Raw genomic sequence first — 56201 nt, forward strand, 5'->3', positions numbered from 1 at the left:
CTGGAGGACTTCCGCTGGGAGCTGCTGCCTCTCCTGCTGGCCCTTTCGCTGGCGAACTATCTCATCCGGTTTGTGAAGTGGCACTTTTACCTCGGTCAGATCGGGTTGAAGGACGTGCCGAAGTGGGACAGCTTCCTGGCCTTCTTCTCCGGCCTGGCGATGGTGATCACGCCCGGCAAGCTGGGCGAATGGCTGAAGAGCTATCTGTTGCAGGAGATGAACGGCCCGCCCTTCGTGCGGACGGCGCCCGTGCTTTTGGCGGAGCGCTTCACCGATGCGGTGGCGCTGCTGCTGCTGGCGGCTGCAGGGCTGATCATCTTCGGGGAGGCGTGGCAGGTATTCGTCATCGTTGCCGTGGCGTCGGTGGTGGCGATCATCGTAACACGCCACCGCCCGACGATGCGGGTCCTGTTGCGGTGGGCGGAAAGGGTTCCGTTTCTCCGCCGATTCGCGGTCCATTTCGAGACCTTCTACGAGAGCACGTACACGCTGTTCAACCCCTGGAGCCTCATATTCACCACCGTGCTCAGCTTTGTCTCGTGGGCGGGGGAAGTAGTGGCGTTCTACTTCGTGCTGGTTGGGCTGGGGGTTGAGCCGAGCTGGATGCTGATGGTGCAGGCATCCTTCATCCTGCCGATCTCCACGCTTGCGGGGGCCGTGGTGCTCATTGCTCCCGGCGGACTGGGCGTCGCCGAGGGCGGGATCACGGGTCTCCTTCAGGTGATCGTCGAAGATATGAGCAAGAGCGTGGCCGCGCTCGCCACGCTGATAATCCGGTTCTCCACCCTGTGGTTCGGGGTGATAGTGGGACTCGTAGCGCTGGCGATTACGAGCCGCCGGCTGGCGATGGCGCCGCCATCACGGGAGCCGCGGGCGGCCGTGGGAGGCGCTCCGGGGCAGGCGTCCGCGAGTCCCTTGAGCGCGGCCGAATCGCCGGGGGCTAATACCGACGGGAGACGGATCTCCCCTTAAGAGATGCTCGCTTCACGCGGCCGTCAGGCGTTCTTCGCCGACCTCGCCTCGCGCGCGGCCCTCCTCTCCCTGCTGTCCAACGCCGGCCTTATGGTGCTCAAGCTGGTGGTCGCCGTCATTACGGGGAGCGTTGCCGTGCTCTCGGACGGGATCGACAGCGCGGAGGACATGGTAGCATCCGCCTTTGTGCTGTGGAGCGTGCGCCTTTCGGCGAGGCCGGCCGACGAGGAGCACCCGTACGGTCATGGGGGGGCGGAGAGCATCGCGGCATCGGCTCAAGCGGTGTTGATCACGGCGGGCGCCGCGTTCATCGCCTATCAAGCGATACGGCGGCTGATCGTGGGCGAGGTGGAGATAGGAATCGGGCTGGGGCTTGCGGCGATGCTGGTGACCGGAGTGGTCAATTTGGGTGTCGTCTTATACGTGTCTCAAGCGGCGCGGCGTACGGGCTCGCTCGCCCTCCGCTCCGACGCCCGCCATCTGCTGGCGAACATCGCTCAGGCGCTGGCGGTCGTCCTTGCGCTCGTTCTCGTCGGGCTGACGGGCAGGAACGAGTTCGACGCGGCGGTGGCGCTGTTGCTGGCGGCGTACCTGCTGTGGACGGCGTGGGGCATATTCGCCGGCGCGTCGCAGCAGATTATGGACGTGCGTCTCCCGGAAGAAGAGGAGCGGGTTGTGCAGGAGACGCTGGCGCGACACCCGGGCCAGGTGTTCGGCTATCACAAGCTGCGTAGCCGCCGGCTGGGACGCCACCGCTACGTGGAGCTGCACGTGGTCGTAGACCCGAAGCGAACGCTGGAAGAGGTGCACGCGCTGCTGGACAGCATCGAGGGGGAGATAAAGTCGGCGCTTGCGGACGCGGAGGTGACTATCCACGCGGAGCCGGACGACGGGCGTCCGCGCCGCCCGCGGTCGGCTGGGCGGTGAGACTTTCCTGTTGACGGATAGAAACGGGTAGGCGGATTGCGCCCGACGCGCGCTCTTCAAGGGAAAACGAGCGTCTGGCTTGTGCGACGTGGGCGCGGTGGGGGCGACGCGAGCGCCGGAGGCGCTCAGGGCTGTCGCCACAGGCGACAGCCCGCCCGCTTCGCGGGCGCGTCGCCCCGGCATGCTGCCGGGCCCGGTGAGGCCGCGTACGGGGTTTGTGGTGGCGAAGGAGCGGTGAAAGGCGGGTAAGATGCCCGCCCTACTGTATCCGTTGGCCGCCGAGCCTCAGAGGCTGGGCTGTGGCAGAGGCGCGTCGATGGCGGGCAGGATGCCCGCCCTATTGTCGGGGCCCGTGGGGCTGGCGCCGGCTAGTCGCGGTAGCCGTTGCCGCCCGATTCCTCCTCTTCTTCCTCCTCTTCCTCCTCCTCGAACGGCTCCTCCTCCGAGTACACGCCCGTCTCGTGCCCTGCCCACACCGTCACCACGAAGTCCTCACGATAAGGGTCGTTGCTCATGACCAGCCGCTCGTCGATCTCGGTGATCAGCGCCTGCACGTCGTCTTCGGACAGCGTGTCGGGGACGCATAGCGTGGCATAGGCGGCGGTCGGCGTGTAGTGGATATCGACGCGTCCGATCTCGTCGTCGTCCGCTTCGATGACATAGCACTCGGAGTGCGGGGTCCGGCACTCGCGCTCGAAGTTGTAGTCCGGCATGTCGTCCTCCTTGCGTCCTACAGGGGGCGTGTCTGCCCGTTGCCCAGGATAATCCACTTGTAAGTGGTGAGCTCTTTGAGCGCCATGGGGCCGCGGGCGTGCATCTTCTGCGTCGAAATCCCTATCTCCGCGCCGAGCCCGAACTGCGCGCCGTCGGTGAACTGCGTGCTCACGTTGTGGTAGACGGCCGCGGCGTCGACCTCCGACAGGAAGCGGCTCGCCGTCGGCCAGTCCTCGGTGATGATCGCTTCCGAGTGCCCGGAGCCGTACTTCGCGATGTGCTCCATCGCCTCGTCGACATCGCCGACGACGCGCACGGCGGCGATGAACGTGAGGAACTCCTTGCCGAAGTCCTCGGGCGACGCGGGGACGATCTTCCAGCCGCGGGCGCCGTTCGCTTTCTGGAGGATGCTGAGCGCCGTCGGGTCGCAGCGCATCTCGACGCCCTTCTCCGACCACTTCTCGGCGATGCGGGGGAGGAAGGTTTCGGCGACGTCGCGGTGGACGAGCAGCGTTTCGAGGGCGTTGCAGATTGTCGGGCGGCGCGTCTTGGCGTTGTGGACGACGTTCACCGCCATATCGAGGTCGGCCGCCTTGTCGACGTAGGTGTGGCAGACGCCGGCGGCGGCTGAGACGACGGGCATCGTGGCGTTCTCGCGCACCATGTTCACGAGGCCGGGCCCGCCGCGGGGGATGAGCAGGTCGATGACGTCGTTCATTTTCAGCATCTCGCGCACCAGCGCGCGGTCAAGCGATTCGACGAGCTGCATGGCGCCTTCGGGCACGCCCGCCTTCGTCGCCGCCTCCGACGCAATGCGGCCGAGCAGCGCGTTTGAGCGCGCGCACTCCTCGCCGCCGCGCAGCAGCACCGCGTTGCCCGACTTGAGGCAGAGCGATGCGATATCGATGACGACGTTGGGCCGGCTTTCGAAGATGGCGCCGACGACGCCTATGGGGACGCGCACCTTGCCGATGACGAGCCCGTTGGGGCGTATAGTAAGGTCGAACTTCTCGCCCACGGGGTCGGGGAGTTTAGCCACGTTGCGGGTATCGTCGGCGATGCCGGCGACGCGCGCGGGGTTGAGGGTCATGCGCTCGAGCATCTCGTCAGAGAGACCGTTGCGCTTGCCCTCGTCGTAGTCGGCCTGGTTAGCGGCGAGGATCTCCTTCTCGTTGGCGATGAGCGCGTCGGCGATAGCGTGGAGCGCCTGGTTCTTGACGTCGGTTGGGAGGGCGGCCATGCGGCGCGCGGTGGCTTTCGCGGCCTCGCCCTTAGTCCTGACCTCAGATGCGGTGACGGTCATCGTGGTGACTCCTCATTGGGATGATGCCCCCCAAGCATACACCAACCGGCCGACCCTCTTCCACACTCTGAGACGTGGATCACGGATCAGCGTCGCCGCGCCGAGGCAAGGCTGCGCGGGCAGGGACCCGCCGGCGAGCAGACGGGTGGCCCTGCCGTGCAGCACGTGACCGAGCGGTACCCGTTTATCCGTTCCTCCCATCCATTGACGGGAAGCAGGCCTTGTGGGGTAGAGACGCCCGACCCTGCCGGGAGAAAGCGCGCCGAGCGCCATCCGCTTATCAACTTCCTAATCCGTTGACAGGTAGCCGGGCTGGCAAGGCAGCGTCTAGTTCTCCTTCTCCAGCACAACGGAGGTTTCGATTTGGCGGGGCGGGATGGACCAGTAGCGACGCAGCAACTCCCGCCCCTCCTCCTCCCCCAGCAGGCGGAAGCCGTGACGCTCGTAGAAGCGGATCGCCCCCTTGTTCGCCGCCCACGTGCCCACGAGCAGCGTCCCCGCCTGTCCGGCAGGCAGGCCCGTCGTCGCCATCGACATCAGGTGGCGCAGCAGCCGCCCGCCGATGCCTTCGCGCTGTCGCCGCGGCAGCGTGTAGGCGTGCCGGATGAGGGTGACCGGCGCGGGCGCGGCGTCGGGCAGCGGCTGGTAGCCCATCACCGCGACCAGGCCGTCGGCGTCATCCCAGCCGAAGAACGTCATCGACGCCATCTCGCGCCGCAGCTCGTCGAGGGGCATGTAGGGCTCGTGCCAGCAGTCGTCAGGGATCACGCGTCTGTACGACTGCGCGGCCTCGTTGATGACGAGGAAGATGCGGTCGGTGTCCGCCGCGGTGCATTCACGGATCATGGGCTTGTTCGCCTGAGGCGGGCAAGATGCCCGCCCTATGAGTTGCTGTCCCCGCGCACGGGGGAGTTCAGACCTGTCCGCCTGTGGCGGAGGGGTTCTCCCCTCTGCCGGGGGTTTCAGGGCCCGCCTGCCGACAGGCAGGGTGTCCCCCTGAAAATCGCTTCTTATATAACGCCTGTGGGCGGGTGGGTGGGAAGCGCGCGCGGCCGCTTGCGACGGGCGACGCCGCGAGAGGCGCCATGCGGCGCTAGAGCAAGACCAGGTTGCTCCGGTGCACCACCTCCGACCCGTAATCGTGGCCCAGCGTCTCCGCTATCCGGTCCGACCGCAGCCCGCGTATCGCCTCCACTTCATCGCGCGAATAGTTGACGATGCCGCAGGCGATCCGCTTGCCTTCGACGGTGCAGATATCGACCGCTTCCCCGCGCTCGAACGCGCCGTCGACTGCCTTCACGCCGGCGGGCAGCAGGCTCTTGTTCTGCTGCTGGAGCGCCCTCGCCGCCCCCGCGTCGACGGTTATGCGGCCGCGCACCGCCAGCCGCGACAGCATCCAGCGCTTGCGGCTCTCCATGCGGTCGACCTGCGACGGGAACAGCGTCCCCAGTTCCTCGCCGCGCGCCAGCCGGGGGAGAACGTCGCGCTCGCCGCCGCCGACGATGACGACGGTGGCGCCGCCGGCGACCGCGAGCTTCGCCGCCTCGATCTTCGTCGCCATGCCGCCCGTGCCGCGCGAGTCGGGCGAGGCGCCCCCCGCCAGCCGCTCGATCTCCTCGTCGATACGGTCGACGCGGGCAATGAGCCGCGCCTGGCGGTCGAGACGGGGGTCAGCCGTGTACAGGCCGCCGGTGTCGGTGAGCATGACGAGCAAATCGGCGTCGACGAGGTTGGCGACCAGCGCCGAAAGGTTGTCGTTGTCGCCGATGCGCGCCCCCTCGATCTCTTCCACCGCGACCACGTCGTTCTCGTTCACGATGGGCACTGCGCGGAGCTCGAGGAGCGCGAGCAGCGTGTTGCGGGCGTTGAGGTAGCCGACCCTGTCCGAGAGGTCGCGGCGGCTCAGAAGCGCTTGGGCGATGGTAATGCCGTGCCACGAGAAGAGCTCGTCGTAGCACTGCATGAGGTGGCTCTGGCCGACGGCGGCGAGCACCTGTCGCGAGAGACCGTCACGCCGGTCGGGCGGGCAGTCGATCTGGTGGCGGCCGGCGGCAATCGCGCCCGACGTGACGAGGATGACCTCGGCGCCGGCCTGGTGCAGGCGCGCCACCTGCCCGACGAGCGCCGACATCACCTCAAGGTCAAGGCGGTCGGTACCGGCGGTAAGCAGGTTCGTCCCGAACTTGGCGACGATGCGCCGGTAGCGAAGGCTGTCCGCGTCGCTCTTGCGCTTTGTCACGTCCATTCCCCGATCACTTAAGCATGCGACAGAATTATAGCTTCTTGAGATACGCTCTCACAAGGAAAGCGGTGAGGGGCCCCTCCACTACGGGACGGAACAGCTCTTGTAGGAGTTAACTTTTTTCAGGAGAAGGCGTTATAAGAAATGAGACTGCACGGCCGAGACCACACCGGGGAGGTTGAAACCCAGTCGAAAGGAGGAGCGGCGCCGTCTCTGTGAAATCGTGACTGCCCGACGGAACAAAGATAGCAGAGGAAAGACCAGTTCCAAGCGCCGGAAAGGAGGCACACATGAGGAAGCTATTCGTCGGACTGCTGGCCATAGTGGGGTTGCTCGCGGCGGGCTGCATCATCCAATTCGCCACCCTCTACAAAGATGACGCCGGCAGGACCCACTTCGTCGGCCTCGCCAGCAACCTGACCAACGCCGACGTGGTCGACGCCGTGGTCGAAGTCAGGTTCTACGACAGCTCGAATAACCTGCTCGACACCAGGTTCGTCAACCCCTGCACGCGAACGCTGCAGGACCACCAGTCGTCGCCCGTGGAGTCGATTCTCCCTCCGGGCGTGACGGCCAGCCGCACGGAGAACATCGTCCATCCCCTTACCTTCGGCACGAAGCTGGCGCCGGACATGGACGTATCGGATGTGAAGCTGCAAGTTGACGGCGACACCACCCACCTTACGGGTAAGGTCGAGAACGACGACAGCAAGACGTTCTACGCCGTGCAGGTGTGCGCTGCCTTCTACGACGACGACGGGGATGTGGTGCGGGTCGGGCGCGTCTTCCTCGACCCGGCGAAGCTCTCGCGCGGCGCCACTGGCACGTTCGACATCGCTATTGAGGACATGCCGAGCGACGTGGAAGAGTACCAGCTCTGGGTGGATGCGACGGTGCGCAACCCGACGGACGTGACCGCTCCCGTTGTGGTAGGCCCCAAGAACCTACCGGGAGCGGAGGCCACGGCAACGCCTACCGCCACGCCCGAACCGACGGCGACGCCCGGGTAGAGAACGACCAGGACAGCCGAGACTCGGAGGGGCAGGCTAGATACTGCCCCTCTCCTCTTCTTCGATCACGCTTTCCTGACCGCCAGGCGCATTCGATGGCCGTCTACCGTGTGTTCCTCGCGATGGGCGTCCGGCGGCGCCTCCCCCTCGACCAGCTCGAGCGACAGCGTCTCCTGACGCACGTACTCGCCGAAGGCCGTCATCACCCGCCGCAGGTCGTCGCCATCGCGGTAGTAGGTGACGATGCGGTCGGCAATGTCGAAGGCGGCATTGCGACGCATCGTCTGGAGGCGGTGCACGATCTCGCGCGCCAGCCCCTCGTCGGCAAGCTCGGGCGTGATCTCGGTGGGGATCGCCACCAGGTAGCCGTACTCGGCGGCGGTCGCGAAGCCCTCGCGGTCGTGGGCCGCCACGTCGATCTCGCCCGGCTCCAGCGTCCACCTGCCGGCAACGACGGGCTCGCGGCGGGACAGCGCATCCGCAACGGCGCGTGAGTCGAGGCTTCGCAGCGCTTCACATATTTCGCCCAGCTCGCGCCCGTACTTTGGCCCGAGCGCTGCGCGATTGGACCGCACCTCGTACGATACGAATTCGCTGTCGTCGTCGATCAGCGTCAGCTCTTTGACGTTCAGCTCTTCCTTGACCTGCCCGGCGAGACTCTGCACCGCTGCCTGTTCTGAGCGGGCGCGCACTTTCACGAAGGCGCGGGCCAGCGGCTGCCTCACCTTGATGCCGGCCTTGCTTCGCGCCGACCGTCCCAGCCCCACCAGCCGCATGACGAGGCGGACTTCGCCGTCCAGCCGCTCGTCCACCAGCGACATGTCGGCGACGGGCCAATCGCAGAGGTGGACGCTTTCGGGCGCCGTTGCGTCGTGGGAGCGCACGAGGTTCTGGTACATCGCCTCAGCGAGGAAGGGCACGAACGGCGCGAGGAGCTTGGAGAGCGTCACCAGGCAGGTGTGCAACGTCTCGTAAGCCGTGCGCTTGTCGGCGTCGTCCTCGCTCTTCCAGAAGCGGCGGCGGCTGCGGCGCACGTACCAGTTCGAGAGATCCTCCACGAACGCCTCGATGTGCCGGGTTGCGGTCATCGAATCGAACTCTTCCAGCGCTACGGTGACGCGGTCGATGAGCTGGTTCAGGCCGGACAGTATCCAGCGATCGAGGTCGGCGGAGGCACGCGCGCCCGGGGCCGCGCCGGGCACGAAGCGGTCGATGTTGGCGTAGGTGACGAAGAAAGAGTAAGTGTTCCAGAGCGTGAGCACAAAGCCGCGACGGATCTCGTCGCCGCTGTGCCAGCCGAAGTTCAGGTTGGCCGTCGGGTTATGGCGCGCGAAGAGCCACCGCATGACGTCGACGCCCATGCGTTCGGCGGCGTCGTCGAACCAGATGGCGTTGCCCTTGCTCTTGTGCATCTCTTCGCCCTTTTCGTCGCGAAGGAGGGCGTAGCCGAAGCAGGCGCGGAAAGGCTCGCGGTCCTCGAGCACAGTGCTCATGGCGAGCAGCGAATAGAACCAGTTGCGGAACTGGCCGGGAAAGCTCTCCGATATCCAGTCGGCGGGGAACCACTCCTCCCAGTAGGCGCGGTTGTGCCGGTAGTGGAGCGTGGAATAGGGCACGATGCCGGCGTCGAGCCAGGGGTTGCCCACGTCAGGGATGCGGCCGACGAGGGCGCCGCACTTCGAGCAGCGGATCTTCACGGCGTCGATCCACGGCCGGTGGGGCGAGTGCCCCTCGAACTCCTCCCAGCCCTCGACGGCGCGCTCGCGCAGTTCCTCGTCGCCGCCCATGACCTCGACGTTGCCGCACTCGCGGCACTCGTAGATGGGCAGCGCGAGGCCGTAGTAGCGCTTTTTCGAGATCATCCAGTCTTCCATGTTCTGGAGCCAGTCGAGCTCGCGCGCCAGGCCAAACTCGGGGATCCAGCGGATCCTCTTGGTGACGGCGGCGATACGGTGGCGCAGCTCGTCCATGGAGATGAACCACTCATCCACCAGGCGGAAGACAAGCTCGCTCTCGCAGCGCCAGCAAACGGGGTAGCGGTGGGTGTAGTCTTCGACACGATAGAGGATGCCCTTGCGGGCGAGGTCGTCGAAGACAGGCTGCGTAACGTCGGCGACGTTGCGGCCGCTGAGCCAGCCGAACCCGGGGAGGAAGTTGCCGGCTTCGTCGAGGGGTGCGATGACGGCCAGCCCGAAGTCCTTGCTCAGCAGGAAGTCCTCTTTGCCGGCGCCAGGCGCGATGTGGACGATTCCCGTTCCTTCCGTCTCGCTGACCTCCTCCCAGGGGACGACCCGGTGCTCGACGCCATGCTGCGGCGGGAGCTCGTCGAAGGGGCCGCGATACTTCCAGCCGGCCATCTCCGCGCCCTTGAGCTCGCCCAGCACCTCGTAGCCGCCTTGCAGCACTCCGAGCGCCGCCTTCGCCAGATAGTACGTCTCGTCGCCCTGGCGCACGCGGACGTAGTCGAGATCGGGATGGACGGCGGCCGCGGTGTTGGAGGAGAGCGTCCAGGGCGTCGTCGTCCAGACTAGAAGGCTCTCCCTGTCGCGTCCTTCCAGAGGGAACTTGAGGTAGACGCTGGGGTGCGTCAGCTCGCGGTAGCCTTCGGTGACGATCTCGTGTTGCGAGAGGCCAGTGGCGCAGCGAGGGCACCAGGGCATCACGTCGTGGCCCTTGTAGAGCCAGCCTTCCTCGTGGCAACGCTTGAGGAAGTGCCAGATGGTGTAATTGTTCTCGTCGGAGAACGTGTAGTAAGAGTTGTCCCAGTCCATCCAGTAGCCGAGGCGGATCGACTGTTCGGTCTGGATGGCGGAGAAGCGGCGGACGCGGTCCTTGCACGCCTCTACAAACCGGTCGATGCCGAAGGCCTCGATGTCGCGCTTGGACTTGAACCCCATCTCCCGCTCGACCTCGACCTCGATCCACAGCCCCTGGCAGTCGAAGCCGTTCTGGTAGCGCTGGCGGAAGCCCTGCATCGTCTTCAGGCGCTGGTAGATGTCCTTGTAGGTGCGCCCCCAGGCGTGGTGGACGCCCATCGGGTTGTTGGCGGTGATGGGGCCATCGATGAACGACCACTTCTGAGGGGACGCCTGGTTGCGGCGCAAGTACTTCTCGATCATTCCCTCCTCGCGCCACCAGCGCAGGATGTCGCGTTCGAGGGCCGGGAAGTCGACCTTTGCCGGGACCGGTCTAAACATGACTTCTCTCCAATAAGAAACCCGTCCCAGCCAGGGACGGGCGATCATTACCCGCGGTACCACCCCGATTCTCGCCTCAGGCGAGCGCTTTCCGGGGCACGCGTTCATGCCCCCGTCCCTCTAACGTGGGACGAACCCGTCCGAGCCTACTTGTCCCTCGGCGGAAGGATGTTCGGTCGGCGGCTCAGGAGTGATTTTCGGCCGGCGCCGCCGCGTCTCCCGGCGCTGCCGGGACCCCTCCCGGGGCGCTCACACCATACCGGACTCGCTGTCCGGCTCCACCGGCTTACTCGTCTCCGTCACAGCCTTTCCACACAAGTATATTGTCGACGAAGTGGGCGGTCAATCGGAGATGGTCACGGCGGCGCAACGCGGCGATATCGCGTAGGGTCGGGGTCCAATTTGGGCGGGCTCCGGCGGGGAAAAAGGGGTAAGGCGTCAGGAAGAAGAGGCCTGTTCGCGGGCGCGGATCTTGGTGTAGCAGGCGCTGCAGTAGACGGGCCGGTCGCCGCGGGGCACGAAGGGCACTTCCGTCATCATGCCGCACTCGGCGCATGTCGCGGGGTGCATCTGACGGGGCGTGCGCCCGCCGAAGCTGGCGAAGGCGCCATAGCGGACGTACCCGTCCTCCACCTCGTTCGTGCGGGCGGTCTTGCGGGCAGCGCGGCAGGAAGGGCAGCGAACGGGCTCGTTCTGCAGCCCCTTGCTGGCGTAAAATTCCTGCTCACCGGCGGTGAACACAAAACTGCCGCCACAATCGCGGCATATCAGCGCTTTGTCAGCGAAACTCAAATCTTATCTCCGTTTGGTCTGGGGGACCGTTTATATTATACCGCATTTCAGGGCGTTCGCAAGGTACGCAACTTCCGAGCGGGTACTGCTGAATCGACACTCCCCGGTTCGAGGGGGGCCGGCGCTCGCCACTCCCGCGCCCCGGAGGCGCTTTTTCGACGGCGCTTTCGGCTTCGCTACAGACAATTGAGCGCGTCTACGCCTATACTGCGATTGCGTTTCGCCGGCATTTGGCGGCGCCGGCGGCGCCTGGCAGGAGGCAAGCCCGATGACGGAGAACTCGTTGCGGCGGCTCTGGAAGGAAGACAAGGCGGCCCTAGGAGCGTGGCTATCGATACCGGACTCGTTCAGCGCGGAGGTGATGGCGCGGGCAGGCTACGACTGGCTGTGCATCGACATGCAACACGGGCTGGTCGATTATCAGCGGGCGGTGCCGATGCTGCAGGCGATCTCCACCACGCGCACGGCGCCGGTGGTGCGCGTCCCCTGGAACGACCCGGCGATCATAATGAAGGTTCTCGACGCGGGAGCGCAGGCGGTCATCGTGCCGCTCATCAACACCCGCGCCGACACGGAGCTGGCGGTTAGCGCCTGTCGCTACCCTCCCCGCGGCATCCGCAGCTACGGCCCGACGCGCGCCGGGCTGGGCGGCGGCTATTTTGAGCGAGCGGAGGAAAGCGTCTGCTGCATCCCCATGATTGAGACGGCTTCCGCGCTGGAGAACCTCGACGACATCCTCTCCGTGCCGGGAGTCGACGCCATCTACGTCGGGCCGATGGACCTCAGCCTCTCGCTGGGGCTTGAGCCGAAGCCGGACCGCGAGGGTGACGCCGTGTACTCCGAGGCGCTGGGCCATATCCTGGAGGCGTGCCGCCGGCATGGGGTGGCGGCGGGGATACACGCCGGCAGCCGGATGGCGGCGAAACGAGTAGCCGATGGCTTTCGGTTCGTGTTGGTGAGCTCGGACGTCGACCTGCTGGCGCGAAACGCGGCGCAGGAGTTGCGCGCGGCGAGAGAAGCGGCGAGCTCTCCCGTCCGCGACTGAGAAGCCCATATCGCGGCTTTGCCGTCGACCTGCCCCGCCTTACGTTAGCTGGAGCGCTATCACGTTCGCTGAGTGCGGCTCGAGTTCGATCACGCCGTCCGCCCCGATCTTCCGGCTCTCTGTCCGCACCGCGACGTCTCGCAGCCCCAACCTCCTATCGCAATCACCAGCGAGGCCCGACAACGCCTCGGGTTATCCTTGTCCGGTCGACTCGGGCATGCCTGCCAGGCGCTCGAGCACGAGGACAAGGGCGCTGTTGTCGTCGTCGCCGTGGCCGGAAGCCAGGAGCGACTTGTACAGCTCCAGCGCCTGCGCCGTCCCGGGCAGAGGGGCATTGTACTCGCGGCCGGTGGCGAGGGCGATGTTCAGGTCTTTTGCGTGCAGGCGCGAGCGGAAGCCGGGGCGGAACTCGCGGTCGAGCATGCGCTGGCCGTGCACTTCAAGTACGCGGCTGGCGGCGAACCCGCCCAGCAGGGCCTGCCGCACCTTCGCCGGGTCGACGCCGGCCTTGCGCGCCAGCACGAGCGCCTCCGAGACCGCCTGAAGCGTCATCGCCGCGACGATCTGGTTGCAGGCCTTGCAGATCTGGCCCGCGCCGGCGCCGCCCACGTGGACGATGTTCTTTCCCAGCGTCAGGAACAGGGGCAGCGCGCGCTGGAAGGCCTCCTCCGGCCCGCCCACCATGATCGAGAGGGTGGCGTTGATGGCGCCCACGTCGCCGCCGGAGACGGGGGCATCGAGCATCTGCGCGCCCCGCGCTTCCGCTTCGGCGGCGAGGCGCCGGGCGGCGACGGGCGAGATGGTGCTCATGTCGATCACCAGGCAGCCGGGGCGCATTCCCGCGAAGACGCCGTTCTCCGCCATCAGCACCGTCTCGACGTCCGGCGTGTCGGGCAGCATGGTGATGACGACATCGGCGTGGGAGGCCAGCTCGCGGGGAGTGGCGGCACGCTCGGCTCCCTCCTTCACCACTTCCGCTACCGGCCCCGGGCTGCGGCTGTGCGCGACGAGCGGGTAGCCGGCGCGCAGCAGATTGAGGCTCATGGGCTTCCCCATGAGGCCGAGACCGATGAAGCCTACAGTTTCCTTCATCTCCGTGCTCCCTTACAAAGTGGGGGCGTCCTGCGGGTGACGAGAGGCGAGCCGTGTCGTCGAGTCAGCGGTCGGGACGGACGGCGCGCGCCACCGCCTTCACCGCATCAGCCGCGCCTTCGAGGAAAAGTACGCTCGCCGCCAGCAGGGCGCCCCGCGCATTGGGACCCGCTCTCATCGCCGCCTGCGTCTCCTCGACGCACTGACCCGCGTCGGTCACGTCCGCTCCCGTCGAGACGAAAAGCGGGAGCGTCGTGGCAGCGGCGACGGCGGCGAAGCCTTCGCAGTAGGGAAGGGCGAGCCATAATCCGAGGCTGGAGTCGCCGAGAGCGGAGGCGAGGCCGGCCAGCTTGACGAGATCAGCCGGCTCCCTGAGAGTGCGCCAGCGGCCGTCGGCCTTCTGCACGGGGGCGGCGTCGAGGAAGACGGTCAGCCCGAGGGCGTTCAGCTCGGTTATGGCGGCGGCGCAGGCGGCGACGGCGTCGGCGGAGCGGGTCTCCGAGGCGGTGAGGCGTAGCGTGAGGCGGGCGCCGTCGAGGCGCAAAACAGCGACCGTCTGGGGAACGAAGCTGGTGAAACGGCTGTCAATTTCCCACACGCTGCCGGCCGCGCCGCCCGGGTTCATGCTGGCGATGAGCAGCTTGCCGTCGAGAATGCGGGGGTGCCCGCGCTCTTCGAGCAGGTGGCAGACAATGAGCAGCTCGTCGATGACGTCCGTCGTCGCGGCCACGCCGTCGAGGCCGCCGGCGGTGAGGGCGAAAACGATGCGCGAGAGGAACGAGTAGCGGTCGCTGAGGGCGAGCGGGTCGCCGCCGCTCGCGAGGGCCTGGCGCGCGGGCTGGTCGGCGACGAGGAGGGCGAGGCGACCGTCCTTCGTCAGCGGTTCGGGGCGGAGCCGCCGCCCCGCCTGTTCGGAGACGGTTTGAGGGCGTCGCAGGCGTACCCCGGTTATCTCCTCGAAAAGGTCCCGGGGCAGCCGTTCCATTTCCGGCCTGCTTCCCTGGCGCCGGCGCTCCGCCACGTTGGTCCTCTACTGCACCCAGTAACTTATGCCCAGCCAGCCTATGAGGCCGGTGCCTTCCTGCAGGCCCCGCATCCTTGCCGAGTATCCGACGTGGCCTTCCGGGGAGCACAGCGGGTACATGGGCCCGTGCTTCCTCAGTAGTACGCGCTGGACGTCGCGGTAGTACTCTTGTCTCTCGTCGATGTCGAATATCTCCCAGCCGCCCTCGATCAAGGCGTCCACTTCCGAATCGCTGCTGCGACCGGGGTTTCTGTCGGCGTTCTGGCCCTTGCTGTAGTAGGACCGGAGCGGCATGTCCGGCTCCATGTAGGGAAGGTTGAGGAAGAAGGTGATGTCGAACTCGCCGGGGTACTGGTACTGGGACAGATAGACGCCCAGCTCCTTGAGCGCGATGTTCATCCTGACGCCGATGCGCCGGTAGTGGTCGGCGACGATCTCCGCTGCTTTAGGGGGGTCGCCGAAGTTCACGCAGGGGGCGTTGAGTTCAAGGCCGTCGCCGTAGCCGGCGGCGCTGAGAAGCTGGGTGGCCTTTTCGGCGTCGTACTTTAGGACCGTCCGGATCTCGTCCTGCGGCAAGGCCCAGTATTCCAGCGGCCAGGGGACAGGGCCGTTGTACTTTCCCTCTCCGAAGTACAGTTTGTCAATCAGGTCGTCGCGGTCGATGGCGATGTCAAGCGCCTCCCGCACGCGGTCATCGCTGAAGGGCGGCCTGTCAACCCTGATGTAGCAATTAGTCGTAAAGAGCGAAGGCGAGGTCTCGACCTGGTAGGATGGGTTCCCCTCCACCTCGGCCCGCTTGAACTTGTCCAGGTTGACGGCAACGTAGTCCAGCTTGCCCGTCTTGAAGGTCTGCCAGAGAGTGCCGGTGTCCGGGATGACCAGCCATTCTTCCTCGTCGGGGAACGGCCGGCCCGCCAGGTAGTAGTCGAGGTTTTTTCGCAGGCGGACTCGCTCGCCGCGGGTAAACCCGTCCAGTATCCATGCGCCGCAGCCGGAGGCGTGCGAGGACAGGTCTTCCCACTTTTCGACGGCCTCGCGGGGCACGATGCAGTAAGGGTAATTCCCGTGGTGGTAGATTGCCGGAGAGAACAGCCTGTTTGTCGCGTGCTTGAATGTGTAGGTGTCGACTGCCTCGTAAGTCTCAGTGTACAGCGTGAGGAGTTTTCTATCGTTGAGCGTCGGTCCGGCCTTAAGGCGGTCGAAGCTGTACTTCACGTCCTCCGCGGTCACCTCGCGTCCAAAGGTGGGGTCGACGTCGTGAAACTTCACGCCCTTGCGGAGCGTCCAGATGTATGTCGTGTTGTCCGGCTGTTCGAGCTTCTCTGCGATGAGCGGCGTGAATTCCTGGGTGGACATGTTGATGGCGTGCAAGGGGTTATGGATGCGGGCGGAAAGGTAGCCTGCGGTTATGCTTTGCTGGGGGTCGAGGTTGCCGGGGTCGGTGGGTATGCCGAACGTGGCCTTTCCACCGGGGACGGGCGTCTCGCCGGCGGCGGGTGTCTCGCCCCCTGCCGGCGTCCCTTCTTCGCCGTCTCCCTCGCAAGCTGCCGCGCCGAGGGCGGCGGCTCCTAAACCAGCGGCTGCGCCCGCTTTGAGGACGCTCCTCCTCGAAACACGTCTCCGGGCGAACTTGCTCCAGTACTCGCTGGCCATGCTGGCGACCTCCTTGGTTTGTTCCGTGCCGGCTCTATAATACCTTTCTGACGCTTAGAGGTAACCGGCGCCGCCGCCGGACTTATGCGCTAGCTTCGTACTGTTCGCCCCCGATCTCGTAGCGCTGAAGCTTCTCCTCGTCGATCTCGATGCCGAGCCCGGGCCTATCGGGCAGCGAGAGGTAGCCGTCGCCGTCGATCCGCACCGGCTCCGTCAGCGGGAAATCGCGTACTTCCAGCGTCCAGGAGGGCGGGTCGTACGGGAACTCGATGAACGAGCAGTTGGGGACAGCCGCCGCGAGGTGGAGGTTGGCCACGAGACCGATGCCGTTCGACCAGGTGTGAGGCGCGAAGGTGAGCCCCGCGGCTTCCGCCATACCGGCGACTTTGCGGGCGCCGCTGATGCCGCCGGCGAACGTGGCGTCCGGCTGATAGACGTCGTAGCAGCCCTTTTCCAGGTAGGTGCGGAACTCGTGCAAAGCGGGGTTGAGCTCGCCGCCGGCGAGGCGCAGGTTCACCGTCCGGCGCAGGGCGGCGAGACCGTCGTAGTCGTACGCCCAGAGCGGCTCCTCCAGCCAGTACACGCCGTAGTTCTCCATCTCGCGCGCCATCATCACTGCCGTCTGGAGGTCCCAGCGGTGCGCGACAGGATCGCCGGGGAGGTTCCACGCCTGATTGGCGTCGACCATTATCTCCATCGAGTCGCCGACCGCTTTGCGCACGGCTTCGAGGACGGGCAGGTCGTCGCGGGCGTTCGGGCTGTGGAACCGCAGCTTGACGGCAGTGAACCCTTCCTCGCGGAGGCGGAGCACGTCGTCGACGCGCCGTTCCGCCGGCCTGAGCTCGCCGGTGCTGGCGTAGGCGCGGACGCGGCTCTTGTGTCCGCCGAGTAGACGGTAGAGGGGCAGGCCCGCCGCCTTGCCGGCGATGTCCCAGAGGGCGACCTCGACGGCCCAGGGGCGCCCCATGAAGTAGGTGATGGTGCGCAGGAGGTGGGCATGCCGCTCGATATCGAGAGGGTCCTGGCCGACGAAGAGGGGGCCGGCGGTGTTCATGCGCGTGGCGACGCCGCCGGAACCGATGCCCGTAATTCCGGCGTCGGTGGCCACTTCCACGAGGGTGAGGCGATGAGTGCTGCTGGGAAACGGCTGCCAGGTGGCGGCGAACGGGTGCTCGTGATGGGGGAACTCGAAGACGCGTGTCCTTACCTCGGTGATCTTCATGTCAGCCTCCTTGCCGCGCCGTGATCGCGGCCGCGTTCGTCAGGTCAGGGCGTCGATTTCGGCCATCTCCTCGTCGCTGAGCCGCCAAGAGACGGCGTTCACGTTCTGTTCCACCTGCTCCGGCCGGGTGGCGCCGGCGATGACGGAAGAGATGTAGGGATGTGACGCCAGCCAGCCGAGAGCGAGGTCGACCAACGGCCGGCCCCTGGCCTGGGCGAAAGCCTCCAGCTTTTCCAGCATGTCGAAGTTTTGCTCGGTGAGGACGTCGCCGGCTATCGGCGCGACCGCGGCCAGGCGCGTCCCTTCCGGCAGGGGCTCGCCGCGACGGTACTTGCCGGTGAGAAAGCCGCTGGCGAGGGGGAAGTAGGGGAGAATGCCGAGCCCGTACTTGTCGCAAACGGGGACGAGGTCCTTTTCGATGCGGCGCTCCATCAGGTTATAGCGGTTCTGCGCGGAGACGAAGGGGGTAAGCCCGTGGGCCTTCGCGATCAGCTGCGACTCCACGACCTGCCACGCCGCGTAGTTAGAGCAGCCGACGTAACGCACCTTCCCCTGACGCACAAGGTCGTCGAGGGCGCGCATCGTCTCCTCGGCGGGCGTGGACTCATCGGGGAAGTGGATCTGGTAGAGGTCGACGTGGTCGGTGGCGAGACGGCGCAGGCTGCCTTCTACCTGCTGCATTATGTGGCGTCGCGAGGCGCCCGATTGGAGAGGCTCCTCGCCCACGCGGCTGCCGACCTTGGTGGCGATGATCACTTCGCTGCGGTGCCCCGCCAGCGCCCTTCCCAGGTATTCCTCGGAGAGGCCGCGGCCGTAGCTGTTCGAGGTGTCGAAGAAGTTGACGCCCAGGTCCAGCGCCTTGTGCACGACGAGGGCGCTCTGCTGCTCGTCGCAGCGCCAGCCGAAGTTGTTGCAGCCGAGGCCCGCTAGCGAGATTTTGAGGCCTGAGTTGCCCAAGCGTCTGTACTCCATTTCCGACTCCTCCGATACTGCGCGAACGGTGACTAGCCTGTCGCAAGCCGGACGAGCAACTCGCCGGCCGGGATGCTGCGCGGCTCCAGAGTGAAGCGGCGCACGAGGGCGTCGGTGACCGCGTCCGCGGCCTCGTCGAAACCGACCGGGCGGCCAAGGATGCGGCTTACGGAAGTAGCGCCGGCATCGGCGAGGCCGCAGGAGACGATGTGTTCGAAATACGAAAGGTCGGGGTCGACGTTGAGCGCGAAACCGTGGGTCGTGACGCCTTTCGAGATGTGCAGTCCGATGGCGGCCAGCTTTTCGTTGCCCGCCCAGACGCCGGGCCGTCCTTCCGAACGCTCGGACTTCACGCCGAGCGCGGCGAGGGCGTCGATAAGCGCCGCTTCCAGGGTGTAGACGAACCAGCGCGGCCCTTCATCCCAGCGGCGGAGGTCGACGATGGGGTAGCCGACGAGCTGGCCGGGGCCGTGATAGGTGACGTCGCCGCCGCGGTCGACCCAGTAGACGCGGGCGCCGATCTGGTCAAGCTGCTCTTCGTCGAGGCGCAGGTTGTTGGGGTCGCCGGCGCGCCCGAAGGTGTAGGTGTGCGGGTGCTCGAGCAGGAGAAGCCAGCCCTCCGATTGTCCTTGCTTCACCTCTTCGGCGAGCCGCTTTTGCAGCTCCCAGGCTTCCATGTAGTCGACGAGGCCGAGGCGCACGATCGTACAGGGTACGTGCATTTAGTCTCCTTCCAATTCCAGCAATGAGGGACACCTTTGATGATAGGGCATCGAACGGCGGTTTGGCTAGCGGTGAAGCGCAGAACCGAAGGGGGCGCGTCGTTGTTGGGGGAAGCGTGAGGTGGCGCGCCCTCCGGCTTTGCGTCATCACCGAGCGGTCTTCGGCTGTGACGGCGACATGTCGTTGAGCAAGGCAGTCATCTGTGCGACGCTTTCGCGGTATCGCGCGACCTGGCGGCGGCGCTCGCGCCATCCCCACCCGAGGACGCTTCCCATAAGCCGGGCGGCCTCGGGGGCGGCGTCGAGGCCGTGCGTGGGGTGGAACAGCATCAGGTCGGTGCGCCGGGCCATGAAGTCTTCGAGCGTGAGCGCCATCTCTTCTTCCGCCGCGTAGAGGGCTTCCGCGCGCAGGACGGGGCAAGAAGGGGATAGCGGGCGCAGGAGAGCGGGGTCGCGCAGGGCGTACGCCAGTACGCGGACGTACTCTGTGCCGTATGAGCGCAGGAGCCTGTATGCGGTGCGCGGCTGGAGACCCCAGCTTTCTTCCAGCGCGGGCATGAGGCCACGCCGGTAGCGTTCAAAGCTATCGATGTTGCCGCCGACCAGCGGCACGACGGAGGTGCGCGGGGGCTTCGTCTGCCAGCCAAAACGACGTCCCTCCTCTTCGATCACGCGGTCAACGAGCCCCTGGGCCATGGAGCGGCAGGTGGTGAGCTTGCCGCCTGCTATCGAGTAGAACCCTGGTGGTCCGATGTCGATATCGTAGTCGCGGGAGACGTCGGAGGGCGTGGGGGCGCCCTCTTCCGCTACCAGCGGGCGGACTCCTGCCCAGGTGGCGACGATGTCCTCGGGGGAGAGGCGCGTCTCGGGGAACAGCGCGTTGACTGCACGAAGCAGGTAGCCGGCATCTTCGCTGTCGGTGCGGGCCAGTGCGGGGTCGATGCGGTAGTCGGTATCGGTGGTGCCGACGTAGGTGCATTCACCCGCAGGGACGACGAAGAGCATGCGCCGGTCGTCGCTGGGGATGACGACGGTGCCCGAAACGGGCAGCCGGGCGCGGGGAACGACGATGTGGACTCCCTTCGTCGGGCGGAGCATAGGCGGTTCGCCGGCCAGAGCACGGAGGCCGTCCACCCAGGGGCCGGCGGCGTTGACGACGACGCGCGCGCGCACCAGGTGTTCTTTGCCGCTTATCGCATCGCGGAATGAGGCGCCGGACACGCGCTCGCTGTCGCGCTCGAGGGCGATCACGGGGGCGTAATTGACCGTGACGGCGCCGCTCCTGACCGCCGATCTGGCGGTGGCGAGGGTGAGGCGGGCATCATTGACCAGGCAGTCGGTGAAGCGGAAGGCGCCCTGGAGGCCGTCGAAGCGGAGGAGGGGCTCTACTTCTGCGGCCTTCTCGCGCGAGAGCGACGTGTGTCGCGTGAGCCGCTCCGAGCCGGCAAGCATGTCGTAGGCGGTCAGGCCGAGGCGCAGCTTGAGGCGGCTATCGTCGCCGGTCTCGTAGACGGGGAAGAGGAAGGAGACGGGCTGCACGAGGTGGGGCGCCAGCCTGAGGAGGACGCCGCGCTCGTGGAGGGCCTCGCGCACCAGGCGCACGTGCCCGCCCTTCAGGTAGCGGAGGCCGCCGTGCACCATCTTCGACGAGCGGCTGCTCGTGCCCGCCGCGAAGTCGCCCTTCTCCAGAAGCGCGACGGATAGCCCACGCATGGCCGCGTCGCGGGCGATTGCGGTGCCGGTGATGCCGCCGCCGATGACGAGCAGATCGAAGACTTCGCGTCGCATCCGTTCGATAGCGGCGGCGCGCGTGTGTATGGAGAAGCTGCCTTCCGCTTTCTTACGGCCCACTCCGAACATTCGCCCGCTCCTTGCTCTCGGGCAGCAGTTTGCCCGGGTTCATTATTCCCTTCGAGTCGAAGGCGTTCTTGAGGGCGTCCAGCGCGCGCACGCCCTCGCCCAGATACGCCGGCACCCAGGGCCGGTGCTCGGTGCCGACTCCGTGGTGATGACTGAGAGCGCCGCCGTTGTCGACGATTGCCTGCGTGGCCGCGCGCTTCAGGCGCCGCCACTGCTCGATTTCGTTGCCTTCCTCCTGCGCGGCGAGGAAAGTGTAATAGATCGAGGCGCCGTTGGTGTAGGCGTGGGAGAGGTGGGCCATGACGATGCCGCGGCCGCCCAGCGCCTGTTCCATAGCGGTGCGCACGGCCTGATACAGAGGCAGATAGCGGTCCCAGGTGGTCGCGGTTTCGAGGGTATCGACCATGATGCCGTGATCGAGGAGGAGGTCGCGCAGGTAGGGCAGCTCGAAGCGGGAGCGCTCCCATGCCTCGCCGAGCCCGGGCCCCAGGGAGCGAGCGCCGTGCTTTTCGAGGATGCGTTCGGCGCTCTGGCGCCAGGCGCGTATGTCGTCCTCCTCGCCGTCGAAGCCCATGATGAGGATGGACGCTGCAATGCCTTCGGCGCCTGCCCGCATGACGGCCGTTGCCTCCGTTTCCGCCTCGTCGGAGAGGCGCATGACGGCGGGCTTGAGCCCCGCCTGCATGACGCGCCGCGCCGCTTCGACTCCCTCGGCGAACGAAGGCAGGAGGTAGCCGTGGTACTCGGAGCGCGGCGGCGCGGGGGCAAGACGCATGGTAGCGCGGGTGATGACGCCGAGGACGCCCTCGGAGCCGGTGATGACCTGCGCGAAGTCGGGGCCAGCGGCAGCGGCGGGGACATCGGCGGTCGTGAAAGCTCCGCCGGGGAAGAGCATTCGCAACGACTGGACCCGCTCCTCGATTTTGCCGTACAGGGTCGATTTCTGTCCGGCGGAGCGGGTGGCGATCCAGCCGCCGAGCGAGGAGTACTCGAAGGATTGCGGGAAGTGGCCGAGTGTGAAGCCGGCCTTGCCCAGCTCGGCCTCGAGGGCGGGCCCCAGGATCCCGGCTTCCACGGTCGCTGTCGCCGATACGGGGTCGATGGCGAGTACGCGGTCCAGGCGGTAGAGGGCGAGGGTGACGACGGGACGCTCGCCTACGGGGTCGAGGCCGCCGACGACGGTCGTGCCGCCGCCGAAGGGGACGACGCTTATGCTTCGTTCTGCTGCGGTCTCCAGGATACGCGCTACCGCGTCCTCGCTTTCGGGGTAGATGACGGCGTCAGTGGCGGGGTCGACGGTGCCGCTGCGGATTCGGACGAGATCGCAGTAGCCTTTGCCGACGCTGTGAACGGCGCGTGCGGGAACGTCGACCCTGAGAGGCGCGTCTCCGGCGGCCTTCTGGAGGGCGCTGAGGCTGGACGGGTCGAGGCGCGACGGCGGCAGGGTGGCGTCGTCAAGGGAGCGGAGGCGCGGGCGCGGGTTGCTCTTGCCGAGACGTTGTTCGGCGAAGGCCCAGAACTTGTCGGCGTCGGCGAGGGGGAAGGACTTTTCTTCGTCGCCCCAGCCCCACCATTTCATGACCATGCGCTGCCCCCTTCTGACTTCAAGACCCGAAAGGATTCTACACCGTCGAGGCGGTTCGGACGATCTGCATTGTCAGTGCAGCGTTGACGGGCGGGAAGCGGTCGACCGAGGGCGAAGGGTGCGAGCGTTCTTGGAAGCGAGGCGTGTGTTTGCGGGCGACGCGCCCGCGGAGCGGGCGGGCTGTCGCGTCAGGCGACAGCCCTGAGCGCCTTCGGCGCTCGCGTCGCCCGCGCACCGCGCGCCCCGCAGCAATGGCGCGAACGCCGCCGTCCAAACGCAGGGCCGGAAGGGCACCCGCCTACCCGTTTCCCATGCATCGACGCGAATACGTCAGCGGAGATACGTGAAGCCCATCGCCTCGCGGGCTAGACGCAACGTCTCCTGCGCCTCACGACGCGCGCGCTCGCTCCCCTCTCGCACGATCTCTTCCGCCAGGCCGGGCTGCTGCTCGTAGCGGGCGCGGCGCTCGCGGATCGGATCGAGGAACTCGTTGAGCGCGCGAATGAGCCGCTGCTTCACCTCCACATCGCCCACGCGGCCGCGACGATAGCGTCGCTTGAGGTCGTCGACCTCTTCCCTGTCGCGGTTGAACGCGTCGTGGTAAGTGAACACGGGGTTGCCCCGCACGTGACCGGGGTCGGTGGCGTGAATACGCGTGGGGTCGGTGTACATGCTCATCACCTTGCGACGCACCGTCTCCGCGTCGTCGGAAAGGAAGATGGCGTTGCCCAGCGACTTGCTCATCTTCGCCTTGCCGTCGGTACCGGGCAGGGTCGGCACCTCGCCGATGAGCGCCTCCGGCAGCGGGAAGACGCGGCCGTACAGGTCGTTGAAGCGGCGCGCTATCTCGCGCGTCAGCTCCACGTGCGACGCCTGGTCCTTGCCCACGGGGACGACGTCGCCGCGCACGCAAAGGATGTCCGCCGCCTGGAGGACGGGGTACTCGAGCAGGCCGAGGGTCGCCGTCTCGAGGCTGAGGTCACGCATGATCTGCTTGAGCGTCGGCACGCGCTGGAGGCGGGGAACCGTCACCAGCATGGAGAAGAACATGTACAGTTCGGGGATCTCGGGGACGAGCGATTGGAGAAAGATCGTGCTTCGTTCGGGGTCGATCCCCACGCTCAGGTAATCGAGCACGAGGCCGCGGATATTCTCCTGCACCTCCGACGCGCGGTCATAGGACGTCGTGAGCGCGTGATAGTCGGCGATTATGAAGAAGCACTCGAACTCGTCCTGCAGGCGGATGCGGTTATCGAGCGAGCCGACGTAGTGGCCCAGATGGAGGTCGCCTGTGGGCCTGTCTCCGGTCAATATGCGTTTTCTTGCCATAGTCTTCCAGCGCTCTGTATCTGAGTTTCAACGAGACCCGTGATACTGCATTCTAACTCGCCTGCCCCATGCCGGCGATTCTTGATGCGGGGACGGTCGACGGCGCAGCGTCGGGCCGCCTGCGCTGAGGGCGCTGCGGCATGGAGCGCGGTGGCACGCCGCGATCTGGCTCGTGCGATCGCTTTTCGGCCAGATGTCGCCGCCCGCTGTCCTCACACCTTCGGCAGGTGCTCCAGCGCCTCCCGTACCTTGTCCTCCGAGTAGGAGTAGTCCTCCAGCTCTCCCGCGAAGTACCGGTCGTAGGCGCCCATGTCGAAGTGGCCGTGGCCGCTGAACGCAATAAGGATCACCTTCGACTCGCCGGACTCTTTGCACGCCAGGGCCTCGTCGATGGCGGCGCGGATGGCGTGCGCCGTCTCAGGTGCGGGGACAAACCCCTCGCTGCGCGCGAACTGAACGGCGGCCTGGAAGACGGGGTTCTGGTGGTAGGCCTTTGCTTCCAGAATGCCCAGACGCTGGAGCTCACAGATGATGGGCGCCATGCCGTGGTAACGCAGTCCGCCGGCGTGGATCGCGGGCGGGACGAACGTGTGCCCGAGCGTGAACATCTTGACAAGCGGCGTCATACCGGCGGTGTCGCCGAAGTCGTAGGCGTCGGGGCCGCGGGTGAGAGTGGGGCATGCCTCCGGCTCGACGGCGATGAAACGCGTTTTCTTTCCGTTCACCAGCCGCTCACGCACGAAGGGCAAACAGGCGCCTGCGAAGTTGGAGCCGCCGCCCACGCAGCCTATGACCATGTCCGGGTAGTCGCCTGCCATCTCCATCTGCTTCATGCACTCCTCGCCGACAATCGTCTGATGAAGCAGCACGTGGTTGAGAACGCTGCCCAGCGAGTACTTGGTGTCCTCGCGCTGCACGCAGTCCTCGACCGCCTCGCTTATGGCGATCCCGAGGCTTCCCGGGGAATCGGGGTCTTCGGCTAGGATGCGTCGTCCCGCGTTGGTGTCGGGGCTGGGGCTGGGCACGACTTTGGCGCCCCACGTCTCGATGAGGGAGCGGCGGTAGGGCTTCTGGAAGTAGCTTACCTTCACCATGTAGACCTTGAGTTCGAGCCCGAAGAAGTTGCAGCCCATGGCGAGGGCGCTGCCCCATTGTCCGGCCCCCGTCTCGGTGGTGAGACGTTTCACCCCCTCCTTCATGTTGTAGTAGGCCTGGGCGACGGCGGTGTTCGGCTTGTGCGAGCCCGCCGGGCTTACGCCTTCGTACTTGTAGTAGATCTTCGCGGGCGTATCGAGCGTCTTTTCCAGGCGGTGCGCGCGGTAGAGTGGCGTCGGCCGCCAGAGCCGGTAGACCTCCTGCACCTCTTCCGGGATGTCGATGTAGCGCTCCGTGCTCACCTCCTGCATGATGAGCGCCATCGGGAAGAGGGGCGCCAGGTCCTGCGGGCCGACAGGCTGCTTGGTGGCGGGGTGCAGGACTGGCGGCAGCGGCGAGGGCAGATCGGCCTGGACGTTGTACCAGCGCGTCGGCATCTCTTTTTCGGGCAGATTGAACTTGGTATCCATGCTTGCTCCTTTCCGCTTTTCTTTCGCGTTTGCGTGGCGGGTCGGTTTCGGGCCAACGAAAAACCCCTGCCCGTAAGGGCGAGGGGTCGTCTCGCGGTACCACCTTACTTGTCCCGAGCGCGAACACGCGGGACATCTCTTCCGGGTGCGTCCCTTGGCGGGAGATACCCTGGGCTGTGGTAACGGCGCCCTTCCGGCAGGGCCTACTTTCTGCGTGGAGTTTGGCCTGCGGCTCCCAGGTCCATTCAGTCTGCTGCGCCGGCGCCGGCTTTCACCTGTTCCGGCTCTCTGCTCCGCTGGGGCGGGAAGCCTCGCTTTGCGGCTTACTAGTCCTGTTCGCAGCCTTTGTCCGTATTCGGTTGGGCGCCAATATAGCCTGCCCGCCGGAATATGTCAACCCCTGAGCAGAGGCGGCGCTTCGGGGGTTGACGGTTAATGGGAAAGAAAAGCCGGGGACGCGCCCCGGCTCCGAGCTTTCGCTGCGCCGCTAGCTCTGCGGCTTGCGCTTCTCGAAGTCGTCCAGGTCTAGCTGCTCGATGAAGTCGCGGAAGGCGGACATCTTCTCCAGCTCCTCCGGGTCCACCGTCGCGCCGTCCGCCCTCTTCTCATCGTCTTTGTCGAGGACGACGCCCGCCCGGTCGAGGACGGCCTCTTCGGCGAAGATGGGCACGTTCGCGCGCACCGCCAGGGCGATCGCGTCGCTCGGACGTGAGTCGATCTCTACCGCCTTGCCGTCGACATCGAGGTAGAGGCGGGCGTAGAAGGTATCGTTAGCGAGGTCGTTGACCAGGATGTAGCTGATCTGTGCGCCGAGGGCATCGATTACGGAACGCAGCAGGTCGTGGGTGAGGGGGCGGGCGACAGACACCTCTTGCAGCCGCACGGCGATGGCTTCCGCCTCCGCCGGCCCGATCCAGATAGGAAGGTAGCGCTCGGCGCCCTTCTCCTTGAGGATGACCACCCGCTGGTAGTTCACCAGGCTGACACGGATGCTCTCGATGCTCATCTCAATCATACCACCACCTCCGACCGCGGATGGCCTTCGATTACAAGTCTAGCCTACGCCCCTATCGGTGTCAATCGAAGAGGCGGCTTCCGCCTCGGGTATGCGCTTTGCGTTGAGGCGTCTCCATAAGGCGGCGGGAAGCCCCCTTCCCTGCTTCAGGACGCCCGCCCTTCTCCTGGGAAGCAGGATGCTCAGGGCGGCGACCGTGGCCGCCACGACGGCGATCGCCAGGAGCACGGCGCTCACACCGTAAAGATCGCCAACGGCGCCCACCAGCAAGAGGGGGATGATGGCGGTCATGCTGGCGAGGGCGAGTTGCGCCCCGAAGACCCTCCCTCGCATCTCCGGCGGCGCCCTTTCGTGGAGCACGGTCTGCGCGGGCGCGTTCACCATCGCGTAGAAGAAGCCGAGGGGGCCGGCGAAGAGCATGGCCAGCGCTACGAGAAGGGAAAGGCCTCCCAGGCGCTCCTGTCCGAACGGGTTCAGCGACTCCGTGCGCTCGAGGAGGTCGGCGATGCTTGCGAGCATGCCCAGGCCAACCAGGGAAACAGCGAGCCCGACAAGGCTGAACGCGACTATCCGGTTCTTGCCGATACGGCCGGCCAGCCAGGGGAGAAGTCGCAGCCCGAGGACAGCGCCGATGCCGGTGGGGGCGAAGACGTATACGGCGTCGTCGGCGCGGATGCGAAGCACCTCCTGCATGAAGCGTGGCACGAGGACGGCGAAGAGGAGGACGAGCGAACTGCTGAGGGTAAGCTGGCCCATCGCCAGGAGCGACGCCCGGTCGGAGCGGAGGAGACGCAGCGCCCTTATCATCTCCGACGGCGCCGTCTTCAGGAAGGCCTCCTGTTCAGGGACCCCCTCCTCTCGCTCACGCTCGATCTGCGGCAGCGAGCGGGCGAGGCCACCGGCGATGAGAAAGAGGGCCGCGGTGAAGATGAACAGGGCATCGGAGCCGAACGCCTTGAGGAAGATGGGGGCGAGGAAGACCATCCCTCCGAACTGGCTGGCGGTCCAGGCGAGGCTCACGAGGCTGTTGGCGGCGATAAGCCGCTGCCGCGACACGAGGAACGGCACCGTTGATATCTCCGCCGTACTGAAGAGCTGACTGACGGAGGCGAAGCCCAGGTTGATCACGTAGAGAAGCCAGACATGGTCGGTGCTGAATAGGAATGCGACGGCGGCGCCACAGCGGGCGACGTTCGAGGCGATCAGGATGTCGCGCTTTCGCCAGCGGTCGACCAGCAGGCCGCCGATCATCCCGAAGATGACGGAAGGGATGACGTAGGAAAGGACGAGGACGCTGCTGGATGTCGTTGAGCCGGTCTTGCTGATGACGATGACGAGCAGTGTGAAGAGGACGGCGTTCTGCCCGACCTGCGACAGCAACTGCGCCAGCCAGAGCATGCGGAAGTTACGCCCGGCGAGCAGCGGTTCGGTTTCGGTTTTGGAGGCATCGGGGACGGGCGTCATGTCTGCCTCAATTATGCACCGGTCGTCGTGGTATTAGTCTGGCGCGCCACCAGAGCCAGAAAACGAGCAACAGCATGATCATGGCGATCAGGCCGAGGATGGGGCGCACTCCCACCAGGTCAACGAGGCCGCCGACGAGAAGCAGGGGTACTATCGACGCCAGGCTCGACAGGACGGCCATGGCGGCAAATATCCGCCCCTGCATTTCCACCGGCACGCGCTCATTTATGATCGCCCGCGTTACGACGCCGACCAAAGAATAGGCCAAGCCGAGCACTGCGGCAACAACCATCGTCATCAATATTCGGGCTGACCGGTTGTCCAGTGGTCCCGGATCGAAGAGGTCCAGCGGGTTCTGCGACTCCAGCATGTTTGCCAACGATCCGACAAAGCCGAAGGCGAGGAACGAGAGGACGAGGAGGAAGAAGCCGGCGACGAGCATCCTGCCCTTGCCGACGTGCCTTTCGAGCCAGCCGACCGTCCGCAGGCCCAGCAGCACGCCGATGGCGGCGGGCCAGAAGACGAAGACGACGTTCTCCACGGAGATGTTGAGCACCTCTCTCGCGTAGCGGGGAACAACAGTTACGCCAAGCTGGATCGATGAGCCACCCACGACGGCGATCACGAGCGCCATGTAAGACTGCGTGTCGTTGCGCAGGTTGTACCAGGCCCTGGCGAATTCGTTTCGCACGCCGCGGCCGGCGCGCGCGCTTGGGGCGGGAGGACCAAGGCCGGAGACGGTGGCGATGACGCCGGCGGCGACCGCGAAGAGCGCTCCGGCGACGGCGAAGAGGGGGTCGGCGCCCAGCAGCTTCAGGAACAGGGGCGCGAGCACCGCCATTCCTCCCGCCTGCCCCAGAAAGCCGCCGAGGTTGAATAGCGAGTTCCCCCGCGTAAGCTCTTCCCGCCGCAGCACCTGGGGAAGCGCCGCCGACTCGGCCGGGCCGGCGAACTGCATGGAAGCGGCAAGCGCGACCGAGAAGAGGTACAGCACCCAAACGCCCAGGTCGGAGGCGACGGCTCCCAGGCACATCAGGGTGCGAAGGCCGTGCATGGTGACGAGCAGCCAGCCACGGGAAAGGCGGTCGGTGACGACGCCCGACAGGGGTCCGAGCAGCGCCGAGGGAACGGCGAACGAGAGGACGAGAAAACCGGTGAACATGCTGTTGTCGGTCTTCTGGGCGACAAGGACGAACAGGCCGTAGAAGAGTGAGTTCTGGGCCAGTTGGGCAAGGATGCGGGAAAGCAGGAGGCGCCGGAAGCCCTGTTTCTCAAGGAGGTCTTTTGCTCCGGTCAGGGCCCAGACGTCGAATTTAGGCGGGGGAGCCTCTGTCATGCAATATCACGGGAGGTCAGGCCTCCTCTTCCTTCCCTTCGAACAGCAGCCGTTCGATGGCGGGGTCGATGGGATCTCCCCGCGATACGAACGCCTTGAGCCGCTTCTCAAGCCGGCGTCGCTCCATCAACACGCGATGGTTGCACTTCCGGCAGCGGAGGCCGATGTCGGCGCCGAGGCGGACGACCTCCCACTCGAAGCTGCCGCAGGGGTGAGGCTTGCGAAGGCGGACCACGTCGCCCATGCGCAGTTCGAGGGGCATCAGCCGCGCTCCCGCTGTGACAGCGCCTCCTCACGCTGCCGCGCCATGTCGTCGCGCAGCGCCTGCGCCGCCCGCCGCGCCGCCTGAGCGAAGTCGCTCTCTTTCGAGGCGTAAAGCACCTGTCGCGAGACGTTGATGATCAGACCGCCGCCCCTGGCGTCGAGACCGTTCGCCATCACCGCGGCGACATCGCCCCCTTGCGCGCCGACGCCGGGCACGAGGAACGTCATGTCGGGGCAGATCTCGCGCACGCGTCGCAGCTCCTCGGGATAGGTGGCGCCGACGACGAGCCCGACGTTGGCGCGCGTGTTCCAGCGCCTCGCCGCTTCCGCCACAGCCTCGAAGAGCGGGCGCGGCGGGGAACCGCCGAGGGTAACCGGCAGGTCCTGCAGGTCGCGGGCCCCCGGGTTGGACGTACGGCAGAGGACGAAGGCGACCTTGTCGGGACGTTCGAGGAAGGGCTCGAGGGCGTCGCCGCCGAGGTAGGGGTTGACGGTGACGGCGTCGAAGCGCCAGTGGTCGAAGAGGGCGTGGGCGTAGGCGCGGGCGGTGTTGCCGATATCGTTGCGTTTGCCGTCGCCGATGACGGGTATGTCCTCGGGGATGGCGGCCAGCGTTTTGTGCAGGGCCAGGAGGCCACGCTCGCCGAGCGCCTCGTAGAAGGCGAGGTTGGGCTTGTAGGCGCAGACGAGATCGGCGGTCGCCTCGATGATGGCCTGGTTGAAGTCGGCGACGTCTGTGATGGGCATGAGGGCGGGATCGGGGTCGAGGCCGACGCAAAGAAGGCTGCCGTTCTTGGTGGCAGCCCGCTCCAGCTTGTCGAAGAAACGCACAGGTCACCTCGCTCGCAGGGGTCGATTCGATGGTAACGCCGCCCGATTGGCCGGTCAAGGCGAAACAGCGGCCTCTTGGCCCAGGCGCTTAACAGCGATAGAGTGTCGTCGTGAAGGTTGATGTTGCGTTTCTCCCCCGCCTCGTGCGCGAGCCGGAAGCGACCGCTTGCGTGGTCGTCGACGTGCTGCGGGCGAGCTCGTCGATCGTGGTGCTGCTGGCGCGCGGCGTCGAGGAGATCGCGGTCGCCGCAAGCCCCGCGGAGGCGCGTCGAATGGCGCGACAACAGCGGGGTCGCTACCTGCTGTGCGGCGAGCTGGAAGGCCTGACGCCGCCCGGCTTCGATCACGGCAACTCCCCCAGCGAGTTCGATGCCCTCGATCTGCGCGGCCAGCACGTCGCGCTGTCGACGACGAACGGGACGAAAGCGTTACGCAGGCTGCGCGCGTCGCCGGCGGTCATCGTGGGGGCGCTGCTGAACGCGACAGCCGCCGCGCAGACGCTGCTCGCCGAAGCGGAGGCGCGCGGGCTGGACGCGACGATCGTCTGCGCGGGGCTATCGGGCGGGAAGCGCCTGAGCCTGGAGGACTCGTTTACGGCGGGGGCGCTGGTGGAGAAAGCGGTCGCCGCGGGCGAAAGGGCGGGAATCGAGGTCGATTTGACGGACGGGGCACGGATTGCCATCCGGCTCCTTCGTCACTACGGAGGCGATGCACTGGCGGCCTTCCACGAGTCGGAGCACGGCCGCAAGCTTATCGGCCTGGGCTTCGAGCGCGATCTCGCGTTCTGCGCGCAGACGGATCGCTTCGATGTCGTCCCGCGGCTGGAGGGGGAGGGCCTGCGTCTGGCGTTGGGAAACGTGCGGTTTTCCTGAGGGTGGCGCCGTGCGGGCGACGCGAGCGCCGAAGGCGCTCAGGGCTGTCGCCAGAGGCGACAGCCCGCTCGCTTCGCGAGCGCGTCGCTGGCGTGCCGGCGCACCGCGCTCCGCTGCAAGCGTAGCTCGAACGGTGATACGCGTCTCCAGGGGAAACGGACCCGGCAGGGCGATTGACGGCACGGCTGGAAGACGCCTACGATGCCTTTCGGCAGCACACGTACTCACGGAGAGAGCGAGGAGAGCGCGCGATGAAGGAGATGTCGACTCGCGAAAGGGTCCGCCGCATGTACGAGCACCGCGAGGCCGACAGGGTGCCCATCGTCGAGGAGCCGTGGGGGTCGACCCTGGACCGCTGGCGCCGCGAAGGGATGGGCGACGCCGACTACATCGAGTACTTCGGACTCGACTGGATGCCACGCATCAGCGTCGATAACTCGCCGCGCTTTCCCATGGGGGTCGTCGAGGACGACGGCGACCGCCTGAGCCTGAAGACCTCCTGGGGGTCGACCATCAAGCACATCCGCAGCGAATCGTCGCTCGCGCTTATCGATGCGGAAGTGAAGACGAAGGACGACTGGCTGAAGGCGAAGGAGCGCATGACTCCGAGCGACGACCGCATCCCGTGGGACTACCTGAAGAGCCATGCGCCCCGCTGGAAGGAGCGCGGCGCCTGGGTGCAGGCCATCGGCTGGTTCGGGTTTGACATAACGCACTCCTTCTTCATCGGAACGGAACGGGAGCTGCTCGCCCTCGCCGAAGACCCCGAATGGTGCGTCGACATGTGGCAAACGCAGCAGGAGCTGTGCCTCACGCTGCTCGACCGCATGTGGGACGCGGGCTACGAGTTCGACCAGCTCCTCGTCTACGATGACATGGGCTACAAGAATAACCAGTTCTTCTCCCTCCGCACTTACCGCAACCTGCTGAAACCCATCCACCAGAGAGCAATCGAATGGGCGCACGCGAAGGGCGTCAAGATGTACCTCCATTCCTGCGGCGACGTACGCCCGTTCATTCCCGACCTGGTGGAGATGGGGCTGGACGCGCTGAACCCGCTCGAGGTGAAGGCGGGTGTCGACCCTGTCGCAGTCAAACGGGAGTACGGCGACAGGCTCCTCCTCCACGGCGGCGTCGACGCGGTGCTGTGGAACGACATCGACCGGATGGAAGCGAGCGTGCGCGAGACGCTGCCCGAGCTGAAGAAGAACGGCGGCTACATCTTCGGCACCGATCACTCCACGCCCAACAACGTCAGCCTCCAGGACTTCAAGCGCATCGTCGACCTCGCAAAGCAGTTGGGAAGCTACTCCTAGGAGATGAAAGCGGAGATTATCGCCGTCGGCACGGAGATACTGCTGGGCGAGATCGCCGACACCAACTCGTCCTACCTCGCCTCGCGGCTGCCCGCGCTCGGCATCGACCTCCTGTGGATGACGCAGGTTGGCGACAACATGGGCCGTTTGACGGAGGCGCTGGCCCGCGCCCGCGAGCGCAGCGACCTCGTGATTACCACCGGCGGCCTCGGCCCCACGGACGACGACCTGACCCGCGAGGCAATCGCGCAGGTGCTGGGTGAAGAGATGCGCGTCGATCCGGAGATGGAGCAAGCGTTGCGCGAGTTCTTCCGCCGGCGCGGTCGCGAGATGCCGGAGCGTAACGTCAAGCAGGCGGCTCTCATCCCCTCGGCGCGGGCGCTGCCCAACGCCTACGGCACGGCGCCCGGCTGGTGGGTCGAGCGCGAGGGGCGCGTCATCGTCGCGCTGCCGGGGCCGCCGGGCGAGCTGCGCCGCATGTGGGAGACGCAGGTCGAGCCGGAGCTGCGACGCCGCACGGGGGGCGAGACGCTGGTGTCGCGCACGCTGAAGACGGTAGACGTCACGGAAGGCCGCGTCGACGAGCTGATGGCCCCGCTATCGAGGTCGCCGAACCCGTCGGTGGGTGTCTACTCGCGCGCTGACGGCATCCACGTGCGCATCGCGGCCAAGGCGCCGACGCGCGAGGAGGCGGAGCGGCTGATCGCGCCCGTCGAGGCGGAGGCGCGGCGCGTCCTTGGCGACGCCGTCTGGGGCGCCGACGACGACACCCTCGAGAAGGTGGTCGGGGCGCTGCTGCGGGAGCGCGGCCTCACGCTGGCGACCATGGAATCGTGCACGGGCGGCTTGCTGGCGAGCACGATAACCGATGCGCCCGGCAGCTCCGACTACTTCCGGGGCGGTTTGGTGTCGTACGCCACGGAGATGAAGCTCGCCTGGGGCGTGAGCCGGGAGGTGGTGGAGCGGCACGGCGTAATCAGCGCCGAGTGCGCGCGCGAGATGGCGCGGGCGGCGCGCGAGCGATTGCAGGCGGATATCGGGATCGGCGTGACGGGCGTGGCCGGCCCCGACGAGCAGGAAGGGAAGCCTGTAGGGACGGTGCACGTCGCGGTGGACGGGGCGTTGGGGGAGCCGCGGGTGGTGAGCTACGTATTCGCGCAGGACAGGGCGTCGGTCAAGCGCCGCGCCGTCACCACCGCCCTCGCCCTCCTCCGCCGCACCCTCACTGAGCAGAGCCGCTCCTAGTCTTTACGAACCGTGGGTGGTATATTCGCAGTTGACAGGATCCAATTCAGTGCCGTTTTGTCGTCTCCTAGGCAGTACCGCAACCATGGGAAAGCACGACTACTACGGAAAACTGGTGATGCGACAGGCTGCTGGCTCTGCGTGGTCTGAGTAGGGAAACTCGACTTGCGTCGACTACGGGGCGGGCCAACCAGCTCTAATTGACGGCTCTGTGGGATCGCAGGTGGCAGTTGAGGTGGAGTCAAGAACGTCCAAGCAGGTCCGCGGTGCCGTGCTCGACCTCATCTGTCACAAGCACCCCAAGAAGCTCTTGGTGTTGATCCCAATGCACATGCACGACCCCGCCACAACTGCTGAGCAATGTCGGTTCATCTTGCCTCGTTTTGTAGACGCCGCAGACTTCCGTGTAGTAGTCCTCAAAGGCACCGGCGACATGCCACGACTAGATGTCGACAGCGCGCTTGTGAGGGCGGCCTTGGCAGAATTGGGATGGCCGCCCGGGGGAGCTTGGCGCACAGTCAGGGTAGAGTTCCTGTTCTGTCTCGCTCCCATGACAGAACCCCCGTAGGGCGGGCATCTTGCCCGCCAAAACCGCATTCGGGCAAACATACTGCCCACCAGAAAGGGCAAGGACTGCATGCCCCGTCCGCGTCACCTGACAGCCGAAAGCCGCTGTTACTTCGTCACGGCAAATACTCACGGAAAGACGCAGGCGCTTGCTGAGCGCGAAGCCGCGCAAATCGTGATAGATCCGCTCTATCACCTTCGGTCGTTGGGCAGGATACGGCTTCACGCCTTTGTTGTGATGCCTGATCACTTCCACTTCATCGCGTCTCTCTCCGAAGGGGAGACGGTCTCTCGATTGATGCACAGCCTGAAGAGCTACACGGCCAACGAGATCAACAGGAGACGCGGCGAGCGGTGTGCTCTCTGGCAGCAAGGCTCTTACAGCCACGGCATTCGAGACGAGCGGGATCTTGTTGCGAGAGTCAAGTACGTAGAGGCCAATCCGGTCCGAGCAGCGCTGGCGAGTTCGATAGAGGAGTATGAGCTCGGTTCCGGTTGCGGCCGGTTCCCAATCGACCCGTGGTAATGTCGGACTGGCGGGCAGGATGCCCGCCCTACGATAGAACGGTGGGCTTGCGGGCAGGATGCCCGCCCTACGATAGAACGGTGGGCTTGCGGTCAGGATGCCCGCCCTATCAGGGAGTCGTCTCGACTGAGCGGTACTGGAGCGTCGCGGTGAACGCGAGGTCCGGGTCGTCCGGGCCGTCGACGTCCGCGCTGTCGAGGGTGGCCGTGCGCCAGCCGGTCTCCAGCGACGGCGCATCCCACGAGAAGCCCGCGGTCGAAATGTCGTGCTCCGGGGCCTTTGTCGCGTAGGTCCGCCGCACCCCCACGTACACCCGCACCTCCAGCGTGTCGCCCGGCACGGAGCACTCGAGGCCCAGCGCCTGCGACGGCGGGTCGGCGGAAGCGAGCGCGTACGGCCCCGCTTCGAGGTGGCACAGCGAGCCGCCCGGGTCGTCGGGGTCGTAGGCGCTGATGGCGACGATGTAGTCGGTCGTCCCGCCCAGCAGCGCCTCCGAGATGTCGACGGCGACCAGCCGCGCCTCTATCGCCTGCGCCCCCTCCTCGCGAAGGGTGAAGTGCTGCACCTCCCAGAAGCTCGACGGGTTGCTGAGGGTCGCGCCCGGGTTGTCGTCGTAGGCGATCGCGCGCGACTCCGTTTTGGTGTGGTAGCCGGCGGCGCTGACCACGAAGTCGGCGGAACCGACGACGGGGACAGGCCCGGCGGCGATGTCGAAGGCGTACCAGCCGCTGGCGTTGGTCGTCGTCGTAGCGGTGTTTCCGTCGGCGTCCGTGTAGGTGACGGTTGCGCCGGCTATCGGCGCGTTCGTCTCGGCGTCCCTCACGATGCCCCAGACACAGCCGGACGAGAGCAGCGCGGCGATGGCGACTATGAAGATGACAAGGGGTCGGAGGGCGTTCTTCGCAGCGGGCATCGTCTTCCTCCTTGTTGACGGTCTGACAGGATAGTAGGTTGGGGGCACGCCGCTGGTCAAGGCAGGCAGCTGTCCCGCCGTTTTTTGTCACGAAGGACGTGGCGGCGTGAGAAGCTGAGGGGTTCATCCCTCAGAATCGTCTTCCCCAATGGAAGGCGCCGGGCTGGCGGGCAAGATGGGGCCCCCGGCGGGCAGGATGCCCGCCCTATGACGACGGGTTCAGCATGAGGTCGAGCTGGGCGGCGTTCACTACCGCCTTGTCGCGGACGCAGTTGTTCATCAGCAGGTGCACTTCGCGAACCTGCTCCGCCATCCGCCGGATGCGCGGCACCCACTCGCGAAGCTCGTCCTCCGAGTACAGGTAGTCGAACCGTTCGCCGACGGTCGCGCCCGCCTTCCCCCACATCTCGGCGTTGCGGCCGTGGAAGCGCACGAGCGCGATGTCGGACGTTACCTCATCGACCGGGGGCACGCTCGACGGGAAGCCCTGCGGTGAGTCGACGGCGACGAGGGGGATGTCGTTCTGGCGAAGGAAATCGAGCGTGCGCTCGCGGTTGGCGTCGGCGAACCAGCGTCCGTTGCGGAACTCGACGGCGACGCGGTACTGGGGCAGCCGCTCGCGCGCCCGCACGATGTACTCCTTGCTCTCGCGTCCGGGCAGGAACCAGGGCGGGAACTGGAAGACGACGACCCCCAGCTTGCCTGCGCTGTCGAGCGGCAGGAGGGCGTCGGCGTAGCGGCGCCAGAGCTCGTCGCGCAGCTCGTCCGGCAGGTCGCGGTCGTAGAGGTTGCGTTTCTCGCCCGCCGGCGGTAGCGCTTCCCGTACGTCCTTGGGCAGCGCCTGCGGAGGAGTGGGATGCTGCGTGAAGACCCGGAAGGCCTTGACATCGAACGTGAAGTCGTTGGGCGTGCGCTCGACCCATAGGGCGGCGTTGCGCTCCGACGGGAGCCCGTAATAGGTGCTGTCGATCTCGACGATGGGGAAGCGGGAGGCGTAGAAGCGAAGGCGGTCTTCGGGCGTCTTCGCATCCGGCGGGTAGAAACAGCCGCAATCGATGAGGCTCTTGTCCGCCCACGAGCAGGTGCCGGCGAGTATCTTCGCGGTCATCTCGTCTTTACTATACAACGCCGCGAAAGGGGGTGAACGTGAAGTTGCAGGGTTTTCACGGATTGCGGAAGGGCAGGAAGCGCCCGTTATTCCACTCAGGGGAAACAGGGACGGCGGCGCGGGCGTCAAGTTGAACCTCCTACGAAGTCTGTGCTTGGTTGCCGGCGAATGCGCTCGCGCCGCCCCTCGATGCTTTGCCGGCCGGGCACTCGACCCCGCCGGGAACCGGCGAATTCGATGATGAATGCTTAATGGGGCACCCCTCCAGGGGTGGGGCGGGAGGTCTCCGCTAGTAGCGGTCGAAGCTGGTCAGGAAGTCGTCGAAGAGGGGGCGATACTGTTCCAGCGTCCCCTGGGGGACCACCAGAGCGATGGTCCAGCCGCCCAGATCATCGGCGAAGAAGACCTCGATCTTGTCGATTTGCACCGGCTCGGGCGTCCGCTCCTTGACCACCGGGTACTCGACCACGAACCCCTCCTTGCCGTCGAGGGTCAGCGTCCTCTCCAGCCCGGGACGGACGCCGACGATACGCTCGATCACCTCGCTCTTGGCGTCGAAGAACTGCTGCGTTGTGGTGCCGATCGGGACCGTCTCACAGGAGACTGAGATGTTGGGCTTGACGTCGCCCTGCGCCTCCGGGGCGTAGAAGATGTCGCCAGCGATGTTCTGCACTGAGACGCCGTTGGGCTCGACCTCCCAGGCTTCGGGGTACTTGGCCCGGTAAGCCCTCTCCGGCGACTGGTATTCTTTGAAGCCCTCGGGGAGATCGCCGGAAGGCTGAGGGGTGATGGGTGTTGCGGGACGGCAGGTGGTGCGCTCGACCGTCTGACCGCCGTCGCTGTCGTCTCCGCAGGCGCCGAAAACGAGAAGGGGCGCGATCAGCATCAGGGCAAGGGCGGCGGCGATTCCGGCTGCGCGTTTCATGGGGGACCTCTCAGCGATTGCGTTGTTCGCCAGAGATACTATCATTTCATCAGCGGCTGTGCCAGCTTAAGGAGGAAGGGGCGAGAATGCGCATCTACCATGGGCCGGTGACGGATGTGGAAGCGGACGCCATCGTCAATGCAGCGAATACGCAGCTCCGGCACGGCGGCGGCGTGGCGGCGGCCATCGTGCGGGCCGGCGGACGCGTGATCCAGGAGGAGAGCGACCGCGTCGGCTGGTGCGACATCGGCAAGGCGGCGGCGACGACGGCGGGCAGCCTGAAGGCGAAGCGCGTCATCCACGTGCCGACGATCGATTACACGAGCGGGCGCCGCGCTAGCCTCGACGACATCTATGAGGGAACGAGGGCGGCGCTGGCGCTCTGTCGCGAGCTGGGGCTGAAGAGCGCCGCTTTCCCGCTGCTGGGCGCGGGGATCGTCGGCGTGCCGGCGCGGGAGGTCGCGCTGTCGATGGCGCGGGCGATAGGGGAGTTCCCGGACATCGAGGTTACGCTGTGCGCCTTCTCGCGGGATGATAGGGAGGCGGTCGTGGAACTGGAGAGCGGATAAGCGGATGACGCCCAGGCCGCCCGATCTCAGTAGGGTCGGGCGTCTCTGCCCGACCAGCTGGGCTGCCTGTCAACGGACAGGAAGCGGAGAAGCGGATCATGCCCAGGTTGCCCGATCTCGGTAGGGCCGGCGTCTCTGCCCGACCGGCCGGGCTGCCTGTCAACGGACAGGAAGCGGAAGCGGACGCGGTCCTCCGTACCGCGCCCTGAAGGACGCGGCATGGTTTTCCCCCGCTGTGAGCGGCGCTCCGTCTGCAGCACGCCTGCGTGGTGGTTTTCTGTACCGCGCCCTGAAGGACGCGGCATAGTATTCTCGCCGCCTTGGGACCATCGAGCGCGATCACGCCTTCGGCCGTATATACTGTTGTTGTTACACATAATGAAACGCTCAGGAGGGAGCCATGAGACGACCGATTCCGGAGGGCGAGGCGCGCCGCCTCCTCGGCGGGGGGCCGGTGACGCTGGTGACGACAAGCTGGCACGGGAAAAGCAACGTGATGCCCGCCGCCTACGTGACGCCGCTCAGCTTCGAGCCGCCGCTTATCGGCGTGGCGATTAGCCCCACCCGCCACACCTACGATATGGTCCGCTACAGCGAGCAGTTCGCCCTCAACATCCCGGGGCGCCGCCTCATGCACCACGTCCAGTACCTGGGGATCGTCAGCGGTAGCGAGGTCGACAAGTTCGAGCTGACGAAGCTGCCTACGTTCAAGGCGTCGCGGGTCGACGCTCCGCTAATCGAGGGTTGCATCGCCTACATCGAGTGCGGGCTGGCGGACACCCTGCGCACGGGCGACCACGTGCTTTTTGTGGGACAGGTGATGGCGGCGTCGGCAAATGCGGAAGCGTTCGACGAGACGTGGCTGCTGGAGGACGACGACGAGAAGCCGCTCCACTACCTGGGCGTGAACCGGTACGCGCTGCTGGGAGAGAGAATAGAGGCGCGGGTGCCCAAGCCTGAGGACACGGAGAAGCCGCTGGAGGAAGCGTTTGAGGAAGAGCAAGCCCTGGCGAAGGAAGAGGAAGAAAAACGGCGGGAGATGGAGCAGAAACGCGCCAGGGAGGGCCCTGAAGCCGGGGAGTGAGGCCCAAGCCCCTGTATTCTTTTTCTCGACCCCCTTGACGACTAACGCGGCTAATTGTAACGTTAGGTGCCTTTAGTGATAGTGAGCGTTCACTAACTAACCTGACGTGACAAGAGCACGCCGGCTCCCTAGGGAAGAGCGCAGACGGAGCATCATCGATAGCGCGAGGTCGGTGTTCGCCGCCTCCAACTACTGGAAGGTGAGCACGGCCGACCTGGCGAAGGCGGCGGGCGTCTCCGAGCCGGCCCTCTACCGCTACTTCCCCAGCAAGAAGCAGCTCTTCATCTCTACCCTCAGGGCGAGCGCGCCCAAGCTGATCGACATCTGGCAGCGCATCGCTGCCGAGGTCGACGACCCTGTCGAGACACTCTGGAACATCTCTCTCAGCTACTACGACCACCTGAAGAGCCGGTCGGCGGTGATGAAGCTGCAGTTCCAGGCGCTGCTGGAGGCGGGTGACCCGCAGATACAGGCGGCGTTGCAGCGCAACTTCGCGTCGTTCGTGCAGTTCCTGCGCGAGGTGCTGGACGACGGCAAGCGGCGCGGACTCATCCGGCCGGAGATCGACAGCAACGTCGTCGCCTGGCAGCTGATCGGCAAGGGGCTGACGCTGGACGTGGTGCACTTGCTCGGGTTCGACAGTCAGATAACGCGGCAGAAGGTCGAGGAGTGGACGACGCTGTTCCTCGATTCGTTGCGACGGAAGGAGCCCGCCGACAGGCTTCAGCCGGTGGCGGGGGCCATCCCTTACGATCACCTGCCGCAGGGCCCCGTCGCCGAGGCCACGACACGGCTCGCGCAGATGGCGCTGGGTGCGGAAGAAGGGCGCTGAGGCCGCGGACGTAGAAAGGAGGGCCGACCAGAAGGAGAAGGAGGACCTTTCACCAGAAAGCGTTGACGTGAAGAAAGGGGTTGGCTTATGGAGTTCAAGTTCACGGAGGAGGAGGAGGCGTTCCGGCGCGAGGTGCGCGAGTTCCTGAGGAAGGAATGGACCCTGGGCAGCGTCGACCTCGAAGAGCCGGGGATGTACGAGGAGGCGCGCAAGTTCGAGAAGAAGATGGCCGAGCGTGGCTGGCGGACGATGCACTGGCCGAAGGAATACGGCGGCCAGGGCGCCTCTCACATGATGCAGATCATCCTGCGCGAGGAAATGGCGTACGTTGGGGCGCGGATCCTTGACGGGCAGGGCGTGCATATGATCGGGCCCTGCATCATGGTGCACGGCACGGAGGAGCAAAAGAAGCGCTTTTTGCCGCCCATCGCCAGGTGCGAGGTGCTGTGGGCGCAGGGGTTCAGCGAGCCCAACGCCGGCTCCGACCTCGCCAGCCTTCAGTTGAAGGCGGTGAAGGACGGCGATGACTACATCCTGAACGGGCAGAAGACCTGGACCTCCGCCGGCACCCGCGGCGACTGGGTCCACGTGCTCGCCCGCACCGATCCCAATGCCCCCAAGCACCGCGGCATCTCCTACTTCGTCGTCGACATGAAATCGCCGGGGATCACCATCGCGCCCATCATCAACATGGCGGGCCGCGCGGGCTTCACGGACACGTACTTCGACGACGTGCGGGTACCCAAAGAGCAGATGATCGGCGAGGAGAACCGCGGCTGGTACGTCGCCATGACTACCCTGGACTTCGAGCGTTCCTCGATAAGCTTCGCCGCCGAGTCGGCGCGGACGCTGGAAGAGCTCGTGCGGTACGCGACCGAGACGAAGCGGGACGGCGTGCCCCTGATAAGGGACGTCGCGCTGCGGAACAAGCTGGCGGAGATGGCAATCGAGATTGAGGTAGCGCGGCTCATCAACTACAACGTGGCCTGGATGCAGCAGAAGGGGCTCATCCCCAACTACCAGGCTTCCATGGCGAAGACCTTCGGCACCGAGCTCCACCAGCGGCTGGCGAACGTAGGCGTGCACCTGCTGGGACTTTACGGCGGCCTCGACGAGAAGTCGAAGTGGGCGCCGCTGAAAGGCAGGATCAAGTACCTGTACCTGTGGACGGTGGGCGAGACGATCTACGCCGGCAGCAACGAGATACAGCGGAACATCATGGCGCAGCGTGGTCTGGGACTGCCGCGGGAGTAGGCGGCGGAGAGGAGACGCTTTGAGCTACAGTTGCATCATTTATGAGACCCGGGACAGGGTAGCGATCATTACTCTGAACAGACCGGAGAAGCTGAACGCCTGGACTTCCACCATGGCTGCCGAGATAGGCGACGCGCTACGCCGCTCGAACGAGAACGACGATATCGGGGCGATCGTCGTCACCGGCGCCGGACGCGCGTTCTGCGCCGGGGCGGACGTGATCGAGGAGTTCAAGCGCCGCGCCGACGCCCAGGACGCTGGTGATGTCAGGGAACAGTCTGAACGGTCGGCGGCAGGGAGCTTTGTCAATCTGCAGGACGAGCTCCGATACGGCAAGCCGAGCATCGCCGCCATAAACGGCTACGGAGTCGGCGTGGGACTGACGTTTCCCCTGAACTGCGACTTCCGCATCGCTGCTGAGAACGCGCGCTTGAACACGATGTTCCTGCGGGTGGGCCTTGTGCCCGAGTTCGGGTCGTCGTACCTGCTGCCGCGCATCGTCGGGCTGGCGAAGGCGTGCGAGCTGGTATACATACCGCGCTGGATCGAGGCGGACGAGGCGCTGGCGATAGGCCTCGTCAACAAGGTCGTGCCGGCCGACAGGCTGATGCCGGAAGCGATGGAGATGGCGAAGACGATTGCCGCCGGCCCCGCCTTCGCGCTGAAGAAGGCGAAGGAGCTGCTGTACCGCAACCTCGACTCCGACCAGTCCAAGGCGGCGATGCTGGAGGTGCAGTACTTCGCGGAGTGCATGGCGACGGCGGAGCACCGCGAGGGCATTCGCGCCTTTGTCGAAAAACGGGAGCCCGACTTCCAGCGGCCGGAAGTGAGGGGCCAGCGGAAAGAATAGCGAGGAGGAAAACAGTGGACCTACGAGATTCACCAGAGGAAGCGGCGTTTCGCAAGGAGGTGAGAGAGTTCATCGAAAAAGAGGCGCCGAAGTTCGCCCGCGGGACCAGGATCGAAGAGATGATCATGAAGAGCGGTGACTGGTTCAAGAAGCTGGGCGAACGGGGCTGGAACGCGCCCGCCTGGCCCAAGGAGTACGGAGGGGCGGGCATGAGCGTGATCCAGCAGTTCATCTTCAACGAGGAGATGGCGATCCACCGGGCGCCCCGTCCCGCTCACCTGATCATCGGGCTGGGCATGGCCGGCCCCACGATCATCGTTCACGGCACGGAGGAGCAGAAGAAGAAGTGGCTGCCGGGCATGCTGGCGGGCACCGACATCTGGTGCCAGGGCTACTCCGAGCCGGAAGCGGGCTCCGACCTGGCATCGCTGCGAACAAGGGCGGTGAAGGACGGCGATGATTACGTGCTTAACGGACAGAAGATATGGAGCACCATCGCCCACATCGCCAAGTGGATGATCTGCCTCGCCCGCACCGATCCCGATGCCCCCAAGCACAAGGGGATCACCTACTTCGTCATCGATATGAAATCGCCGGGCATTGAGGTGCGCGGCCTGACTAACATGGCGGACACGCACGAGTTCAACGAGGTGTTCTTCGACAACGTGCGCGTGCCCAAGGAGAACGTTATCGGCGAGGAGAACCGCGGCTGGTACGTGGCGATGACAACCCTCGACTTCGAGCGGTCGAGCGTGGGCTCAGCCATCGGCATGAAGCAGGAAGTGGAGGAGATGATCGAGTGGGCGAAGGCCCACGAGGACGAGCCGCAGAGCGCGCTCAAGCGCAACCCGATGCTCCGCTTTGAGATGGCGGACCGCTTGATCGAGGCGGACGTGGGCCGTATGCTCTCGTACCGTATAGCGAGCATGCAGAGCCGGGGCCTCATCCCCAACTATGAGGCCTCGCTGCTGAAAGTGTTCTCGGCGGAGCTGCACCAGCGGATAGCGCGCACACAGCTCAAGGTGCTGGGCATGTACGGCCAGCTCATGCCGAAGAGCCCACAGACGGCGCTCGACGGGCGCTGGACCCACCAGTACCTGCGTTCGATGGGATACACCATCGAGGCGGGCACGTCGGAGATACAGCGGAACATCATTGCCCAGCGCGGCTTGGGGCTGTCGCGCGACTAGCCGGGGCCGAAGGGCATCGAGACCAGATAGAAAAGGAGTCGAATAAATGGACCTGGGACTCAGCGAAGAGCAAGAGCTACTGAAGAACTTCGCCCGCGACTTCCTGGAGAAGGAGTGCCCGGAGAGCCTTGTCCGCGAGATGGAAGAGGACGAGAAGGGCTATTCGCCCCAGCTCTGGAAGGGGATGGCCGACCAGGGCTGGCACGGGCTGATCGTGCCGCCGGAGCTGGGCGGCAGCGGCATGACGTTCCTCGACCTGGTCATTCTGACGGAGGAGTTCGGCCGCGCGCTCGTGCCGGGGCCTTTCCTGTCGACGCAGGTGGGTGGCGCTGTTCCCCTGCTCGACTTCGGTACGGACGCGCAGAAGAAAGAGTACCTGCCGAAGATCGCTTCCGGCGAGAGCATCTGGACGCTGGCCGCATCCGAGCCGGAAGGTCGCTTCGACGCCGAGGGCATTCAGATGGAGGCGAAGGCGCAGGGCGACAAGTTCGTGCTGAACGGGACGAAGCTGTTCATCCGCGACGCCCACGTCGCCGACTACATGACGGTGGCGGTGCGCACGGGCAAAGGCGCGAACCCTGAGGACGGCATCACCGTCCTTATCGTCGACGCCAAGAGCCCGGGGATCAGCACGGAGCTGCTCAAGACGATCGGCAGCGACAAGCAGTGCGAGGTCAAGTTCGAGAACGTCGAGGTGCCGGCCTCGAACGTCATCGGTGAGGCCGGCAAGGGCTGGCCGGTGTTGCAGAAGACGCTGCGCAAGGCGACGATCCTCGAGTGCGCGTACCTGGTGGGCCTGGCGCAGATGGACTTCGAGATCACGGTGAACTACGCCAAGGAGCGCGTGCAGTTCGGCCGGCCCATCGGCAGCTTCCAGGCGATCCAGCACAAGTGCGCGGACATGGTGACGGACGTCGACGGCTCGCGCTTTCTGATGTACAAGGCGGCGTGGTCGGTGGCGGAGGACGAGCCGGATGCGGAGCAGGCGGTGCACATGGCGAAGGCGTGGTGTGGCGAAGCGACGCGCCGGGTGGTGGCGCACGGGCAGCAGATCCACGGCGGCATCGGGTTCACTAAGGACTACAAGATACAGCTTTACTTCCGGCGCCAGAAGATGGCGGAGCTGATGTGGGGCGACTCGGACTACCACCGGGAGCTGGTGGCGCAGTCGCTGGAGGTCTAGCGGCACAACAATAGCGAATCGAAAGGGAAGGGGGCTGCCCTCGTGGCGGCCCTCTTTTTATGACGTGAAAAATGCGTGGGCGCTAGATCCTGACGCGCCTCCGCAGCTCAGCCCCCGTTGCGACGCCCGCCAGGCCGAGCGCAGCCAGCGCCATCCACACACTCCGAAGCTGACCCTTGCCGCTCTGGGCCGGGGCGTCACCGACGCTGACCACCGTCACCTCGGGTGTGCCGACAGGTACCATCGTCAGGTTCAACTGCTGCGGCGGCGAGCTTCCGTCCCAGGCGTGCCATGTGCCCTTCTCGCGGGCGACGGCGATAACGTTGCCCTGGGCATCCAGCAGCTTGAACGTGATCTCCGCCCCCTCCACGCCACAGCCCGCTTGCTGCTGCGCCGCGTAGACGAAAGCGCTGTACGTGGGGGGCAGACTGCCGGAAGCGTAGCCGCAGGGCTGATTGCCTATGAAAGGCACCAGAGTCTGCCCCGGAAGGGCGATTTCACTGGATAAGCTGCCGCCAACAAACGCGAACGGGGGAGCGGTCAGAGCCATGATCTGAGTGACTCCCGCTCGCCAGATGCCAATTTGTGAAGCCTGCCTTCCCCCGACAAAGAAAGTAATGACAGCCCCATCAAAACCGCAGCCCGGCCTCGCTTCTTGCGAGAGCACGGCCACCCTGTAGCCGAAGCCGACGGGCCCAGGGCCGCCGGGGCCGCCGGGGATGTTCACCGTGACTCCTTCGCCGCACACGATATCTCCCACCTTGGCAGCCACAGGAGCTTCGGCGTTGTGGGCATCCAGATAGATAGCGCCGGTGAAAGTAGCCACTTGCTCAGGGGAAGGGGTCGCTGCGACTTCCATCGTGGGCGTGGGGGTTTGCGCGCCGGTGATGTTGATCGCAAGTGCGACCAGAGCACCACAAAGGCAAATCGTTAAGATTCCTCCGTCTCTGTACACTATGCGCCCCCTTTTTTGCTCCGTTGCCTCGCTCCGATTGTGATAACGCGAAGGGGCGACTTTGGTTAACGATATTTCTTGAGGACCTGCGCCGTCCGGGGAGTCCAGAGGGGGTGTCCCCCTGAGTCAATACGAGCTTTCTAGGGCGGGAGGGTGGGAAGGAGAACGCTAATGTTGCGGTGACCACGCCCCACGCCGCCCCACGCACCAGGCAGCGGTTCCTCCCCTGTGAGCCCGATATAGTATAATGGTGAGAGCAGATTCGGGTTCGCGTCCGTATAGTCGCGGGCGCGGAGGGAAATGTAATGAACAACGTTAAGACGCTATTCCTCTTCAGCCTGCTGACCGGCCTGCTCGTCGCCATCGGCTGGATTATCGGCGGGTTCGGCGGCATGATCGCCTTTCTCGTGCTCGCGGGGATCATGAACTTCGCCGCATTCTGGTTCTCCGATAAGCTCGTCCTGCGCATGTCCGGCGCGCGCGAGGTGACGGCCGACGAGGAGCCGCGATTGCACGCGCTGGTCGAGGACGTGGTCGGCCTGACGGGGCTGCCCAAGCCGAAGGTGTACATCGTCCAGAGCGACACGCCGAACGCCTTCGCCACCGGCCGCAACCCCAAGAACGCCGCCGTCGCCGTGACGACGGGTATCGCGCGCATCCTCGACTACCAGGAGCTGAAGGCGGTGATAGCGCACGAGCTGGGCCACATCCGCAACCGCGACACCCTCATTCAGACGGTCGTGGCCACGGTGGCGGGCGCGATCACGATGATCGCGTGGATGCTGCAGTGGACGCTGCTGTTCGGCGGCGGACGCCGCGGCGGACGCGACAACCCGCTGGCGATAATCGGGCTGCTGGCGGCGGTGATACTGGCGCCGCTTGCCGCGACGGTCATCCGGCTGGCGATATCGCGGGCGCGCGAGTTCGAGGCGGACGCCACGGGCGCGCGGATGATCCACGACCCGGAGGCGCTGGCGAACGCGCTGCTCAAGCTGCACCAGGGGGTGCAGATGCACCCGCTGCCCGACAATGGGGCGACGGAGGCGACGGCGCACCTGTACATCGTCAATCCCTTGAAGAGCGAGGGCCTGGTCGGGCTATTCAGCACGCACCCATCGGTTGAGGAGCGGGTGCGCCGCCTGCGGGCGATGGCGGGTCTGTCGTAAAATCCATCAGAGGTAGTGACGGGGCCGATGCCAGCGCATCGGCCCTTCTGCTGCAAGGCCGGAAGGAGGGAGCCATGGCTGAGGGATGCCTATTCTGCCGTATGGCATCGGGCGAGATGGAGGTCGAAAAGCTGTACGACGATGACCTCGTCTTCGCCGTCCGCGACATCAACCCCCGCGCGCCCGTCCACGTGCTCGTCGTCCCGAAGGAGCACATCCCCACCCTCGGCGACATCGACGAGCGCCACGCCTCTACGCTCTACGCCATGATGAAGGCGGCGAACGAGGTCGCGGCGCGGGAGGGCGTCGGCGAGCGCGGGTATCGGGTCGCGATCAACGTCGGGCGGGAGGGCGGCCAGGTGATCCGCCACCTGCACATGCACCTGCTGGGCGGCCGCGTGTTGGGCGCGGAGGGATAACGGTGTCAGGCATCGAAGAGGCGCTGCGCAAGGAAGTGGCGGCCCTCCCTGACGGCCTGCGACAGCACGTCGAGCGCGTGGTCGACGAGGCGGAGCGGCTGGCGTCGCTGCACGGGGTCGACGGCGCGAAGGCGCGGCTGGCGGCGCTGGGGCACGACCTCGTGCGGGCGGTCCCCCGCGACGAGCTGCTGCGTATGGCGCGGGAGCTGGGGCTAAACGCGAGCGACGTCGAGGAGGCGGAGCCGGTGCTGCTGCACGGGCCGATCGCGGCGCGGCTGATGCGCGAGCGCTTCGGCGTCGACGACCCCGAGGTGCTGGCGGCGGTGGAGGCGCACACGACGGGTCGCCCGGGGATGTCGTCGCTGGCGAAGATCATGTACGTGGCCGACAAGACGGAGCCGGTCGGTCTCAAGTACTTCCCGGCGTGGTCGGAGGTGCGGGATCTGGCAGAGAACGACCTCGATCCCGCTGTGCTCAAGGGGCTCGACCTGTCGATTGGGGAAGCGGTCAGGCGCGGCTGGCTGCTGCACCCCGATACGATTGCGGCGCGCAACGAGCTGCTGCGCGCGAAGCAATCATAGCGCTTTCCCTCAGCGCCTCACCGCCGATCGTGGCTGGCTGGGCACAGAGGCCCGACCCTGCCGGCGGTAGGCGAGAATAGTGTCATTCCCTGATTGACGAAATAGAACACCTATTCTATTCTTGTCCCCACAGGTAGTCCACTTCCTCAGGACCAGCGCTCGTGGTAGACACCATTCTGCTGACCCAGGGAATCTTTACCCTTGTTTGCGCCGGCTTCAACGCCGCGTACTTCGCCGGCTACTGTCTCGACGGCGGTACGGCGGCGCGGCGGCGCGCGGGAGCGGCGGCGCTCGCGGTGATCAACGCGGCGGTGCTGGTGGAAAGCCTGTCGTTTCTCGGGCTGTACGCGGCCCACCGCTCCGGCTCCGACGCGCTCGTGATATCGCCATCGCTGTGGCTGCCGGCGCGGACGCTGCTGCTGGCGGGGGTCGCCTTCATCGCCGCGCTTATCGTCAGGCAGCGGGGCCGGCGCTAGGAGGAGAAGAGATGTCGGCGCTCGCTCTTGCCGTCGGACGCAACGATTGGGGGCTGGTCGCGCTCTATCTGCTGCTGGGCGTGGCGGAGGCCGCCGCGAAGCTACCACCGGACGCGCTCGAAGGGCTGCTGGAGGTGCTGGAGGGGACACTGCGTCGTGGGCGGAGGTGAAGTCCGCGGCAGACGGCGGCGACGTCGTTGTCCGGCGCCTGTAAAGGGCTTCTACGACGGCGCGCTCACAGAGGCCGAACGCGAGGGGTTGCCGGCGGCTAAGCAGGTCGAGGGGCTGGACGAGGAGATAGCGCTCATCCGGCTGCGGCTGCGGTCGGCGCTGGAGCAGCACCCGCAGAACCTGACGCTGATGCTGAGGGGGATCGAGCTGCTGGTCAAAACGCTCTCGGCGCGCTACCAGCTCAACAAGGACGACAAGACGGCGCTCTCGGAGAGCTTGCGGCGGACGCTCGAGGAGATCGGCGGGCCGCTTTACCCGGAGGCTTTCGGTGACGACGGAGGAAACGGCAACTGAAGCGGCGAGGCCACGGCGTCGCGCGACGCGGACGGGCCGCAGCCGTAGCGCCGCCGCCGCGTTCCAGGCTGTGGTGGAGGAGCGTCTGCGCAACCTGGAGCAGCAGTTGAACGAGCTCAAGGGCCGGGTAAACGGCCTCATCTTTCTCATCGTCGGCGTGGTGATCACGCAGCTAGTGCTGAGGATGTTGCAGTGAAAGCGGAGAGCGGCGTCGATGGGACGCGGGCGGGGATACGCCGCCGGTTGCGGGCCTACCAGGTCGAGGCCGGGCGCGCCATTCTCGATAGCGTGATGAACGGCCGCGGGCTGACGATCACGGTCGAGATCGCGCGGCAGGGGGGCAAGAACGAGCTTTCGGCGCAGATCGAGGCGTTCCTGCTGATGATGAACATGTTCCGTCCCGTCGACGCGGTGAAGTGCGCGCCCACGTTCAACCCCCAGTGCGGCATCAGCATGCGACGGCTGTGGTCGCGCCTCCAGGAGGCGGGCCTGGGCGCGCTGTGCGCCCGCGAGGAGGGCCGCGCGATACGCCTGGGACGGGCGCGACAGCTCTTTCTCTCGGCGGACCCGCAGGCGAACGTCGTCGGCCATACGGCGCACACTCTGCTGGAGGTCGACGAGGCGCAGGACGTCGACATCGAAAAGTTCGACAAGGAGTTCCGCCCCATGGCGTCGACAACGGGGGCGACGACGGTGCTCTACGGCACGGCGTGGGACGAGCGGACGCTGCTCGAACGCGCGAAGCAGGCGAACCTGGAGTTGGAGCGCCGCGACGGGGTGAAACGCCACTTCCGCTTTGACTGGGAGACGGTCGCGAGGTACAACCCGGCGTACGCCCGCTACGTGGAGTCGGAGCGCGAGCGGCTGGGCGAGAAGCACCCGCTGTTCCTGACGCAGTACTGCCTGACGACGATTGGCGGCGGTGGACGTCTGTTCAGCCGACAGCAGTGCGCCCAGCTCCAGGGCGACCACGTCCGTCAGGCGCAGCCGCGGCCGGGAGAGACGTACGTTGCCGGGCTCGACCTCGCGGGCGAGAGCCTGTCAGCCGCCAGGCAGGCCCTGGAGGTGGGCCCGCCCCCGAGTCCTTCCACTCGTGATGCGAGCGTCCTCACCATCGCCCGGGCAGTCGCTGCGCCGGCGGGCGCCCTCGTGCAGGAGCCGCGCCTCGAAGTCGTCGAGCATCTCGCTTGGACCGACGAACCACACGACCTCCTCTACGCCCGCCTCATCGACTTGCTGAAGGACGTGTGGCGCGTGCGCGCCGTCGCCGTCGACGCGACAGGGCTCGGCGAAGCGGCGGCGCGCGTGCTCGTCTCCGCGCTCGGCAGCCGGGTCGCGCGGCCGTTCCGCTTTACCGCCGAGAGCAAGTCGCGTCTCGGCTACAACCTGCTCGCCGCGGTCAACGGCGGACGGCTGAAGGTGTACGCTGCCGACGGCTCGGACGAGTACCGCGAGTTCTGGCGCCAGGCGGAACGGGCGCGGGTCGCTTACCGCGCGAACCAGACGATGAACTTCTTCGTCGACCCGCAGGAAGGGCACGACGATTACCTGATGAGTTTAGCGCTTACGGTAGAAGCGGGGGCGGCGAGCGCGCCTCGCGCCGCCCGCGGGAGATTGCGGGAGAGTGACTAGGATGAGGCTGCCGGATGTTATGAGAAACGAACCGAACGAAGGTGAACCGAAGGGTCTCCGGCTGATACGGGAGGACGCGCTGCCGGAGAACATTCAGTACCGCGATGAGGGCTGCGAGCTTTCGCCCTCATGCCTGAACTGCCCGCTGCCGTACTGTCGCTACGATCACCCGGGCGGCGTGCGTCACATCCGCAACCGCGGCCGCGATAGCGAGATCGTGCGGCTGCGTTACCGCGAGCGGCTGCCTGTTAACGCCCTGGCGCGTCGCTTCGGCGTGTCGCGGCGGACGGTCTTCCGCGTCCTCAAGCGTGCGAACAGGGAGACGTCACCCCGGCCGAGGGCGGCCCCTTCGCCGGCTGTCGGCAACTCTTCTGAATCGATAGGAGCTTCCCGATGACCAACCTCACGATCCCCCAACAGATAGCGCGGATGGACGCGCCCCGCCTGCGCGCCTACGCCGAGAACCTCGCGTTCTACGAGGGCGAGCAGTGGGCGGACTCGCGGCGGAGCCGTCGTGAGCGGCGCCTCGTCTTCAACTACGCCAAGGCGCTTATCGAGAAGACGACCTCCTACCTGATGAGCGGCACGACCTTCGCCGTCGACCCCGTGGACGGCTCGGAGGGGGAGCAGGAGCGCGCCCGCCTCGCCGAGAGGGCGCTCGCCGAGGTGTACGAGGCGAACCAGCTCGCGCAGCTCGACTTCGATACGGAGATCGACGCCGCGGTCCTCGGCGACGGCGCGTTCAAGGTGACGTGGGACACGGCGGAGAGGCGCGTCCGCGTGTCGGCGCCCGACGTGCAGGGCATCTACGTCTGGTGGCTGGGCGACGATGTCTCGCGCGTGTGGCGAGTCGCGAGCCGCTACACGCTCTCGCCGGAAGAGGTCGAGATGCTGTACAACGTCGCGCCGTCGAAGGCGCGCATGCGGGCGAAGGGGTCGGAGGTCGTCGAGGTGTGGACGGACGCGGAGTTCGAGCTGTGGGTCGACAACGCGCCCATCGAGCGGAAGGCGAACCCGTACGGCTTCATTCCGTTCGTCATCTACCCCAACCTGCGCGAGCCGAAACGGTTCTGGGGCGTGTCCGACGTGGCCGCGATCAAGGAGTCGTCGCGCGAGCTCAACCGGGCGCTGTCGCAGCTCTCGATGATCCTCGAGCTTTCGGGCAACCCCATCGCCGTGCTCGAGAACGTGGGCGAGTCGCAGGACATCGCCGTCCAGCCCGGCGCGGTGTGGGAGCTGCCGGAGCGGGCGCGGGCGTACCTGCTCGACCTGTTGCAGGGCGGCGGCGTCAAGCTGCACGTCGACTACGTCGACCTCATATACCGCACGCTGCACGACCTGGGGGAGTCGCCGCGGACGGCGTTCGGCGAGAACCGGCAGGGATTATCGGGGGTGGCGCTGAGCGTGGAGATGGACCCGCTGCTGAAGAAGGTGCAGCGAAAGCGTCTGATCCGCTCGGCCGCCTATCGCCGGCGCAACGAGATGATATTGCGCATCCTGGAGCAGTTCACGGGGGTGAACTACGCGCCCTACCGGACGCGGATGGTGTGGGGGCCGGTGCTGCCGCAGGACCGCAGCCGTCTGGTGGAGGACGAAGTGCGGCTGGTAGCGTCGGGGATACACTCGCGGCGACGGGCTGCCGCGGAGCTGGGGGTCGAAGACCCGGACGAAGAGCTCCGCCGCTGCCAGGAGGAACATATGATGATCTAGGACCGTCCCGAACGGTTTTGGGAGCTAGGAGATAGAAATTCCTGCCCGGCAGCCCTCGAAGAAACATGCCCTGACCACGTTTCCGCGCGGGAGACAGAGACTTGAGGAGTCGAACCTGTATTCTGTTCCCCCAACGGTTTCCGCGATTTCTACGGCCGTAATGGGAAAGGAAAGCGGCCACCCACGTGGGGAAGCCATCGGATAGCGGAGCACCAAGTCTTCCGCCGATTGCATCTCGAAGAATTCGATTGCCAGGTAGTCTCCATTAGCGTAGCTAACCCGCAGGATCTTGCCGGAGGGAGGGCATTCCAGGTCCTCAGGGAGGCTAGGAGATATCCAGTAGCTTTCCTCAATACGACATCGAGGTTGTCCGGACACTGTGATCATTCGAACGTTCACCAGCAGGTGTGCTGCATCATCGCGTGTGAACCAGATAATTGGCTTCCCCTTGGCCTCTATCGCAACGGGGGTATTGTGGAAGAAGTTCCCTCCCACCACCATCAAAAGGTCTCGCCGCAGCCAGTCGAACCGGCCTTCGATCTGTTTGTTTCCTTTCCGTGCGGCCCTCTTGAATTCGTGAAGCTGTTCTCGAGAGTAAGCGCCCGCATCGGCCTTGGCGTGGTGCTCCGCACACAATGCTATCATGCCCGCAGGTCGGTGATGCTTTTCATCTCGCCAAGGGGGGTCGAAGTGGTGCCAACGCAGATAGGGGTTGCCGCAGCCGGGGATCGGGCAACCGAAACCCACCTCACGTCTCAATTGACGGCGCACTTCAATGGGCGGCGTCCGTTGCACCCCAATCCGCCTTCTCAGCCGCTAGCCCTCAACGCCTGCGCGCTTCGCGCGTCTTGAGAGAACATAAATCCTAATGCGGGGCACTGTCAACCGGAATGCCCGACCGCCTTAGTCTAGCACAAGGGGCTGAGGCGGTAGTACTCAGATGCGGCGAGGCGGAGGTAGCCGCCGTCATCGTCCGCAAACGACGCCTCGCGTTCGTTCCCGTTGACGGCCCTGGCGCTCACCGACATCGACGAGAACGTAGCCGGCTTCTCGCTTCCGGCACCGCCCACACCAGCCCTGTGGCGGCGAGCAATGCGAACGACGGCAGCATCGGCAGGTGGAAGCGGGACGTGGCAAAGAACAGGAGCTGCCCCGCTGTGAACACGGCGACGATGAGGAGCGGGAGCAGGAGGAGACCTTGGGGCCGGCGTGACCAACAAAGGAGACCAAGCCCGGCAGCGGCGATCGCGGCAAAATAGTACGCGTTCGCCACGTCGGAGATGACTTTGAGAAAAGGAACGGGGCGGCTGATGTCGGGATGGTGGATCCAGCGCAGCGCGTCCTCATCGTCCTCGTACAGCGCCCGTATCTTCGTGGCAGAAAGCTGCGCTTCGCGCCAGGGGTGGGTGAACATGAACTTCAGCCCTTCGCGCAGCGCTACGTTGCTCGTCTCCACCTCCCGCTCCTCCCACGACAGGTGCTCGGCCCAACTTCCGATCCACGTGTCGCTGGCGTTGAAGCGGCCATTGGAATTCTCGTTGTGGCCCATGAACAGGTTGCCGCCATCGTTGGTGCTGATGAAGACAAAGGCGTCCATCGCCACGTAGTTGCGTATCGTCCAGGGCATGATGAGCGCGAGCGCCGTCACGGTTACAACGGCAGTCCGCCGCAGGGCCTTCGCCCAGTCGCCGCCGGCGATACCCCACAGCAGGAAGGCGACGACCAGCATAAAGAGGCCTTGCCCGCGCACAAGGGCGGCGGCGGCGAGCGCGGCCCCAATCAGTAGGAGGAGTGGCACGCCGGGCTCTTCACCCCTCAGCGACAGCGCCAGCAGCGCCATGGCGATGACGACGATCAGTACGAACAGGCTCTCCGACATGACCAGTGTCGAGAAGAAGACGTGGCCAGGGAAGACGGCGAAGATGAACCCCGCCAACGCTCCCGCCCTCTGCCCGGCGACGAGGACCCCCAGCCAGTAGAGAGCGACGCACGTCAGCGTTCCCAGCAGTATGTTGGTCGACCACGCGGCGGGCACGTCCGGGCCGGGCAACCAGTAGACGGCGGCGAGCAGAAAGCTGTAGCCCGGGGGCCACTGCGCTGTGTGATAGCCGACCCATGGGTTCAGGTAGCCCTTCCCTTCGGCGAGTGAGGTCGCGGAGCCGTGGTAGAAGATGGTGTCGTCCATCGTTTGGAGATCAGTGGGGTCCGCGGGCACGTAGACGACCCAGAAGATGCGTGCCGCCAGGGCGACCGCGAAGATGACGGCGGCGCACTTCAGGTGAGGGCGAACGGCGGCGAGGGCGGCGCGTAAGGGGGCTGCCGCCGCTTCCCGGGTGTGTGCGGTCTCGGTTGCCTTTGCCATCTTGCCCTCCGGCGGGCAACCCGAATGATAGCGCAAAAGCCGGTCGGGGTTCGATAGGTGACAGAAGCCAGTTGACGGCGCAGCACATGTGTTCTATCCTCTCGTCGTCCACTTACGTTGTGGGGGTGCGAGATGCAGGACACGGAACCGGAACGCCCGGAGATCGAGGAGAGACTGACTGAAGCGCAGGCGGAGATCGAACGTCTGCAGGCGGCGGCCGCCGACAGCGAGGCGCGGGCGCTGCACTTTCAGGAGATCACGGAAAAGATGCGCCGCGAGCTCGCGGGGGCGCAGGAGGAGCTGGCATCGTGCCGTGAGCAAATCAGCGGCCTGGACGAGGAGCTTTCCGCGGCGCGCAACGAGAACGGCGAACTTCACGCCCGCCTCCAGGCCGCCGCCTCGAAGTACCGACAGGTGCTCCTGGCGGCGGCCCCCGAACTCCCCGAGGAAATGGTGCAGGGGGAGTCGATTGAGGAGATCGAGGCGTCGCTGGAGAAGGCGCGGCAGACGGTGCTCCATATACGCGAGCGGCTGGAGTCGCACGCGCAGGCGGGCCGCGTGCCTGCGGGATCGCCAGCGCGCACAGCGCCTGATTTCTCCGCCCTCAGCGCCATCGAGAAGATCCGACTTGGGCTCAGCCGAAAGTAGTATCGCCCTCACAACAAGTCGTCCGCCCGTAGATTCTAGGAGGAGGTCCAACCTTGGCACTCACACTTGCCGAAGCATCGAAGCTGTCCAACGACGTGCTCCTGACCGGCGTCATCGAGACGATCATTAAGGACAGCCCGATACTGCAACTCCTGCCGTTTATCGAGATCGTGGGGAACGGCCTCACCTACAACCGCGAGAACGCCGCCGCCAGCGCCGCCTTCTATGATGTGGGCGATACCTGGAGCGAGAGCACGCCCACGTTCTCGCAGGTGACGGCGACGCTCAAGATCGTGGGCGGCGACGCCGACATCGACAACTTCCTCGTTGCAACGCGGAGCAACCTCCAGGACCTCGAGGCGGCGGTCGTCCAGCTCAAGGCGAAGGCCGTGCAGCAGAAGTTCGAGGATACGTTCATTAACGGCGACATGTCCGTCGACGCGAAGGCGTTCGACGGCATCGACAAGCTGTGCGAGAGCGGCCAGACGGCGAGCATGGGCGCGAACGGCGCCACCCTCACCCTGGCAAAGCTCGACGAGCTGGTCGATCTCATCAAGGGCGGCAAGCCGGACGTGCTGCTGATGAGCAAGCGGACGCGCCGCACGCTGAACAACCTGGCCCGCGCCTCCGGCGGCTTCCTGGAGACGGACCGCAATGAGTTCGGGCAGATGGTGCAGTTCTACGACGGCATCCCCATCGGCATCTGCGACTGGATATCGGACGCGAAAACGGTGGGAACGAGCAACGACTGCTCGACGGTGTACGCCGTGCAGCTCGGCGAGGGGGCGTTGGCGGGGCTGACGTCGCCGGGAGGGCTGCAGGTGGAGCGCGTAGGCAGCCTGGAGACGAAGGACGCGACCCGCACGCGGGTGAAGTGGTACGTATCGCTGGCGTTGTTCAATACGCTCAAGCTGGCCAAGCTCATCGGCGTCCGCCCGTAGCGGCAACCTCGACCGGACAAGCAAGAACCCCCTGTTTGGGGGTTCTTCGTTTCTTCCGGAACGGCCGGCGGCTTGGCCTACTGCCGGGATCACCGGCAATTACACTCCCCCGGCGGCTCGACGAGGCTGGAGTTCAGCGCCACAAGCACGGCGTCGAGCGGGCTCATCACTCCGTCCTTGTTTACGTCGAAGGCGGGACTGACGACCATCTCGGGG

The 56201-nt window shown here is 66.0% G+C and carries 55 protein-coding genes (1 of these 55 cut by a window edge); 28 read left to right on the plus strand and 27 right to left on the minus strand.

Annotated features, from left to right (window positions below; translation table 11 throughout):
• The 3 genes from QME71_07960 to QME71_07970 form a co-directional block, all read left to right on the plus strand.
• Positions 1-972, plus strand: partial view of a lysylphosphatidylglycerol synthase transmembrane domain-containing protein gene (locus QME71_07960; GenBank protein ID MDI6858229.1) — the 3' portion only. It extends 108 nt beyond the left edge of the window; 972 of the gene's 1080 nt are visible here — the last part of the coding sequence; its start codon lies beyond the left edge, outside the window; its stop codon occupies positions 970-972.
• A gap of 3 nt (positions 973-975) precedes the next feature.
• Positions 976-1899 (plus strand): cation diffusion facilitator family transporter, encoded by a 924-nt coding sequence (locus QME71_07965; GenBank protein MDI6858230.1) that lies wholly within the window; start codon positions 976-978, stop codon positions 1897-1899.
• A 79-nt stretch (positions 1900-1978) separates the two neighbouring features.
• Complete coding sequence (locus tag QME71_07970) at positions 1979-2137, plus strand: hypothetical protein (GenBank protein MDI6858231.1); 159 nt, start codon at positions 1979-1981, stop codon at positions 2135-2137.
• A gap of 130 nt (positions 2138-2267) precedes the next feature.
• Here the strand turns inward: QME71_07970 and QME71_07975 are convergent, their stop codons facing one another.
• From QME71_07975 to proB, 4 genes are all read right to left on the minus strand, one after another.
• Positions 2268-2612 (minus strand): hypothetical protein, encoded by a 345-nt coding sequence (locus QME71_07975; GenBank protein ID MDI6858232.1) that lies wholly within the window; start codon positions 2610-2612, stop codon positions 2268-2270.
• Between the two features lie 17 nt (positions 2613-2629).
• Complete coding sequence (locus QME71_07980) at positions 2630-3916, minus strand: glutamate-5-semialdehyde dehydrogenase (protein ID MDI6858233.1); 1287 nt, start codon at positions 3914-3916, stop codon at positions 2630-2632.
• Positions 3917-4243: 327 nt separating this feature from the next.
• A complete protein-coding gene (locus tag QME71_07985) occupies positions 4244-4762 on the minus strand; it encodes a GNAT family N-acetyltransferase (protein MDI6858234.1) in 519 nt (172 codons plus the stop codon).
• A 247-nt stretch (positions 4763-5009) separates the two neighbouring features.
• Complete coding sequence (gene proB, locus QME71_07990) at positions 5010-6161, minus strand: glutamate 5-kinase (protein ID MDI6858235.1); 1152 nt, start codon at positions 6159-6161, stop codon at positions 5010-5012.
• 287 nt (positions 6162-6448) lie between these two features.
• Here proB and QME71_07995 point away from each other — a divergent pair, with 287 nt between their 5' ends.
• Positions 6449-7168 (plus strand): FxLYD domain-containing protein, encoded by a 720-nt coding sequence (locus QME71_07995; GenBank protein ID MDI6858236.1) that lies wholly within the window; start codon positions 6449-6451, stop codon positions 7166-7168.
• A gap of 65 nt (positions 7169-7233) precedes the next feature.
• Here QME71_07995 and ileS read toward each other — a convergent pair whose 3' ends face one another.
• On the minus strand, positions 7234-10365 hold the full coding sequence (gene ileS, locus QME71_08000) for an isoleucine--tRNA ligase (GenBank protein MDI6858237.1): 3132 nt from the start codon (positions 10363-10365) through the stop codon (positions 7234-7236).
• A gap of 438 nt (positions 10366-10803) precedes the next feature.
• Positions 10804-11157 (minus strand): zinc-ribbon domain containing protein, encoded by a 354-nt coding sequence (locus tag QME71_08005; protein ID MDI6858238.1) that lies wholly within the window; start codon positions 11155-11157, stop codon positions 10804-10806.
• Positions 11158-11425: 268 nt separating this feature from the next.
• Here QME71_08005 and QME71_08010 point away from each other — a divergent pair, with 268 nt between their 5' ends.
• Entirely contained in the window at positions 11426-12202 is a 777-nt protein-coding gene (locus QME71_08010; protein ID MDI6858239.1) for an aldolase/citrate lyase family protein, read from the plus strand.
• Between the two features lie 192 nt (positions 12203-12394).
• Here the strand turns inward: QME71_08010 and QME71_08015 are convergent, their stop codons facing one another.
• From QME71_08015 to pyrF, 15 genes are all read right to left on the minus strand, one after another.
• Positions 12395-13294 (minus strand): 2-hydroxy-3-oxopropionate reductase, encoded by a 900-nt coding sequence (locus QME71_08015; GenBank protein MDI6858240.1) that lies wholly within the window; start codon positions 13292-13294, stop codon positions 12395-12397.
• A gap of 64 nt (positions 13295-13358) precedes the next feature.
• Positions 13359-14279, minus strand: a complete 921-nt coding sequence (locus QME71_08020; GenBank protein MDI6858241.1) for a hypothetical protein — start codon at positions 14277-14279, stop codon at positions 13359-13361.
• Positions 14280-14324: 45 nt separating this feature from the next.
• Entirely contained in the window at positions 14325-15971 is a 1647-nt protein-coding gene (locus QME71_08025) for an ABC transporter substrate-binding protein (protein MDI6858242.1), read from the minus strand.
• Positions 15972-16053: 82 nt separating this feature from the next.
• Positions 16054-17193 (minus strand): mandelate racemase/muconate lactonizing enzyme family protein, encoded by a 1140-nt coding sequence (locus QME71_08030; protein ID MDI6858243.1) that lies wholly within the window; start codon positions 17191-17193, stop codon positions 16054-16056.
• Positions 17194-17232: 39 nt separating this feature from the next.
• On the minus strand, positions 17233-18165 hold the full coding sequence (locus tag QME71_08035) for an aldo/keto reductase (protein ID MDI6858244.1): 933 nt from the start codon (positions 18163-18165) through the stop codon (positions 17233-17235).
• A gap of 32 nt (positions 18166-18197) precedes the next feature.
• Positions 18198-18887: a lipoyl(octanoyl) transferase LipB gene (gene lipB, locus QME71_08040; GenBank protein MDI6858245.1), complete on the minus strand. Its 690-nt coding sequence runs from the start codon at positions 18885-18887 to the stop codon at positions 18198-18200.
• A 147-nt stretch (positions 18888-19034) separates the two neighbouring features.
• Complete coding sequence (glpD, locus tag QME71_08045; GenBank protein MDI6858246.1) at positions 19035-20747, minus strand: glycerol-3-phosphate dehydrogenase; 1713 nt, start codon at positions 20745-20747, stop codon at positions 19035-19037.
• A complete protein-coding gene (locus QME71_08050) occupies positions 20728-22332 on the minus strand; it encodes an FAD-binding oxidoreductase (GenBank protein ID MDI6858247.1) in 1605 nt (534 codons plus the stop codon). The genes glpD and QME71_08050 overlap by 20 nt, the downstream gene beginning before the upstream one ends.
• A 330-nt stretch (positions 22333-22662) precedes the next feature.
• Entirely contained in the window at positions 22663-23661 is a 999-nt protein-coding gene (gene trpS / locus QME71_08055) for a tryptophan--tRNA ligase (protein MDI6858248.1), read from the minus strand.
• A 212-nt stretch (positions 23662-23873) separates the two neighbouring features.
• Positions 23874-25226 (minus strand): TrpB-like pyridoxal phosphate-dependent enzyme, encoded by a 1353-nt coding sequence (locus QME71_08060; GenBank protein MDI6858249.1) that lies wholly within the window; start codon positions 25224-25226, stop codon positions 23874-23876.
• A gap of 487 nt (positions 25227-25713) precedes the next feature.
• The gene (locus QME71_08065; GenBank protein ID MDI6858250.1) at positions 25714-26241 is read right to left on the minus strand and encodes a bifunctional nuclease family protein; all 528 of its coding nucleotides are present in this window, start codon (positions 26239-26241) and stop codon (positions 25714-25716) included.
• A gap of 39 nt (positions 26242-26280) precedes the next feature.
• The gene (locus QME71_08070) at positions 26281-27705 is read right to left on the minus strand and encodes an MFS transporter (GenBank protein MDI6858251.1); all 1425 of its coding nucleotides are present in this window, start codon (positions 27703-27705) and stop codon (positions 26281-26283) included.
• Between the two features lie 7 nt (positions 27706-27712).
• Complete coding sequence (locus tag QME71_08075) at positions 27713-29041, minus strand: MFS transporter (protein ID MDI6858252.1); 1329 nt, start codon at positions 29039-29041, stop codon at positions 27713-27715.
• A gap of 16 nt (positions 29042-29057) precedes the next feature.
• Positions 29058-29303 carry a DUF951 domain-containing protein gene (locus tag QME71_08080; protein ID MDI6858253.1) on the minus strand — a complete coding sequence of 82 codons (246 nt, stop codon included), beginning with the start codon at positions 29301-29303 and terminating at the stop codon, positions 29058-29060.
• On the minus strand, positions 29303-30136 hold the full coding sequence (gene pyrF, locus QME71_08085) for an orotidine-5'-phosphate decarboxylase (GenBank protein MDI6858254.1): 834 nt from the start codon (positions 30134-30136) through the stop codon (positions 29303-29305). Before pyrF ends, QME71_08080 begins: the two co-directional genes overlap by 1 nt.
• Before the next feature lie 110 nt (positions 30137-30246).
• On the opposite strand from pyrF, the gene QME71_08090 reads away from it, so the two are divergent.
• The 4 genes from QME71_08090 to QME71_08105 all read left to right on the plus strand — a co-directional run bounded on the left by QME71_08090 (position 30247) and on the right by QME71_08105 (position 34662).
• On the plus strand, positions 30247-31008 hold the full coding sequence (locus QME71_08090) for a 2-phosphosulfolactate phosphatase (GenBank protein MDI6858255.1): 762 nt from the start codon (positions 30247-30249) through the stop codon (positions 31006-31008).
• A 260-nt stretch (positions 31009-31268) separates the two neighbouring features.
• Complete coding sequence (locus tag QME71_08095) at positions 31269-32324, plus strand: uroporphyrinogen decarboxylase family protein (protein ID MDI6858256.1); 1056 nt, start codon at positions 31269-31271, stop codon at positions 32322-32324.
• Between the two features lie 3 nt (positions 32325-32327).
• Positions 32328-33569 carry a competence/damage-inducible protein A gene (locus tag QME71_08100; protein MDI6858257.1) on the plus strand — a complete coding sequence of 414 codons (1242 nt, stop codon included), beginning with the start codon at positions 32328-32330 and terminating at the stop codon, positions 33567-33569.
• 742 nt (positions 33570-34311) lie between these two features.
• Positions 34312-34662, plus strand: a complete 351-nt coding sequence (locus QME71_08105; GenBank protein ID MDI6858258.1) for a transposase — start codon at positions 34312-34314, stop codon at positions 34660-34662.
• A gap of 109 nt (positions 34663-34771) precedes the next feature.
• On the opposite strand, the gene QME71_08110 is transcribed toward QME71_08105, so the two are convergent.
• The 3 genes from QME71_08110 to QME71_08120 all read right to left on the minus strand — a co-directional run bounded on the left by QME71_08110 (position 34772) and on the right by QME71_08120 (position 37608).
• Complete coding sequence (locus tag QME71_08110; protein MDI6858259.1) at positions 34772-35575, minus strand: carboxypeptidase regulatory-like domain-containing protein; 804 nt, start codon at positions 35573-35575, stop codon at positions 34772-34774.
• A 205-nt stretch (positions 35576-35780) separates the two neighbouring features.
• Positions 35781-36683 carry a DUF72 domain-containing protein gene (locus tag QME71_08115; protein ID MDI6858260.1) on the minus strand — a complete coding sequence of 301 codons (903 nt, stop codon included), beginning with the start codon at positions 36681-36683 and terminating at the stop codon, positions 35781-35783.
• Between the two features lie 289 nt (positions 36684-36972).
• A complete protein-coding gene (locus QME71_08120; protein MDI6858261.1) occupies positions 36973-37608 on the minus strand; it encodes a hypothetical protein in 636 nt (211 codons plus the stop codon).
• Between the two features lie 86 nt (positions 37609-37694).
• Between QME71_08120 and QME71_08125 the strand changes: the two genes are divergently transcribed.
• The 7 genes from QME71_08125 (at position 37695) to QME71_08155 (ending at position 44570) form a co-directional block, all read left to right on the plus strand.
• A complete protein-coding gene (locus QME71_08125) occupies positions 37695-38177 on the plus strand; it encodes a macro domain-containing protein (GenBank protein MDI6858262.1) in 483 nt (160 codons plus the stop codon).
• Between the two features lie 400 nt (positions 38178-38577).
• Complete coding sequence (locus tag QME71_08130; protein ID MDI6858263.1) at positions 38578-39261, plus strand: flavin reductase family protein; 684 nt, start codon at positions 38578-38580, stop codon at positions 39259-39261.
• A 106-nt stretch (positions 39262-39367) separates the two neighbouring features.
• Positions 39368-40093 (plus strand): TetR/AcrR family transcriptional regulator, encoded by a 726-nt coding sequence (locus QME71_08135; GenBank protein MDI6858264.1) that lies wholly within the window; start codon positions 39368-39370, stop codon positions 40091-40093.
• 87 nt (positions 40094-40180) lie between these two features.
• Complete coding sequence (locus QME71_08140; GenBank protein MDI6858265.1) at positions 40181-41347, plus strand: acyl-CoA dehydrogenase family protein; 1167 nt, start codon at positions 40181-40183, stop codon at positions 41345-41347.
• Between the two features lie 19 nt (positions 41348-41366).
• Positions 41367-42197 carry an enoyl-CoA hydratase-related protein gene (locus QME71_08145; GenBank protein MDI6858266.1) on the plus strand — a complete coding sequence of 277 codons (831 nt, stop codon included), beginning with the start codon at positions 41367-41369 and terminating at the stop codon, positions 42195-42197.
• 14 nt (positions 42198-42211) lie between these two features.
• A complete protein-coding gene (locus QME71_08150; protein ID MDI6858267.1) occupies positions 42212-43387 on the plus strand; it encodes an acyl-CoA dehydrogenase family protein in 1176 nt (391 codons plus the stop codon).
• Between the two features lie 46 nt (positions 43388-43433).
• Positions 43434-44570, plus strand: a complete 1137-nt coding sequence (locus QME71_08155; protein MDI6858268.1) for an acyl-CoA dehydrogenase — start codon at positions 43434-43436, stop codon at positions 44568-44570.
• 82 nt (positions 44571-44652) lie between these two features.
• Here QME71_08155 and QME71_08160 read toward each other — a convergent pair whose 3' ends face one another.
• Entirely contained in the window at positions 44653-45525 is an 873-nt protein-coding gene (locus QME71_08160; GenBank protein MDI6858269.1) for a hypothetical protein, read from the minus strand.
• Between the two features lie 305 nt (positions 45526-45830).
• Between QME71_08160 and QME71_08165 the strand changes: the two genes are divergently transcribed.
• From QME71_08165 to QME71_08210, 10 genes are all read left to right on the plus strand, one after another.
• Complete coding sequence (locus QME71_08165) at positions 45831-46691, plus strand: zinc metalloprotease HtpX (protein ID MDI6858270.1); 861 nt, start codon at positions 45831-45833, stop codon at positions 46689-46691.
• Positions 46692-46765: 74 nt separating this feature from the next.
• Entirely contained in the window at positions 46766-47110 is a 345-nt protein-coding gene (locus QME71_08170) for a histidine triad nucleotide-binding protein (protein MDI6858271.1), read from the plus strand.
• 2 nt (positions 47111-47112) lie between these two features.
• Positions 47113-47691: a bis(5'-nucleosyl)-tetraphosphatase (symmetrical) YqeK gene (gene yqeK, locus QME71_08175; protein ID MDI6858272.1), complete on the plus strand. Its 579-nt coding sequence runs from the start codon at positions 47113-47115 to the stop codon at positions 47689-47691.
• Positions 47692-47852: 161 nt separating this feature from the next.
• On the plus strand, positions 47853-48167 hold the full coding sequence (locus QME71_08180; protein ID MDI6858273.1) for a hypothetical protein: 315 nt from the start codon (positions 47853-47855) through the stop codon (positions 48165-48167).
• 11 nt (positions 48168-48178) lie between these two features.
• A complete protein-coding gene (locus tag QME71_08185) occupies positions 48179-48337 on the plus strand; it encodes a hypothetical protein (protein ID MDI6858274.1) in 159 nt (52 codons plus the stop codon).
• Positions 48324-48692, plus strand: a complete 369-nt coding sequence (locus tag QME71_08190; protein ID MDI6858275.1) for a hypothetical protein — start codon at positions 48324-48326, stop codon at positions 48690-48692. The genes QME71_08185 and QME71_08190 overlap by 14 nt, the downstream gene beginning before the upstream one ends.
• Positions 48667-48888, plus strand: coding sequence for a hypothetical protein (locus QME71_08195; protein MDI6858276.1), 222 nt, complete (start codon positions 48667-48669; stop codon positions 48886-48888). The genes QME71_08190 and QME71_08195 overlap by 26 nt, the downstream gene beginning before the upstream one ends.
• Positions 48885-50324: a hypothetical protein gene (locus tag QME71_08200; GenBank protein ID MDI6858277.1), complete on the plus strand. Its 1440-nt coding sequence runs from the start codon at positions 48885-48887 to the stop codon at positions 50322-50324. Before QME71_08195 ends, QME71_08200 begins: the two co-directional genes overlap by 4 nt.
• A gap of 19 nt (positions 50325-50343) precedes the next feature.
• Positions 50344-50721: a helix-turn-helix domain-containing protein gene (locus tag QME71_08205; GenBank protein MDI6858278.1), complete on the plus strand. Its 378-nt coding sequence runs from the start codon at positions 50344-50346 to the stop codon at positions 50719-50721.
• On the plus strand, positions 50718-52034 hold the full coding sequence (locus tag QME71_08210) for a phage portal protein (GenBank protein ID MDI6858279.1): 1317 nt from the start codon (positions 50718-50720) through the stop codon (positions 52032-52034). The genes QME71_08205 and QME71_08210 overlap by 4 nt, the downstream gene beginning before the upstream one ends.
• 24 nt (positions 52035-52058) lie before the next feature.
• Here the strand turns inward: QME71_08210 and QME71_08215 are convergent, their stop codons facing one another.
• Positions 52059-52829 (minus strand): HNH endonuclease, encoded by a 771-nt coding sequence (locus QME71_08215; protein ID MDI6858280.1) that lies wholly within the window; start codon positions 52827-52829, stop codon positions 52059-52061.
• A 223-nt stretch (positions 52830-53052) separates the two neighbouring features.
• Positions 53053-54396 carry a glycosyltransferase family 39 protein gene (locus QME71_08220; GenBank protein ID MDI6858281.1) on the minus strand — a complete coding sequence of 448 codons (1344 nt, stop codon included), beginning with the start codon at positions 54394-54396 and terminating at the stop codon, positions 53053-53055.
• A gap of 132 nt (positions 54397-54528) precedes the next feature.
• On the opposite strand from QME71_08220, the gene QME71_08225 reads away from it, so the two are divergent.
• The gene (locus tag QME71_08225) at positions 54529-55044 is read left to right on the plus strand and encodes a hypothetical protein (GenBank protein MDI6858282.1); all 516 of its coding nucleotides are present in this window, start codon (positions 54529-54531) and stop codon (positions 55042-55044) included.
• 53 nt (positions 55045-55097) lie between these two features.
• Entirely contained in the window at positions 55098-55985 is an 888-nt protein-coding gene (locus QME71_08230) for a phage major capsid protein (protein ID MDI6858283.1), read from the plus strand.
• The last annotated feature ends 216 nt before the right edge of the window (positions 55986-56201 follow it).

The sequence above is a fragment of the Dehalococcoidia bacterium genome (assembly GCA_030018455.1).
Lineage (GTDB): Bacteria > Chloroflexota > Dehalococcoidia > DSTF01 > JALHUB01 > JASEFU01.

Coding starts and splice junctions, on each gene's coding strand:
- QME71_07965 (MDI6858230.1), top strand. CDS start 976: ATGCTCGCTTCACGCGGCCGTCAGGCGTTCTTCGCCGACCTCGCCTCG.
- QME71_07975 (MDI6858232.1), bottom strand. CDS start 2,612: ATGCCGGACTACAACTTCGAGCGCGAGTGCCGGACCCCGCACTCCGAG.
- QME71_07980 (MDI6858233.1), bottom strand. CDS start 3,916: ATGACCGTCACCGCATCTGAGGTCAGGACTAAGGGCGAGGCCGCGAAA.
- QME71_07985 (MDI6858234.1), bottom strand. CDS start 4,762: ATGATCCGTGAATGCACCGCGGCGGACACCGACCGCATCTTCCTCGTC.
- proB (MDI6858235.1), bottom strand. CDS start 6,161: ATGGACGTGACAAAGCGCAAGAGCGACGCGGACAGCCTTCGCTACCGG.
- QME71_07995 (MDI6858236.1), top strand. CDS start 6,449: ATGAGGAAGCTATTCGTCGGACTGCTGGCCATAGTGGGGTTGCTCGCG.
- ileS (MDI6858237.1), bottom strand. CDS start 10,365: ATGTTTAGACCGGTCCCGGCAAAGGTCGACTTCCCGGCCCTCGAACGC.
- QME71_08010 (MDI6858239.1), top strand. CDS start 11,426: ATGACGGAGAACTCGTTGCGGCGGCTCTGGAAGGAAGACAAGGCGGCC.
- QME71_08015 (MDI6858240.1), bottom strand. CDS start 13,294: ATGAAGGAAACTGTAGGCTTCATCGGTCTCGGCCTCATGGGGAAGCCC.
- QME71_08020 (MDI6858241.1), bottom strand. CDS start 14,279: ATGGAACGGCTGCCCCGGGACCTTTTCGAGGAGATAACCGGGGTACGC.
- QME71_08025 (MDI6858242.1), bottom strand. CDS start 15,971: ATGGCCAGCGAGTACTGGAGCAAGTTCGCCCGGAGACGTGTTTCGAGG.
- QME71_08030 (MDI6858243.1), bottom strand. CDS start 17,193: ATGAAGATCACCGAGGTAAGGACACGCGTCTTCGAGTTCCCCCATCAC.
- QME71_08035 (MDI6858244.1), bottom strand. CDS start 18,165: ATGGAGTACAGACGCTTGGGCAACTCAGGCCTCAAAATCTCGCTAGCG.
- lipB (MDI6858245.1), bottom strand. CDS start 18,887: ATGCACGTACCCTGTACGATCGTGCGCCTCGGCCTCGTCGACTACATG.
- glpD (MDI6858246.1), bottom strand. CDS start 20,747: ATGTTCGGAGTGGGCCGTAAGAAAGCGGAAGGCAGCTTCTCCATACAC.
- QME71_08050 (MDI6858247.1), bottom strand. CDS start 22,332: ATGGTCATGAAATGGTGGGGCTGGGGCGACGAAGAAAAGTCCTTCCCC.
- trpS (MDI6858248.1), bottom strand. CDS start 23,661: ATGGCAAGAAAACGCATATTGACCGGAGACAGGCCCACAGGCGACCTC.
- QME71_08060 (MDI6858249.1), bottom strand. CDS start 25,226: ATGGATACCAAGTTCAATCTGCCCGAAAAAGAGATGCCGACGCGCTGG.
- QME71_08065 (MDI6858250.1), bottom strand. CDS start 26,241: ATGATTGAGATGAGCATCGAGAGCATCCGTGTCAGCCTGGTGAACTAC.
- QME71_08070 (MDI6858251.1), bottom strand. CDS start 27,705: ATGACGCCCGTCCCCGATGCCTCCAAAACCGAAACCGAACCGCTGCTC.
- QME71_08075 (MDI6858252.1), bottom strand. CDS start 29,041: ATGACAGAGGCTCCCCCGCCTAAATTCGACGTCTGGGCCCTGACCGGA.
- QME71_08080 (MDI6858253.1), bottom strand. CDS start 29,303: ATGCCCCTCGAACTGCGCATGGGCGACGTGGTCCGCCTTCGCAAGCCT.
- QME71_08095 (MDI6858256.1), top strand. CDS start 31,269: ATGTCGACTCGCGAAAGGGTCCGCCGCATGTACGAGCACCGCGAGGCC.
- QME71_08100 (MDI6858257.1), top strand. CDS start 32,328: ATGAAAGCGGAGATTATCGCCGTCGGCACGGAGATACTGCTGGGCGAG.
- QME71_08110 (MDI6858259.1), bottom strand. CDS start 35,575: ATGCCCGCTGCGAAGAACGCCCTCCGACCCCTTGTCATCTTCATAGTC.
- QME71_08115 (MDI6858260.1), bottom strand. CDS start 36,683: ATGACCGCGAAGATACTCGCCGGCACCTGCTCGTGGGCGGACAAGAGC.
- QME71_08120 (MDI6858261.1), bottom strand. CDS start 37,608: ATGAAACGCGCAGCCGGAATCGCCGCCGCCCTTGCCCTGATGCTGATC.
- QME71_08125 (MDI6858262.1), top strand. CDS start 37,695: ATGCGCATCTACCATGGGCCGGTGACGGATGTGGAAGCGGACGCCATC.
- QME71_08130 (MDI6858263.1), top strand. CDS start 38,578: ATGAGACGACCGATTCCGGAGGGCGAGGCGCGCCGCCTCCTCGGCGGG.
- QME71_08140 (MDI6858265.1), top strand. CDS start 40,181: ATGGAGTTCAAGTTCACGGAGGAGGAGGAGGCGTTCCGGCGCGAGGTG.
- QME71_08155 (MDI6858268.1), top strand. CDS start 43,434: ATGGACCTGGGACTCAGCGAAGAGCAAGAGCTACTGAAGAACTTCGCC.
- QME71_08165 (MDI6858270.1), top strand. CDS start 45,831: ATGAACAACGTTAAGACGCTATTCCTCTTCAGCCTGCTGACCGGCCTG.
- QME71_08170 (MDI6858271.1), top strand. CDS start 46,766: ATGGCTGAGGGATGCCTATTCTGCCGTATGGCATCGGGCGAGATGGAG.
- QME71_08185 (MDI6858274.1), top strand. CDS start 48,179: ATGTCGGCGCTCGCTCTTGCCGTCGGACGCAACGATTGGGGGCTGGTC.
- QME71_08205 (MDI6858278.1), top strand. CDS start 50,344: ATGAGAAACGAACCGAACGAAGGTGAACCGAAGGGTCTCCGGCTGATA.
- QME71_08210 (MDI6858279.1), top strand. CDS start 50,718: ATGACCAACCTCACGATCCCCCAACAGATAGCGCGGATGGACGCGCCC.
- QME71_08220 (MDI6858281.1), bottom strand. CDS start 54,396: ATGGCAAAGGCAACCGAGACCGCACACACCCGGGAAGCGGCGGCAGCC.
- QME71_08225 (MDI6858282.1), top strand. CDS start 54,529: ATGCAGGACACGGAACCGGAACGCCCGGAGATCGAGGAGAGACTGACT.